Annotated in this window: 46 protein-coding genes and 1 pseudogene (1 of these 47 running past the window's edge); 17 read left to right on the plus strand and 30 right to left on the minus strand. The window is 69.1% G+C overall.

Annotated features, from left to right (window positions below; translation table 11 throughout):
- Positions 1-318 precede the first annotated feature (318 nt).
- The 4 genes from X946_RS24715 to X946_RS24730 are packed head-to-tail and all read right to left on the minus strand — an operon-like array spanning position 319 to position 4,100.
- The gene (locus X946_RS24715; protein ID WP_038753265.1) at positions 319-1,113 is read right to left on the minus strand and encodes a PqiC family protein; all 795 of its coding nucleotides are present in this window, start codon (positions 1,111-1,113) and stop codon (positions 319-321) included.
- Positions 1,110-2,765, minus strand: a complete 1,656-nt coding sequence (locus X946_RS24720) for a PqiB family protein (RefSeq protein ID WP_038753267.1) — start codon at positions 2,763-2,765, stop codon at positions 1,110-1,112. The genes X946_RS24715 and X946_RS24720 overlap by 4 nt, the downstream gene beginning before the upstream one ends.
- A complete protein-coding gene (locus tag X946_RS24725) occupies positions 2,758-3,420 on the minus strand; it encodes a paraquat-inducible protein A (RefSeq protein WP_038753269.1) in 663 nt (220 codons plus the stop codon). Before X946_RS24725 ends, X946_RS24720 begins: the two co-directional genes overlap by 8 nt.
- On the minus strand, positions 3,417-4,100 hold the full coding sequence (locus X946_RS24730; protein ID WP_038753272.1) for a paraquat-inducible protein A: 684 nt from the start codon (positions 4,098-4,100) through the stop codon (positions 3,417-3,419). The genes X946_RS24725 and X946_RS24730 overlap by 4 nt, the downstream gene beginning before the upstream one ends.
- Before the next feature lie 262 nt (positions 4,101-4,362).
- On the opposite strand from X946_RS24730, the gene X946_RS24740 reads away from it, so the two are divergent.
- The 3 genes from X946_RS24740 (at position 4,363) to X946_RS24750 (ending at position 6,140) form a co-directional block, all read left to right on the plus strand.
- Entirely contained in the window at positions 4,363-4,923 is a 561-nt protein-coding gene (locus X946_RS24740) for a cytochrome b (protein ID WP_038753276.1), read from the plus strand.
- 11 nt (positions 4,924-4,934) lie between these two features.
- A complete protein-coding gene (locus X946_RS24745; protein WP_038753278.1) occupies positions 4,935-5,495 on the plus strand; it encodes a YceI family protein in 561 nt (186 codons plus the stop codon).
- Positions 5,496-5,561: 66 nt separating this feature from the next.
- Positions 5,562-6,140 (plus strand): YceI family protein, encoded by a 579-nt coding sequence (locus X946_RS24750; protein ID WP_038753426.1) that lies wholly within the window; start codon positions 5,562-5,564, stop codon positions 6,138-6,140.
- Positions 6,141-6,498: 358 nt separating this feature from the next.
- On the opposite strand, the gene secF is transcribed toward X946_RS24750, so the two are convergent.
- The 5 genes from secF to queA all read right to left on the minus strand — a co-directional run bounded on the left by secF (position 6,499) and on the right by queA (position 12,857).
- A complete protein-coding gene (gene secF, locus X946_RS24755; protein WP_038753280.1) occupies positions 6,499-7,449 on the minus strand; it encodes a protein translocase subunit SecF in 951 nt (316 codons plus the stop codon).
- 15 nt (positions 7,450-7,464) lie between these two features.
- Positions 7,465-9,495: a protein translocase subunit SecD gene (secD, locus tag X946_RS24760; RefSeq protein ID WP_038753282.1), complete on the minus strand. Its 2,031-nt coding sequence runs from the start codon at positions 9,493-9,495 to the stop codon at positions 7,465-7,467.
- Positions 9,496-9,601: 106 nt separating this feature from the next.
- Positions 9,602-9,928, minus strand: coding sequence for a preprotein translocase subunit YajC (gene yajC / locus X946_RS24765; RefSeq protein ID WP_009913541.1), 327 nt, complete (start codon positions 9,926-9,928; stop codon positions 9,602-9,604).
- Positions 9,929-10,304: 376 nt separating this feature from the next.
- Positions 10,305-11,492 (minus strand): tRNA guanosine(34) transglycosylase Tgt, encoded by a 1,188-nt coding sequence (tgt, locus tag X946_RS24770; RefSeq protein ID WP_038753284.1) that lies wholly within the window; start codon positions 11,490-11,492, stop codon positions 10,305-10,307.
- A gap of 279 nt (positions 11,493-11,771) precedes the next feature.
- Positions 11,772-12,857, minus strand: coding sequence for a tRNA preQ1(34) S-adenosylmethionine ribosyltransferase-isomerase QueA (gene queA, locus X946_RS24775; RefSeq protein ID WP_038753286.1), 1,086 nt, complete (start codon positions 12,855-12,857; stop codon positions 11,772-11,774).
- Positions 12,858-13,005: 148 nt separating this feature from the next.
- Here queA and recG point away from each other — a divergent pair, with 148 nt between their 5' ends.
- From recG to X946_RS24815, 6 genes are all read left to right on the plus strand, one after another.
- Entirely contained in the window at positions 13,006-15,741 is a 2,736-nt protein-coding gene (gene recG / locus X946_RS24780; RefSeq protein WP_161788695.1) for an ATP-dependent DNA helicase RecG, read from the plus strand.
- A 124-nt stretch (positions 15,742-15,865) separates the two neighbouring features.
- Positions 15,866-16,825: a hydrogen peroxide-inducible genes activator gene (locus tag X946_RS24785; protein ID WP_038753288.1), complete on the plus strand. Its 960-nt coding sequence runs from the start codon at positions 15,866-15,868 to the stop codon at positions 16,823-16,825.
- Between the two features lie 502 nt (positions 16,826-17,327).
- A complete protein-coding gene (gene katG, locus X946_RS24795; RefSeq protein WP_038753292.1) occupies positions 17,328-19,514 on the plus strand; it encodes a catalase/peroxidase HPI in 2,187 nt (728 codons plus the stop codon).
- 104 nt (positions 19,515-19,618) lie between these two features.
- Complete coding sequence (locus X946_RS35775) at positions 19,619-19,774, plus strand: hypothetical protein (protein WP_038753294.1); 156 nt, start codon at positions 19,619-19,621, stop codon at positions 19,772-19,774.
- Between the two features lie 232 nt (positions 19,775-20,006).
- Complete coding sequence (gene dpsA / locus X946_RS24810; RefSeq protein WP_038753298.1) at positions 20,007-20,495, plus strand: non-specific DNA-binding protein DpsA; 489 nt, start codon at positions 20,007-20,009, stop codon at positions 20,493-20,495.
- Between the two features lie 293 nt (positions 20,496-20,788).
- Positions 20,789-21,250, plus strand: coding sequence for a winged helix-turn-helix transcriptional regulator (locus X946_RS24815; protein WP_038753299.1), 462 nt, complete (start codon positions 20,789-20,791; stop codon positions 21,248-21,250).
- On the opposite strand, the gene X946_RS24820 is transcribed toward X946_RS24815, so the two are convergent.
- The gene (locus X946_RS24820; RefSeq protein ID WP_161788696.1) at positions 21,247-21,468 is read right to left on the minus strand and encodes a hypothetical protein; all 222 of its coding nucleotides are present in this window, start codon (positions 21,466-21,468) and stop codon (positions 21,247-21,249) included. The genes X946_RS24815 and X946_RS24820 overlap by 4 nt on opposite strands.
- A 122-nt stretch (positions 21,469-21,590) precedes the next feature.
- Between X946_RS24820 and ubiA the strand changes: the two genes are divergently transcribed.
- A complete protein-coding gene (gene ubiA / locus X946_RS24825) occupies positions 21,591-22,454 on the plus strand; it encodes a 4-hydroxybenzoate octaprenyltransferase (RefSeq protein WP_038753301.1) in 864 nt (287 codons plus the stop codon).
- A 70-nt stretch (positions 22,455-22,524) separates the two neighbouring features.
- Here ubiA and X946_RS24830 read toward each other — a convergent pair whose 3' ends face one another.
- From X946_RS24830 to aepX, 8 genes and pseudogenes are all read right to left on the minus strand, one after another.
- Positions 22,525-22,797, minus strand: coding sequence for a hypothetical protein (locus X946_RS24830; protein WP_161788697.1), 273 nt, complete (start codon positions 22,795-22,797; stop codon positions 22,525-22,527).
- Positions 22,798-22,944: 147 nt separating this feature from the next.
- Positions 22,945-23,925 (minus strand): NAD(P)-dependent oxidoreductase, encoded by a 981-nt coding sequence (locus tag X946_RS24835; protein ID WP_231752097.1) that lies wholly within the window; start codon positions 23,923-23,925, stop codon positions 22,945-22,947.
- A gap of 11 nt (positions 23,926-23,936) precedes the next feature.
- Positions 23,937-24,764 (minus strand): DMT family transporter, encoded by an 828-nt coding sequence (locus X946_RS24840; protein WP_038753432.1) that lies wholly within the window; start codon positions 24,762-24,764, stop codon positions 23,937-23,939.
- Positions 24,765-24,887: 123 nt separating this feature from the next.
- Positions 24,888-25,619, minus strand: a complete 732-nt coding sequence (locus X946_RS24845) for a helix-turn-helix transcriptional regulator (RefSeq protein ID WP_226377195.1) — start codon at positions 25,617-25,619, stop codon at positions 24,888-24,890.
- Between the two features lie 85 nt (positions 25,620-25,704).
- Positions 25,705-26,889, minus strand: a complete 1,185-nt coding sequence (locus X946_RS24850; RefSeq protein WP_038753305.1) for a 2-aminoethylphosphonate aminotransferase — start codon at positions 26,887-26,889, stop codon at positions 25,705-25,707.
- Entirely contained in the window at positions 26,886-27,722 is an 837-nt protein-coding gene (locus tag X946_RS24855) for a phytanoyl-CoA dioxygenase family protein (protein ID WP_038753306.1), read from the minus strand. Before X946_RS24855 ends, X946_RS24850 begins: the two co-directional genes overlap by 4 nt.
- Before the next feature lie 65 nt (positions 27,723-27,787).
- A complete protein-coding gene (locus tag X946_RS24860) occupies positions 27,788-29,029 on the minus strand; it encodes a pyridoxal phosphate-dependent aminotransferase (RefSeq protein WP_038753307.1) in 1,242 nt (413 codons plus the stop codon).
- Positions 29,030-29,398: 369 nt separating this feature from the next.
- Positions 29,399-30,271, minus strand: a pseudogene (gene aepX / locus X946_RS24865) (phosphoenolpyruvate mutase); the annotation flags it as partial.
- Between the two features lie 370 nt (positions 30,272-30,641).
- On the opposite strand from aepX, the gene X946_RS34545 reads away from it, so the two are divergent.
- Entirely contained in the window at positions 30,642-31,013 is a 372-nt protein-coding gene (locus X946_RS34545) for a hypothetical protein (protein WP_152611809.1), read from the plus strand.
- Between the two features lie 236 nt (positions 31,014-31,249).
- Here X946_RS34545 and proC read toward each other — a convergent pair whose 3' ends face one another.
- From proC to X946_RS24900, 6 genes are all read right to left on the minus strand, one after another.
- Positions 31,250-32,062, minus strand: coding sequence for a pyrroline-5-carboxylate reductase (gene proC, locus X946_RS24875; RefSeq protein ID WP_038753310.1), 813 nt, complete (start codon positions 32,060-32,062; stop codon positions 31,250-31,252).
- A gap of 34 nt (positions 32,063-32,096) precedes the next feature.
- A complete protein-coding gene (locus X946_RS24880; protein ID WP_038753311.1) occupies positions 32,097-32,795 on the minus strand; it encodes a YggS family pyridoxal phosphate-dependent enzyme in 699 nt (232 codons plus the stop codon).
- A 149-nt stretch (positions 32,796-32,944) separates the two neighbouring features.
- Positions 32,945-34,171 (minus strand): glycolate oxidase subunit GlcF, encoded by a 1,227-nt coding sequence (gene glcF, locus X946_RS24885; RefSeq protein ID WP_038753312.1) that lies wholly within the window; start codon positions 34,169-34,171, stop codon positions 32,945-32,947.
- Between the two features lie 6 nt (positions 34,172-34,177).
- The gene (gene glcE, locus X946_RS24890; protein ID WP_038753313.1) at positions 34,178-35,266 is read right to left on the minus strand and encodes a glycolate oxidase subunit GlcE; all 1,089 of its coding nucleotides are present in this window, start codon (positions 35,264-35,266) and stop codon (positions 34,178-34,180) included.
- A gap of 89 nt (positions 35,267-35,355) precedes the next feature.
- The gene (locus X946_RS24895; protein WP_038753314.1) at positions 35,356-36,849 is read right to left on the minus strand and encodes an FAD-linked oxidase C-terminal domain-containing protein; all 1,494 of its coding nucleotides are present in this window, start codon (positions 36,847-36,849) and stop codon (positions 35,356-35,358) included.
- A gap of 67 nt (positions 36,850-36,916) precedes the next feature.
- Complete coding sequence (locus X946_RS24900; protein ID WP_038753315.1) at positions 36,917-38,323, minus strand: FAD-binding oxidoreductase; 1,407 nt, start codon at positions 38,321-38,323, stop codon at positions 36,917-36,919.
- 156 nt (positions 38,324-38,479) lie between these two features.
- Between X946_RS24900 and X946_RS24905 the strand changes: the two genes are divergently transcribed.
- Positions 38,480-39,025 carry a cob(I)yrinic acid a,c-diamide adenosyltransferase gene (locus tag X946_RS24905; RefSeq protein WP_038753316.1) on the plus strand — a complete coding sequence of 182 codons (546 nt, stop codon included), beginning with the start codon at positions 38,480-38,482 and terminating at the stop codon, positions 39,023-39,025.
- 120 nt (positions 39,026-39,145) lie between these two features.
- Positions 39,146-40,354 (plus strand): NO-inducible flavohemoprotein, encoded by a 1,209-nt coding sequence (hmpA, locus tag X946_RS24910; protein WP_038753317.1) that lies wholly within the window; start codon positions 39,146-39,148, stop codon positions 40,352-40,354.
- Between the two features lie 531 nt (positions 40,355-40,885).
- Here hmpA and aroG read toward each other — a convergent pair.
- The 4 genes from aroG to X946_RS24930 form a co-directional block, all read right to left on the minus strand.
- Entirely contained in the window at positions 40,886-41,959 is a 1,074-nt protein-coding gene (gene aroG, locus X946_RS24915) for a 3-deoxy-7-phosphoheptulonate synthase AroG (RefSeq protein ID WP_038753318.1), read from the minus strand.
- Between the two features lie 411 nt (positions 41,960-42,370).
- Entirely contained in the window at positions 42,371-43,840 is a 1,470-nt protein-coding gene (gene tldD / locus X946_RS24920) for a metalloprotease TldD (protein WP_038753319.1), read from the minus strand.
- 109 nt (positions 43,841-43,949) lie between these two features.
- Entirely contained in the window at positions 43,950-44,777 is an 828-nt protein-coding gene (locus X946_RS24925; protein WP_038753320.1) for a carbon-nitrogen hydrolase family protein, read from the minus strand.
- A gap of 45 nt (positions 44,778-44,822) precedes the next feature.
- Complete coding sequence (locus tag X946_RS24930; RefSeq protein WP_038753321.1) at positions 44,823-49,016, minus strand: YhdP family phospholipid transporter; 4,194 nt, start codon at positions 49,014-49,016, stop codon at positions 44,823-44,825.
- 183 nt (positions 49,017-49,199) lie between these two features.
- Here X946_RS24930 and glnE point away from each other — a divergent pair, with 183 nt between their 5' ends.
- On the plus strand, positions 49,200-51,980 hold the full coding sequence (gene glnE / locus X946_RS24935) for a bifunctional [glutamate--ammonia ligase]-adenylyl-L-tyrosine phosphorylase/[glutamate--ammonia-ligase] adenylyltransferase (RefSeq protein WP_038753322.1): 2,781 nt from the start codon (positions 49,200-49,202) through the stop codon (positions 51,978-51,980).
- 582 nt (positions 51,981-52,562) lie between these two features.
- Here glnE and recN read toward each other — a convergent pair.
- The gene (gene recN, locus X946_RS24940; RefSeq protein ID WP_038753323.1) at positions 52,563-54,212 is read right to left on the minus strand and encodes a DNA repair protein RecN; all 1,650 of its coding nucleotides are present in this window, start codon (positions 54,210-54,212) and stop codon (positions 52,563-52,565) included.
- Positions 54,213-54,240: 28 nt separating this feature from the next.
- Complete coding sequence (locus X946_RS24945) at positions 54,241-55,146, minus strand: NAD kinase (RefSeq protein WP_038753324.1); 906 nt, start codon at positions 55,144-55,146, stop codon at positions 54,241-54,243.
- Between the two features lie 191 nt (positions 55,147-55,337).
- On the opposite strand from X946_RS24945, the gene hrcA reads away from it, so the two are divergent.
- From hrcA to X946_RS24960, 3 genes are all read left to right on the plus strand, one after another.
- Positions 55,338-56,360, plus strand: a complete 1,023-nt coding sequence (gene hrcA, locus X946_RS24950) for a heat-inducible transcriptional repressor HrcA (RefSeq protein ID WP_038753325.1) — start codon at positions 55,338-55,340, stop codon at positions 56,358-56,360.
- Between the two features lie 198 nt (positions 56,361-56,558).
- Positions 56,559-57,626 (plus strand): ferrochelatase, encoded by a 1,068-nt coding sequence (gene hemH, locus X946_RS24955; protein WP_038753326.1) that lies wholly within the window; start codon positions 56,559-56,561, stop codon positions 57,624-57,626.
- Between the two features lie 5 nt (positions 57,627-57,631).
- On the plus strand, positions 57,632-57,671 hold the beginning of the coding sequence (locus tag X946_RS24960; RefSeq protein WP_038753327.1) for an RNA-binding S4 domain-containing protein. The gene runs 368 nt beyond the window's last position; the window shows 40 of its 408 coding nt (coding positions 1-40); its start codon is at positions 57,632-57,634; the stop codon falls past the right edge of the window.

The following is a 57,671-nucleotide window of genomic DNA, read 5'->3' on the forward strand; positions in this document are numbered from 1 at the left end:
GCCGCTTCCGCCGCTTCCGCCGCTTCCGCCGCTTCCGCCGCTTCCGCCGCTTCCGCCGCTTCCGCCGCTTCCGCCGCTTCCGCCGCTTCCGCCGCTTCCATCACTTCCGCCAGCTTCACCGCTGCCGCGATCCATTCCGGAGCGATCAAGTTGCGCGACGCCGCTGCCTCGACTACCTAACCGCGAACCGCGAACCGCGAACCGCGAACCGCGAACCGCGAACCGCCTCAACCGTCGGCTGCTCACCACTCACCACTCACCACTCACCGCCAAATTCCCCCCCGCCGCGCCGATCCCTCCCGCCGCGCCGCGCGCGCATCACGGCGCGTCGCCGACGCGCTGCGTGTCCGCCGCAGCCGGATTTGCCGGACAGCGCGCGACCGGCGTCGCGAGCGCGGACGCATCGCCCGCCGCCGTTTCCTTCGCCGCCGTCGAGGCTTTCTTCGCCGCTGCCCCGCTCGTCGCGCCGCTCGCCGCTGCCTTCGCCGCGCCGCTCGCGCGCGCCGCCGCCATTGCGCGCACGCCGGCCGCGATCTGCTCGGCGAGCGCGCCGACCGCGTCCCGGTGGCCCGCGACGAGCGCGTCGTAGCCCGGCTGCACCGGCTCGACGACGTCGGTGCGACAGGTCATCACCGCCAGGCTCGGCAGCGCGCGCACGCTCCAGACGGCCGCGAGCGCCGCATGCCGGCCCGGCCACGACTCGAAGCGCTGGACGTTCACGCTCACCCGATAGACGGGCACGCCCGCCGGATATGCGGCGTCGGCGACGTCGATCGTGTCGAGCCGCCGCGTGAGCGCCGACGACAGCGCGCGGCGGATCTCGTCGGCGGGCGGCGATGCCCAGCGCTCCTGCTCGAGCACGTCGACTTGCGCGGCGTTCCGCTGCACGACGAACTGATTTTTCGCGACCTGTTCCGGCACGCCGACGGACGGCACCTGGATCAGGAACGCGGGATTCGCGCTGACGGTTTGTGCGGCGCCGGCCGCCGCCGCGGCGTCGAGCGTGTAGAAGCGCGCGGGCGGCGACGACGAGCAGGCCGCGAGCGTGGCCGCCGCCGCGGCCGCCGCCGCGGCGCGCGCGAAACGCGCCGGTCGGAGCGAGCGTGCGGTCATTTCTGATCTCCTGGTTTGCCTTTCAGCAGCGATTCGGGGTGCCGTTCGAGGTAGTCGGCGAGCGCGTTGAGCGACTGCAGCGTGCGCGTGAGCTCCTTCAGCGCGCCGCGCACGTCCGATTGCAGCGGCGAATCCTGCTGCAGCGTCGCTTCCGCGGTCGCGAAGGTCTGCTTCGCGGCCGACAGCGTGTCGCGCGCCTCGGGCGCGACTTCGGTGTCGAGCCGCTTGAACAGCTTGTCCGCGTTCGCGAGCGCGCTGTTCAGGTTCGCGCCGATCTGGTCGAACGGCACCTTGTCGAGCTTCTTCGCGATGTCGGCGACTTGCAGCTGCAGCTCGTCGAGCGTGTTCGGCACGGTCGGCAGCTCCACGGGCAGGCGGTCGAGATCGATCTTCACGGGCTGCGCCTTCGGGAAGAAATCGAGCGCGACGTAGAGCTGGCTCGTCAGCAGGTTGCCCGTGCGCAGCTGGCCGCGCAGCCCGTGCTGGACGAGCCGCGACAGCACCTCGCGCCGCGCCGCGTCGCCCTTGTCCTGCGCCGCCTCGCGGAACTTCCGGCCGAGCCGGTCGGGGAACACGTTCATCGTCACCGGCATCGTGAAGTTCTTCGTCTTCGGGTCGTAGTCGATGCCGATGTTCGTCACCTGGCCGAGCACGATGCCGCGGAAGTCGACGGGCGCGCCGACGGACAGCCCGCGCAGCGACTGGTTGAAGTTCATCACGACCTGCACCGGCTCGCCGTCCGGCTCGCGCATCGCGTCGGTCTCGTCGGCGCCCAAGCGGAACGTCATGTTGTTCGGCGCGGGCGAGCCGGCCGACTGGTTCGGCGGCGACTGGAACGCGATGCCGCCGAGGATCACCGTCGCGAGCGACTGCGTGTTCAGCTTGAAGCCGCTCGAGTCGAGCCGCAGGTCGACGCCGCTCGCCTGCCACCAGCGCGAATTCAGGCCGACGTACTGATCGTAAGGCGCGGTGACGAACACGCGGAACGTGACGCCCGTGCCGTCCTTGTCGAGCGAGAAGCCGACCACCTGGCCGACCTGCACGCGCCGGTAGTAGATCGGCGAGCCGATGTCGATCGAGCCGAGCGAATCGCCGCGCAGCACGTACTGCGTGCCTTTCTGGTCGCCGGTGACGGCGGGCGGCGTCTCGAGCCCGGTGAACGACTCCTCGGTCTCGTCCGAGCGGCCCGCGTCGACGCCGATGTACGCTCCCGACAGCAGCGTGCCGAGGCCCGACACGCCGGTCGCGCCGACCCGCGGCCGCACGACCCAGAAGCGCGAGCCCTTCACCGCGAAGTTCTCGGCCTCCTTCTTCAGCTGCACTTCGACGAGCACGTGCGACAGATCCTTCGACAGCTTGATCGTCTTGACCATGCCGATCTCGACGTCCTTGTATTTGACCTGCGTCTTGCCGGGCTCGAGGCCCTCGGCGCTCTTGAAGCTGAGCGTGATCTCCGGCCCGCGCTCGAGCACCGATTTGACGACGAGCCCGATGCCGATCAGCGCGGCGACGAGCGGCACGAGCCACACGAGCGACGGCAGCCAGCCGGAGCGCCGCGTGATCACGGGCTCGGGGAGGACGGGCGGCTCGCCGCCGGGCGGGGTGGGAGGGGCCGCGTTCGGGTCGTGCTGCGGGCCTTGCGGTCTATTCATGAGGATTTCCTGAGTTTTCTACGTTGTCCCAGATGAGGCGCGGGTCGAATTGCATCGACGCGAGCATCGTCAGGATCACGACGGAGCCGAACGCGAGCGCGCCGGGGCCCGCCGTGATCACCGCGAGCGAGCGGAAATGGACGAGCGCGACGGTGAGCGTGACGACGAAGATGTCGAGCATCGACCAGCGGCCGATCCGCTCGACGATCCGGTAGAGCTTGGTGCGCTGCATCGGCCGCCACGCGGAGCGGCGCTGCGCGGTGACGACGAGGATCGTGAGCACGCCGAGCTTCAACATCGGCACGAGAATGCTCGCGACGAACACGACGACGGCGAGCGGCCATTCGCCGGACACCCAGAAATACACGACGCCGCTCATGATCGTGTCCTCCTGCGAGCCGACGATCGACGCCGTGCGCATGATCGGCAGCAGGTTCGCCGGAATGTAGAGGATCGCGGCGGCGAGGAGGAGCGCCCAGGTGCGCGCGATGCTGTCCGGTATGCGCAGGTGCAGCGCGGCGCCGCAGCGCGCGCAGTGCTCGGGCGTTTCGTGCGAGCTGAGCGAATCCGGCGACGGGCGGGTGAGCTTCTGCACGTGGCCGCATGCGTGGCAGCTCGCCATGCCGGCCCGCGCGGCGGTGACGATCTCGCTCATCGCGCGCGCGCCTTGCCGGCTTGGCTGGCCGCGCCGGACGCAGCGGCGGTGTCGGCCGCGTCACGCGGCGCGCGCTCGCACAGCGAATCGGCGATGTCCCACAGCGTGCGCGGATCGAACATCACGACGACGGCGAGCATCAGCGTGAGCGCCGCGAACGCGAAGAGCGCGGCCTCGGGAATCACGCGCGCGAGGCTCACCATCTTGACGATCGTGACGAGGATGCCGAGCATGAACACTTCGATCATCCCCCACGGCCGCACGAGCTGGATCGCGCGCAGCACGCGGTTGAAGCCGGGCGGGATCGCGCCCGCGCGCAGCGGGATCAGCACGTAAAGGAGCGCCGACAGCTCGACGAGCGGGAACAGCAGCGTCGAGCAGAACACCATCACCGCGACGAGCGGCATCCCCTGATTCCACATCGCCTCGAGCGCGCCGAAGAGCGTCGTCTGCACGCGCATGCCGTTCACGTCCATTTCGAGGATCGGGAAGCCCTGCGCGATCAGGAAGGTGATGAGCGCGCCCGCCGTGAGCGCGCAGATGCGGTCGATCTGCGCCGAGCCGCTCCGGTAGAGCAGCGCGTCGCAGCGCGGACAGCGGGCGATGTCTTTGCCGCTAAGCGGCGGTTTGTGCAACAGTGCGTCGCATTCGTGACAGGCAATCAGGGCGTTTCTATCCATATGGAAGGGCGGTTGCGCGGCGTCGCGGCGCCGCGTTCACAGGGCCGGAACCCGCGCCAATCTTATCAAAAGGCGGTTTTTGCGGTGTCAAGTACCGGCGCCCGGCCGCCGGCGCCGTCGGGCCGGCCGACCGGCGCGCCCGGCCGGGGCGGCGATTTCGGGATTCTGCCATTCGCGGGCGGTTGCGGTAGCATGGCGGCCGTGACATGCGTCGGACGAATGCGGCAGCGCCGGCGCGGCTTTTCGCTGAACTGAGGATTTCATGGCATCGTTTCCGTCTTCGACGTCCCCCGCAGCTTACACGCGCACCGCGATCGCCCTCCACTGGCTGATCGCGCTGCTCATCGTGTGCGGCTTCGCGCTCGGCTGGGTGATGACGAGCATTCACGGCTTCACGCCGACGAAGCTCAAATACTATTCGTGGCACAAGTGGATCGGCTGCACGGTGTTCGCTTTCGCGATCGTGCGCGTGCTCTGGCGCGCGACCCACGTGCCGCCGCCGATGCCGGCCGGCATGCCCGTATGGCAGCGCGCGGGCGCGCACGCGGTGCATGCGCTCCTTTACGTGCTGATGTTCGCGATTCCGGTGACGGGCTACCTGTACAGCTCGGCCGCGAACATTCCGGTCGTCTATCTCGGGCTCGTGCCGCTGCCGCGCCTGATCGACCCCGATCCCGCGCTGAAGGCGGTGCTGAAGACAGCGCACGTCGCGCTCAACTACGGCCTGCTCGCGCTCGTCGCCGCGCACGTCGCGGCGGCCGTCAAGCACCAGTGGCTCGACCGCGACGGCGTGCTGTCGCGGATGCTTCCGTTCCTCAAATAACAAGGATCGCTATGAAAGTCTCGTTCTACCGCTACATGCTCGCGGCGTTCGCCGCCGCCTCGGTCGCCGTGTCGGGCACCGCGTTCGCGCAGGTCGATCTCGCGAAGAGCAAGGTGTCGGCCGTCTCGAAGCAGATGAACGTGCCGACGGAAGGCGTGTTCAAGAAGTTCTCCGCGCAGATCAAGTTCGACCCGTCGAAGGCCGCGCAGGGCAGCGCGCAGATGACGATCGACGTCGCGAGCTACGATCTCGGCGACCAGATGTACAACGATCAGGTCGCGGGCAAGGACTGGTTCGACGCGAAGGCGTTCCCGCAGGCGAGCTTCGTGTCGAGCGCGATCGCGCCCGCGGGCGGCAACAAGTACAACGTGTCGGGCAAGCTGACGATCAAGGGCAAGACGGTGCCCGTGACGGTGCCCGTGACCATCACGCAGAACGGCGCGTCGCAGGTCTTCGACGGCGTGCTGCCGATCAAGCGCTCGACGTTCAACGTCGGCACGGGCGAATGGAAGGACACGTCCGTCGTCGCCGACGACGTGCAGATCAAGTTTCACATCGTCGCCGCGAAGTAACGCGGGCGGCAGTTCGCACCACCCCTGCGCCGCTTCGGAATGCGGCGCCGTCACAAGGAGATTGATTTGAACAAGCAACTGATGATCGCCGCGGGCGCGCTCGCCGCCGCCCTGTCGTTCTCGGCGCATGCGGCGCCCGCAACGTACCAGTTCGATCCGAGCCACACGTATCCGAGCTTCGAGGCGGACCACTTCGGCGGCCTGTCGGTGTGGCGCGGCAAGTTCGACCAGTCGAGCGGCACCGTGACGCTCGACCGCGCGGCGAAGACGGGCACCGTCGACGTGACGACGAAGGTCGCGTCGATCGCGACCGGCAACCAGAAGCTCGACGAGCACCTGCAGACGCCCGATTTCTTCGACGCGTCGAAATACCCGGAAGCGACCTACAAGGGCACGATCAAGTTTGAAGGCGACAAGCCGGCCGAAGTCGTCGGCAACCTGACGCTGCACGGCGTCACGAAGCCGCTCACGCTGAAGATCGATTCGTTCAAGTGCATGCCGCACCCGATGCTGAAGAAGGAAGTGTGCGGCGTCGACGCGGTCGGCGAATTCAACCGCGACGACTTCGGCCTCGACTACGGCAAGCAGTACGGCTTCAAGATGAAGACGAAGCTCCTCATCACGGCCGAAGCGGTCAAGCAGTAACGCGAAGCGGCGCGCCGCCCGCTATGCGCGGCGGCTCCATCGCTCCGACGAACCGCCGCGTCCCGCATCGGGCGCGGCGGTTCTTTTTTGGCGCGCGCGGCGTGTGCCTAGAATCGTCCGCATTCGTGCCGCGGCCCGTTCTTCGCCGCGCTCGTGAGCCTCGCGGCGCTCGTCGCGCTGCGGCGGCGCTTCGGGTTCCGGTAGCGGGGCGTTCGCGTCCGGCGTCGCGCGCGCCGGCGCGTGCGACCGCGTGCGTGCGCGGCGGCGAGCCAAGGAGGCGAGGGGCGCGCGTGCGAGCGATTCGCAGGCGAAAAAAAACCGGTTCGCGAGGAACCGGCTTTTTCGTGCGACAGGGCGCTTACACCTGCGCGCCCGCGTTCGGATCGTTCGGATCGTGCGCGGTCTTCTTCTCCTTGATGAGATCCTCGCGCTTGATGCCGAGCCACATCGCGAGCGAGCCCGCGACGAACACCGACGAATAGATGCCGAACATGATGCCGACCGTCAGCGCGAGCGCGAAGTAGTGCAGCGTCGGGCCGCCGAAGAAGAACATCGACAGCACCATCATTTCGGTCGACGTGTGCGTGATGATCGTGCGCGACATCGTGCTCGTGATCGCGTGGTTGATCACTTCCTGCACCGTCATCTTGCGTTCGCGGCGGAACGTCTCGCGGATTCGGTCGAAGATGACGACCGACTCGTTGACCGAGTAGCCGAGCACCGCGAGCACCGCGGCCAGCACCGACAGCGAGAACTCCCACTGGAAGAACGCGAAGAAGCCGAGAATGATCACGACGTCGTGCAGGTTCGCGATGATGCCGGCGACCGCGTACTTCCATTCGAAGCGGAACGACAGATAAATCACGATGCCGATCACGACGCACGCGAGCGCGAGCAGGCCGTCGGTCGCGAGCTCGCGGCCGACCTGCGGGCCGACGAACTCGACGCGCTGCAGCGTCACGTCGGCGTCCTGCGCCTTCAGCGCGGCCATCACCTGGTCGCTCTGCTGCGCGGACGTGAGGCCCTGCTTGAGCGGCAGGCGGATCAGCACGTTGCGCGACGTGCCGAAGTTCTGCACCTGCGCGTCGGCGTAGCCGAGCGTGCCGAGCGTCGAGCGCACCGGCTCGAGCTGCGCGGTCTGCTGATACTGGACCTCGATCACCGTGCCGCCCGTGAACTCGATGGACAGATGCAGCCCGCGATGGAGCAGGAAGAACACGGCGGCGAGGAACGTCACGAGCGAGATCACGTTGAAGATCAACGCGTGCCGCATGAACGGAATGTCTTTACGGATGCGGAAAAATTCCATGTTCGTCTCCGGCGCTTAGTTGGACGAGCCTTGCTTGGGCGGCACGCCCGGTCCCGAGCGGCGGCGCGCGACCGGCTTGCCGGTGCGCGGCGCGCCGGCCGGCTGCTTCGGCGCGGCGACGCGCGCGCCCTGCGGCGCGTTCGCGCGCGCGTCCTGGCCGAGCTGCGGCGCGGCCGCGGCCGCGGCTTCGGCGGCGGCGGGGCGCCACACCTGGCCGATCGCGAGCGACTGCAGCTTCTTGCGGCCGCCGTACCAGAGGTTCACGAGGCCGCGCGAGAAGAACACCGCGGAGAACATCGACGTCAGGATGCCGAGGCAGTGCACGATCGCGAACGCGCGCACGGGGCCCGAGCCGAACGCGAGGAGGGCGAGGCCGGCGATCAGCGTCGTCACGTTCGAGTCGAGAATCGTCGCCCATGCGTGCGAGTAACCCTGCTGGATCGCGATCTGCGGCGACGCGCCGGCGCGCAGCTCCTCGCGGATGCGCTCGTTGATCAGCACGTTCGAGTCGATCGCCATGCCGAGCGCGAGCGCGATGGCCGCGATGCCGGGCAGCGTGAGCGTCGCCTGCATCAGCGACAGCACCGCGACGAGCAGCAGCAGGTTCACCGACAGGCCGAGCACCGACACGACGCCGAACAGCATGTAGTACGCGATCATGAACACGGCGATCGCGACGAAGCCCCAGACGACCGAGTGGAAGCCCATCTTGATGTTGTCCGCGCCGAGGCTCGGGCCGATCGTGCGTTCCTCGATGATGTCCATCGGCGCGGCGAGCGAGCCCGCGCGCAGCAGGAGCGCGAGATCGGCGGCGGCCTGCGGGGTCGGCTGGCCGGTGATCTGGAAGCGGTCGCCGAGCTCCGATTGGATCGTCGCGACGGTCAGCACTTCGCCCTTGCCCTTCTCGAACAGCACCATCGCCATCGGCTTGCCGATGTTCTCGCGCGACACCGCGCGCACCGCGCGGCCGCCCGCCGAGTCGAGGCGGATGTTCACGGACGGACGCTGATGCTCGTCGAAGCCCGCCGACGCGTCGATGATGCGGTCGCCCGTGAAGATCACCTGCTTCTTCAGAAGCACCGGCGCCTGGTTACCCTGCGTGAACAGCTCTTCGCCAGGCGGCACCGGATCGTTCGGGTTCGGGTGCAGGTTGAGCGGGTCGGCGAGGCGCGCCTCGAGCGTCGCCGTGCGGCCGATGATGTCCTTCGCCTTCGCGGTGTCCTGCACGCCCGGCAGCTCGACGACGATGCGGTCGTTGCCCTGTTGCTGCAGGATCGGCTCGGACACGCCGAGTTCGTTGACGCGGTTGTGCAGCGTCGTCAGGTTCTGCTTGAGCGCCGCTTCCTCGACGGCCTTCTGGACGGCCGGCGTGAACGTGCCGACGACCTGGTAGCCGCCGCCGCCCGGCTGCGTCGCCCACTGGAGTTCGGAGACGGACGAGGCGAGCAGCTTGCGCGCCTGCTCGGCGGTGTCCTGGTCGGCGAAGTTCGCGACGACCGTCTGATCGACGCGGTTCACGCCGCCGTCGCGGATGCCCTTGTCGCGCAGTTGCGTGCGGGCGTCGGACGCGTCGGAATCGAGCTTCTTCGTCAGCGCGCCCGTCATGTCGACTTGCAGCAGGAAGTGCACGCCGCCGCGCAGGTCGAGGCCGAGATACATCGGCAGCGCGTGCAGAGCGGTCAGCCAGCGCGGCGACGCGCTCTGCAGATTCAGCGCGACGACGTACTGCGGATCGTTCGGATCGGCGTTCAGCGCCTTTTGCAGCATGTCCTTCACGCGCAGCTGCGTGTCGGTGTCCTTCAGGCGCACGCGGATGGTCGCGTTGGCGCTCGCGTTGTCGAAGGTGACGTCGTCGGCCGTGACCTGGCTGGCCTTGAGCGCTGCCTCGACTTGCGCGAGCGTGTCGGCGCCGAGCTTGACCGTGGCCTTGCCGCTCGATACCTGCACCGCCGGCGCTTCGCCGAAGAAGTTGGGCAATGTGTACAGAAAGCCGATGGCGAGCGCCACGACCATCACCACATATTTCCAGATTGGATAACGATTCATGAGGGGGCCGAACGGGATGGTTGGCTGGAATGGCGTCGCGTCCGGCGCCGCTCGCGCCCGCGCGCTTCGCGGCGCGGGCCGTGGGCGGCCGGACGCGGGGCGGGGCTTACAGCGATTTGATCGTGCCCTTCGGCAGGATGGTCGTGACGGCGGCCTTCTGCACGGTGATCTCGGTGCCCTCGGCGATCTCGACGCCGATGTAGGCTTCCGACACCTTCGTCACCTTGCCGACGAGCCCGCCGCTCGTCACCACTTCGTCGCCCTTCGCCATCGCGGCGAGCATGTTGCGATGCTCCTTCTGCCGCTTCATCTGCGGACGGATCATGATGAAGTAGAGCACCGCGAACATCAGGATGAGCGGCAGGAAGCTCATCAGGCTCGATTCGGCACCGCCCGCTGCGCCTTGCGCATAGGCATTGGAAATGAACGACACGTTGGTCTCTCCGTTAGGGAAGATCGAAAAATAAGCCGGTTATTCTACCACCGGCCCTAACCGCGACAGCGGCGCAAATGCGCTTTGGTTTCAAGCTGTTAACCTCGATCCGGCGGCGTTCGCGCGCGTAGCGAAAGATAATTGTAAGGTTTTGCGGGTCCGGCGCGTCGGCGGCGGTCGTCCGATATGCGCGCCGAAGCGCGGGCGCGGCCGGCGCAAACGGGCGAGGGCATTGGGCGGGCGGCATGGCCGCGATGCGCGGCGGCGATTCGCCGCGAAACGTGCGCGCGCACGTGCGCACGTTTCGCGAAGCCGGAGGCGTCGCGCCGGCCGACGTGCGCGACGCCTCTGCGCGCGACGCGCCGCCGCGCCCCCGTCAGTCGACGCCGCGCGCGCGATCCTCCGCGAAGCGCTTCTGGAACGCGTCGAACGTGTGCGTCTCGATCGCCTCGCGGATCTCGCGCATCAGCTCGAGGTAGTAGTGCAGGTTGTGAATCGTGTTGAGCTGCGCGCCGAGAATCTCGCCGACGCGGTGCAAGTGGTGCAGGTAGCCGCGTGAGAAGTTCCGGCAGGTGTAGCAGCCGCAGGTTTCGTCGAGCGGCTTGAGCGAATTCTTGTGCGTGGCGTTGCGGATCTTCACGTCGCCGAAGCGCGTGAAGAGCCAACCGTTGCGCGCGTTGCGGGTCGGCATCACGCAGTCGAACATGTCGACGCCCGCGGCGACGCCCGCGACGAGATCCTCCGGCGTGCCGACGCCCATCAGGTAGTGCGGCTTGTCGGCGGGCAGGCGCGGCGCGACGTGCTCGAGCACGCGCATCATGTCCTCCTTCGGCTCGCCTACCGACAGCCCGCCGATCGCGAGCCCGTGGAAGCCGAGCTCGGCGAGGCCGGCGAGCGATTCGTCGCGCAGATCCTCGTGCATCCCGCCCTGCACGATGCCGAAGAGCGCGTTCGGATTGCCGAGGCGGTCGAACTCGTCGAGCGAGCGTTTCGCCCAGCGCAGCGACATGCGCATCGAATCGGCCGCTTCACGGTGCGTCGTCGGCACGCCGTTGGTCGCGTACGGCGTGCATTCGTCGAACTGCATCACGATGTCCGAGTTCAGCGTCTTCTGGATCTGCATCGACACTTCCGGCGACAGGAACAACCGGTCGCCGTTGATCGGCGACGCGAACGTGACGCCTTCCTCGGTGATCTTGCGCAGATCGCCGAGCGAGAACACCTGGAAGCCGCCCGAATCGGTGAGGATCGGCTTGTGCCAGCCCATGAAGCGGTGCAGCCCGCCGTGCGCCGCGATCGTCTCGAGGCCGGGGCGCAGCCACAGGTGAAACGTATTGCCGAGGATGATCTGCGCGCGCATCTCGTCGAGCTCGCGCGGCTGCACCGCCTTCACGGTGCCATACGTGCCGACCGGCATGAAGATCGGCGTCTCGACCACGCCGTGATTGAGCGTCACGCGGCCGCGGCGCGCACGGCCGTCGGTCGTCAGCAGTTCGAACTTGAGGCCGTTGTGCGGGCGAACGTGATCGTGCGTATCGTGATCGTGGGATGAACCTTCGGTCATCGCTTGATTCTCCTTGCCACCGGAAGCGCTTTGCATGGGACCGGAGTATGCGCTAAAGCGCTGACTCCGGATCGACAAGTCCGGCGCATGTTGAAAGTGCCGCTGGGATTCCGGCGGCGGTGAAAAAGCGGGTGCGCCCGGCAGGCGAAGGCGGCGGACGCTTGCAGCGGGCGCGCGGCGGGCGAAGGCGGCGAGTGCTGCGCGGGCGGCCGGCGCTTGCGACGCGCCGCGGGCGCGTTCGGCACGTGCGCTCGCCGCCGTTGCGCGCGGGCCGCCCGCCTACGCGCCCGGCGTTTGCGGCGTCTCGGGCGTCTCCGGCGTCTCGCGCCGCGTGAGCAGCATCGCGTCGCCGTAGCTGAAGAAACGGTAGCGCGCGTCGATCGCGTGCCGGTACGCGGCGCGGATCGTCTCGACGCCGGCGAACGCCGACACGAGCATCAGCAGCGTCGATTTCGGCAGATGGAAATTCGTCACGAGCCGGTCGACGACGCGAAAGCGATAGCCCGGCGTGATGAAGATGTCGGTTTCCGCGTGCGTCGCGGCGAGCGGCCGGCCGGCATTCTCCGCGTCACGCGCGGCCGCCTCGAGCGCGCGCATCGACGTCGTGCCGACCGCGATCACGCGGCCGCCGCGCGCGCGGGTCGCCGCGATCCGCTCGACGAGCGCGGCGGTCAGCTCGTACGACTCGCTGTGCATCCGGTGCTCGGCGATGTTCTCGACGCGCACCGGCTGGAACGTGCCCGCGCCGACGTGCAGCGTGAGCGTCGCGCGCTCGACGCCGCGCGCGTCGAGCGCGGCGAGCACCGCGTCGTCGAAGTGCAGGCCGGCCGTCGGCGCGGCGACGGCGCCCGGATTCGCCGCGAACACCGTCTGATAGCGGGCCTCGTCGTTCGCATCCGGCACGTGCTCGATGTACGGCGGCAGCGGTAGCCGGCCGTGGCGCTCGATCAGCGCGAGGCAGTCGTCGGGAAAGTGCAGCGTGAAGAACGGCTCGACGCGCTCGCCCACCGTCACGTCGAACGCGTCGGCCAGCGTGAGCGTCGTGCCGGGCGCGGGGCTCTTGCTCGCGCGGATCTGCGCGAGCGCGGTGCGCGCGCCCGTGACGCGCTCGATCAGCACCTCGATCTTGCCGCCGCTCGCCTTGTGGCCGAAGAAGCGCGCCTTCAGCACCTTCGTGTCGTTGAACACGAGCAGGTCGCCCGGCGCGACGCACGCGGGCAGCTCGGCGAAGCGCCGGTCGACGAGGCGCGGGGGCTCGGTCGTGTTGTCCACCTCGAGCAGGCGGCTCGCGCTGCGTTCGGGCAGCGCGGTTTGTGCGATCAGCTCGGGCGGCAGATCGAAATCGAAATCGGAAAGCGTGAGCATGCGAAACGGGGTCGGGGTGGCCGGCCTGACGGGCGAAGCGCGTCGCGGCGCGCACGAGCCGCTATGATGGCGGGGTTGCGCGGCTTGGCCGGCGTCGCTCGTTCGTGCGACGTGAAAGCCGCTATTGTACTTGCTAGCCTTCTGCCCGATGCCAGTGCCCGTTCGCCGTTCCGTAACCGATCCTGCCGAAGCCGATGCATTCGCCGACGACGCCGCGTCGCGCGCCGCCGCGCGCGCGCCCGGCGTGACGGGTGCGACGGGGGCGACGGATGCGACGGATGCGACGGATGCGACGGATGCGGCCCACGCGAAAGACGTGAAAGACGCGCCGAACGCGCCGAACGCCGGCGTGCCGCGTGCGGCGCAGCGCGCGGGGAAGGCGCGCGGGGGCCGCGACGAGCGGCGCCCGGGCGATCGTGGCGCGCCGAGTGCGCCGAGTGTGCCGAGCGCATCGGGCGCATCGGGCGCCGCACGAAACGCCGACGCGCCAAATCGGCCCGACGCCGCCGCGCCGGTGCAGGCGCCGCATGCGGCGGCTTGGGCCGAGTTCGGCGCCGACGCCGGCGCGCGATCGCGGCCGCGCGCGGGCGCGCCGCGAGGCCGCACGGCCGACGGCCGCATCGTGCCGGCCGCCTCCCCGGCATTCCAGGCCGCCCAAGCCTTGCCGGCCGACCGCGACGACCGCGACGACGCGTCGGCCGAAACGACGAAACCCGCGAAGCGCGCCGCAAAATCCGCCTCGAAATCCGCTCCCAAGCCCGCTTCCAAGCCCGCCTCGAAGCCGGCCGCCGACGCATCCGCCGCGAAGGCCGCGCCGAAGCTCGTCAAAACCGCCGACAAGCTCGCGAAGCTCGGCTTGAAGCGCGACATCGATCTCGTCCTGCATCTGCCGATGCGCTACGAGGACGAGACGACGCTCACGCCGATCGGCGAGCTGCTGCCGGGCGAAATCGCGCAGGCGGAAGGCGTGGTGTTCGACAACGAGATCGCGTACCGGCCGCGCCGCCAATTGCTCGTGAAGCTGCGCGACGACGCGGGCGTCGAGCTCGTGCTGCGTTTTTTGAATTTCTACGGCTCGCAGGTCAAGCAGATGGCGGTCGGCCAGCGGCTGCGCGTGCGCGGCGACGTCCGCGGCGGCTTCTTCGGCCTGGAGATGGTGCATCCGACGGTGAAGCCCGTCGACGAGCACGCGCCGCTGCCGCAGGCGCTCACGCCCGTCTATCCGAGCACGGCGGGCGTGTCGCAGGCGTATCTGCGCAAGGCGATCGACAACGCGCTGACGCGCACGCCGCTGCCCGAGCTGCTGCCGGGCGAGATCGCGCGCGCGTACCTGAAGCCGCTCGACGTTCCGCCGCTCGCCGACGCGGTGCGCATCCTTCATCATCCGGGCGTCGGCGCGGACGAGACGGCGCTCATCGACGGCACGCACCCGGCGTGGACCCGCATCAAGTTCGACGAGCTGCTCGCGCAGCAGCTATCGCTCAAGCGCGCGCACGAGGCGCGCCGCACGCGCGCCGCACCCGCGATGCCGCGCCGCGCGCGCGGCGACGGCGCGTCGCTGTCCGCGCGCCTGTACGCGGCGCTGCCGTTCACGCTGACGGGCGCGCAGGAGCGCGTCGTCGCCGAGATCGCGCACGACCTCACGCAGCCGCACCCGATGCAGCGGCTGCTGCAGGGCGACGTCGGCAGCGGCAAGACCGTCGTCGCGGCGCTCGCCGCCGCGCAGGCGATCGACGCCGGCTACCAGGCCGCGCTGATGGCGCCGACCGAAATCCTCGCCGAGCAGCACGCGCGCAAGCTGCGCGGCTGGCTCGAGCCGCTCGGCGTGTCGGTCGCATGGCTCGCCGGCAGCCTGAAGGCGAAGGACAAGCGCGCGGCGCTCGAGGCGGCCGCGCTCGGCACCGCGCAGCTCGTGATCGGCACGCACGCGATGATTCAGGACACGGTCGAATTCGCGCGGCTCGGGCTCGTGATCGTCGACGAGCAGCACCGCTTCGGCGTCGAGCAGCGGCTCGCGCTGCGCGCGAAGGCGGCGAACGCGGCCGACGGCGCGGCGGGCTTCCAGCCGCATCAGCTGATGATGTCGGCGACGCCGATTCCGCGCACGCTCGCGATGACGTACTACGCGGATCTCGACGTGTCGACGATCGACGAGCTGCCGCCCGGCCGCACGCCGATCCTGACCCGGCTCGTGGCGGACGCGCGCCGCGACGAGGTGATCGGCCGCGTGCGCGAGGCGGCGCTCGCGGGCCGCCAGGTGTACTGGGTGTGCCCGCTCATCGAGGAGAGCGAGACGCTGCAGCTGCAGACGGCCGTCGAGACGTTCGAGACGCTCGCCGCCGCGCTGCCGGAGCTGAAGGTGGGGCTCGTGCACGGCCGGCTCGCGCCGGCGGAGAAGGCCGCGGTGATGGACGCGTTCTCGCGCAACGACGTGCAGCTGCTCGTCGCGACGACGGTGATCGAAGTCGGCGTCGACGTGCCGAATGCGTCGCTGATGGTGATCGAGCACGCCGAGCGCTTCGGGCTCGCGCAACTGCACCAGCTGCGCGGGCGGGTGGGGCGCGGCACCGCCGCGTCGGTGTGCGTGCTGATGTACAGCGGGCCGCTGTCGATCGCGGGCCGCGCGCGCCTGAAGACGATGCGCGAGACGACCGACGGCTTCGAGATCGCGCGCCGCGATCTGGAGATTCGCGGCCCCGGCGAGTTCCTCGGCGCGCGCCAGTCGGGCGCGGCGATGCTGCGCTTCGCGGATCTGGAAAACGACGGCTGGCTGATCGAGCCGGCGCGCGACGCGGCCGCGCGCCTCATCGCCGGCCATCCGGACGTCGTCGAGCAGCATCTGGCGCGTTGGCTCGGCGCGCGCGAGCAATACCTGAAGGCGTGAGCGCGCGGCTCGGGCGGCTGCCGCCACGCGGCGCGGCATGGCATGTTTTCGACGAAGGTTGGCGAATCGGCTCAACCGGTGTATAAATTTAATCTATCGTCATGAAATGATTGATTAACCCGCAATGACGCTTACCGAACTGAAGTACATCGTCGCGGTCGCGCGCGAACGCCATTTCGGCCGGGCCGCCGAAGCCTGTTTCGTCAGCCAGCCGACGCTCTCGGTGGCGATCAAGAAGCTGGAAGACGAGCTGAACGTGCAGATCTTCGAGCGCGGCGCGAGCGAAGTGAGCGTGACGCCGATCGGCGACCAGATCGTCACGCAGGCGCAGCGCGTGCTCGAGCAAACGTTCGCGATCAAGGAGATCGCGAAGCAGGGCAAAGATCCGCTCATCGGGCCGTTCCGGCTCGGCGTGATCTATACGATCGGGCCCTATCTGCTGCCCACGCTCGTCAAGCAGATGATCCGCCGCGTGCCGCAGATGCCGCTGATGCTGCAGGAGAACTACACGCTGAAGCTGCTCGAGCTGCTGAAGCAGGGCGAGATCGACGCGGCGATCATGGCGCTGCCGTTTCCCGAAACCGGCCTGATGGTGCGGCCGCTGTACGACGAGCCGTTCGTCGTCGCGCTGCCCGCCGGGCATCCGTGGGAGAAGCGCCGCAAGATCGACGCGGCCGATCTGAAGCAGGAGACGATGCTGCTGCTCGGCAACGGCCATTGCTTCCGCGACCACGTGCTCGGCGTGTGCCCGGAGCTGATGCATTTCTCGCAGACCGCGGACGGCATCCAGAAGACGTTCGAGGGCTCGTCGCTCGAGACAATCCGCCACATGGTCGCGAGCGGCGTCGGGATCACGGTGCTGCCGCGGATGTCGGTCTCCGAAGTGGGGCCGCATGCGAACGGCCCGGACGCGGATCTGCTGTCGTACGTGCCGTTCGAGGAGCCGGTGCCGGACCGGCGCGTCGTGCTCGTCTGGCGCAAGAGCTTCACGCGGATGCCGGCGATCGACGCGATCAGCGAGGCGATCACCGCGTGCGAGCTGCCCGGCGTGTCGAAGCTCGACATTCCGGCGACGGTGAACTGAGCCTTGAGCCGAATCGAGCGGAGCGCGGCGTGTGCGACACGCGCCGTGTCGCCGCGCCTGAACGGAGCCTCGCGGCTCCGTTTATTTTTGCCTATCACATAAATAAAATTTATTAACTTCAAAATTGCGATAGCTATATGTAAAATTTTTTGCATGGATCGGCGCGGCGTCGCCGGACGGTCAGCGCAAGCGTCAAAGGAGGATGTCATGATGCACTCGGCGAAGCAGCACCCGCGGCGGAACATTGCGCCGCGCATGACGGTCGTCAATCGTGCCAGGGCTGCCATCCGGAGCCTGCGTCCGATTGCGTTCGCCTACCTCGCGGACCGCGCGTACGGCAGCTGACCGCCGCCGCGCGCCGGCCCGCATGTCCGAACCATTCGCCGCGCCGTACGCAGGATGGATCAACCTGTTTCTTGCCCCGCAATGACGCTCCACGAACGGCGTCCGGCTTCGATGCCGGGCCGCACGGGTGGGCGTAGACGAACCAAGGAGAAATCGCATGTCGAATGAAGCGAAGTGCCCGTTCCATCACGCCGCAGGCGGCGGGACGTCGAACCGGGACTGGTGGCCCAATCAGCTCGACCTGAGCATCCTGCATCAGCACTCGTCGCTGTCCGATCCGATGGACAAGGATTTCGACTACGCGCAAGCGTTCGAGAAGCTGGACCTCGCTGCGGTGAAGCGCGATCTCCACGCGTTGATGACCACGTCGCAGGACTGGTGGCCGGCCGATTTCGGCCACTACGGCGGCCTGTTCATCCGCATGGCGTGGCACAGCGCGGGCACCTACCGCACGGCCGACGGCCGCGGCGGCGCGGGCGAAGGCCAGCAGCGCTTCGCGCCGCTCAACAGCTGGCCCGACAACGCGAATCTCGACAAGGCGCGCCGGCTGCTGTGGCCGATCAAGCAGAAGTACGGGCGCAGCATCTCGTGGGCCGACCTGCTGATTCTGACCGGCAACGTCGCGCTCGAATCGATGGGCTTCAAGACCTTCGGCTTCGCGGGCGGCCGCGCGGACACGTGGGAGCCCGAGGACGTCTACTGGGGCTCGGAGAAGATCTGGCTGGAACTGAGCGGCGGCCCGAACAGCCGCTACTCGGGCGACCGCAACCTCGAAAACCCGCTCGCCGCCGTGCAGATGGGCCTCATCTACGTGAACCCGGAAGGCCCGGACGGCAACCCCGACCCGCTCGCCGCCGCGCGCGACATTCGCGAGACGTTCGCGCGGATGGCGATGAACGACGAAGAGACGGTCGCGCTGATCGCGGGCGGCCACACGTTCGGCAAGACGCACGGCGCGGGCCCCGCGTCGAACGTCGGCGCCGAGCCGGAAGCCGCGGGCATCGAGGAGCAGGGCCTCGGCTGGAAGAGCGCGTACGGCACGGGTAAGGGCCGCGACGCGATCACGAGCGGCCTGGAAGTCACGTGGACGACCACGCCGACGCAGTGGAGCAACAACTTCTTCGAGAACCTGTTCGGCTATGAATGGGAACTGACGAAGAGCCCGGCGGGCGCGCACCAGTGGGTCGCGAAAGACGCCGACGCGGTGATTCCCGATGCGTACGATCCGTCGAAGAAGCACCGGCCGACGATGCTGACGACCGACCTGTCGCTGCGCTTCGATCCCGCGTACGAAAAGATCTCGCGCCGCTTCCACGAGAACCCGGACCAGTTCGCCGACGCGTTCGCGCGCGCGTGGTTCAAGCTCACGCACCGCGACATGGGCCCGCGCGCGCGCTATCTCGGCCCGGAAGTGCCGGCCGAGGAACTGCTGTGGCAGGACCCGATTCCGGCCGTCGACCACCCGCTGATCGACGATGCCGACATCGCCGCGCTGAAGGCCAAGGTGCTCGCGTCGGGGCTGTCCGTGTCGCAGCTCGTGTCGACCGCGTGGGCGTCGGCGTCGACGTTCCGCGGCTCGGACAAGCGCGGCGGCGCGAACGGCGCGCGCATCCGCCTCGCGCCGCAGAAGGGCTGGGAAGCGAACCAGCCCGAGCAGCTCGCGAAGGTGCTCGCGACGCTCGAGGGCATCCAGCAGGCGTTCAACGCCGCGCAGCCGGGCGGCAAGAAGGTGTCGCTCGCCGATCTGATCGTGCTCGCCGGCTGCGCGGGCGTCGAGCAGGCCGCGAAGAACGCGGGCCACGCGGTGACGGTGCCGTTCGCGCAGGGCCGCATGGACGCGTCGCAGGAGCAGACCGACGTCGAAGCGATGGCCGTGCTCGAGCCGGTCGCGGACGGTTTCCGCAACTACCTGAAGGGCAAGTACACGGTGCCGGCGGAGGTGTTGCTCGTCGACAAGGCGCAACTGCTCACGCTGAGCGCGCCGCAGATGGCGGTGCTGCTGGGCGGGCTGCGCGTGCTCGGCGCGAACGTCGGGGGGAGCAAGCACGGCGTGTTCACCGCGCGTACCGAGGCGCTCACCAACGACTTCTTCGTGAACCTGCTCGACATGGGCACCGAGTGGAAGCCCGCGTCGGCCGCGAACGACGTGTTCGAAGGGCGCGACCGCGCGACGGGCGAAGTCAGGTGGACGGGCACGCGCGTCGACCTCGTGTTCGGCTCGAACTCGCAGCTGCGCGCGCTGGCCGAGGTCTACGGCAGCGCGGACGCCGAGGAGAAGTTCGTGCGCGATTTCGTGGCGGTCTGGAACAAGGTGATGAATCTCGACCGCTTCGACCTCGCGTGATCGCGGCGATGTGCCGCTGACGCGGCGACGCAACGGGAGACGGCCGGGCGCATGACCGGCCGTTTCTCCGCGGGCCGCCGATTTCGTTTCAGGGAGGGACGATCATGACGCAAATGATTCTCGACAGGCACGTGGCGCCGGCGAGGCGCGCGAGCGCCGTCGCGCTGCGGCGGCTCGTCGGCTTCGCGATCGCGGGCAGCGGCGCGGCCGTGCTGATCGCTCAGGCCGCGCGTCATCTCGCGGCGGCCGCGGGCGGTTGAGCGCGCATCCGTTTCGCGCAAATTGCGCGATCGCGAACTAGGCTAAACTGGCGCGGCCCGAACGCGCGCGGCGCGCACACGTGCAGCATGCCGCCGGCACGCTCGTCGCACATGCACGTCGCGCACATGCACGTCGCATACGCGCATGTCGCATACGCGCACGTCGCGTTCGGCATGCGGATCTTTCGATGCATTTTCGCCGGTTCGAACCATCGGACAAGGAGTCTCGAGGATGGCCAAGAAAAGCAACGCAACCCAGATCAACATCGGCATCAGCGACAAGGATCGCAAGAAAATCGCGGAAGGGCTGTCCCGCCTGCTCGCCGATACGTACACGCTCTACCTGAAGACGCACAACTTCCACTGGAACGTGACGGGCCCGATGTTCAACACGCTGCACCTGATGTTCGAGGAGCAGTACAACGAGCTGTGGCTCGCCGTCGATCTCGTCGCGGAGCGCATCCGCACGCTCGGCGTCGTCGCGCCGGGCACGTATCGCGAATTCGCGAAACTGACGTCGATTCCGGAAGCGGACGGCGTGCCGGCCGCCGAGGACATGATCCGCCAGCTCGTCGAAGGGCACGAGGCCGTCGTGCGCACCGCGCGCGCGATCTTCCCGGACGCCGACGCGGCCAGCGACGAGCCGACCGCCGATCTGCTGACGCAGCGCCTGCAGACGCACGAGAAGACCGCGTGGATGTTGCGCTCGCTGCTTGCGTGAGCGAGCGGCGCGCGGCGGCGCCGCCGCCGCTTCGAGCGCCGTGGCGCGGGTCTTTTTCCTGAGTCGGTCGATTTGACGCAAGCCTCCCGCGGCCTGGCCGCGAGAGGCTTTTTCACATGTGGCGCGCCGGGCGATTCCGCGACGCCCGCGCGCGTACGCGGCCCGGTCTGGGCCGGCGCTCGCGCGGCGATTGGCGAGCCGCGCGGACGGTTTTAGAATGCAACTTATTGTCCGCGGCACGCACGGTTTGCCGCCGCGCGTCGCGACGCATTTTTTTTCGATTCCCGCAAGCCATGGCCCGACGTAGAGACATGAGCGCCGATGCCTGCCCCGTCGCGCGCGCGGTGGACGCGGTCGGCGATCGCTGGTCGCTCCTCATCGTGCGCGACGCGTTCGACGGCGTGCGCCGCTTCACCGAGTTCCAGCGCAGCCTCGGCATCGCGCGCAACATGCTCGCCGACCGGCTGAAGACGCTCGTCGATACGGGCGTGCTCGCGGCGGCGCCCGCGTCCGACGGCTCCGCGCACCACGAGTACGTGCTGACCGACAAGGGGCGCGCGCTCTTTCCGGTCGTCGTCGCGCTGCGGCAGTGGGGCGAGGCGCGGCTGTTCGCGGCGGACGAGCCGCGTTCGCGTCTCGTCGAGCGGCGCAGCGGCCGGCCCGTCGCCGCGATGGCGCCGCGCACGCACGGCGGGCGCGTGCTGCGGCCGGAAGACGCGTTCGTCGACAAGCTCGGCACGGACGACGAGCGTTAGTCGACGAACGCCAGCGGTCGCGCGGCGCGGCGCGGCGCAGCGCCGTGCGGCGTGCGAGCGAGTTCGGCGCGTGCGCGCTCGCTCGGCGCGCGGTCGTCGCGCCGATCACCACGCAGCTTGCCGCGCCGACGAAGCACGACATCGATGCGCACGCGCGTTTGCCGCCTTTCCGTCTCGAGCGAAGCCGCCGAGCCGCGCGCAGGTGCGAGCGCGAGCACGAGCACGAGCGGAAGGAACGATAAAAAAGGGTAATAGCGCAGCTCCCGCGTTTTTGCCGCAAATCCCGCACGGTTCTACAATGCCGGGGTTACGTTCCCGGGCTCGCCGCCCGTTTGCCCCGATGCTCGCCCGTTTTCCTCTCTATTTGCGGCTGATCCGGATGGACAAGCCGATCGGCAGCCTGCTGCTGCTCTGGCCGACGCTCAACGCGCTGTGGATCGCGTCCGACGGCCGCCCGGCGCCGTCGCTCGTCTTCATCTTCGTGCTCGGCACGCTGCTGATGCGCTCGGCCGGCTGCGCGATCAACGATTACGCGGACCGCGATTTCGATCGCCACGTGAAGCGCACCGCCGACCGGCCGCTCACGTCGGGCAAGATCCGCGCATGGGAGGCGGTCGCGATCGCGGTTGGCCTCGCGCTCGTGTCGTTCCTGCTGATCCTGCCGCTCAATGCGCTGACGAAGGAGTTGTCGGTCGTCGCGGTGGTCGTCGCGGCGACCTATCCGTTCATGAAGCGTTTTTTCGCGATTCCGCAGGCGTACCTCGGCATCGCGTTCGGCTTCGGGATTCCGATGGCGTTCGCGGCCGTACAGGACACGGTGCCGGCGATCGCATGGGCGATGCTGGCGGCCAACGTGCTCTGGTCGGTCGCGTATGACACCGCGTACGCGATGGTCGATCGCGACGACGACTTGAAGATCGGCATGCGTACGTCGGCGATCACGTTCGGCCGCCATGACGTGCTCGCGATCATGCTCTGCTACGCGGGGATGCTCGGCATCTACGCGTGGCTCGGCGCGACGCTGCGCTTCGGCTGGCCGTACTGGGCGGGCTGGGCCGCGGCGGCCGGCTGCTCGATCTATCACTACACGCTGATCAAGGACCGCGAGCGGATGGCGTGCTTCGCGGCGTTCCGGCACAACAACTGGCTGGGCGGCGTGCTGTTCGCGGGGATCGCCGCGCATTACGCGCTCGCTGCGCTGTAGGCGTCGCGATGGCGGCGGCTTGGCCGTCGTCCGGCGGAGAAGGGAGAGCGGCCGTCGGGCCGCTTTCTTTTTATGTGCCGAAACCGTGCGCGAAGGCCGCCCTTGCGCGCGAGCTGCGTGAGCGCTTGCGCGCAAGGGCGCACGCGTTGCGTTCGCGAGCGCGATCACGCGGCCATGCCGCCGCGTGCGGGTACAGGCTGGAGCCGAAGCCGAAGCCGAAGCCGGAGCCGGAGTCGAAGTCGATGTCGAAGTCGATGTCGATGTCGATGTCGAAACCGGAGCTGAAGTCGAAGCCCTTTGCGACGCCCGAATCCCACTTCGTGTCTATGTCTTCGTGCTTCATGAGACGCGCTTGCCGACGTTCGCGCGGCATTGACGATCGGTGATCGCATCGCATCGCATCGCATCGCATCGCATCGCGCCGCGTCGCGTCCTCCGCATCCTCCGCATCCTCCGCGCGGATTCGTCGGCGTGCGGCACGACACCCGTTTCAATTCGGCGAACGTTCCGCGCCCGGCCGGACCGGATAGGGCACCGGCATTCCGGCCACATGCGATCGAACGTTCTCGAGCGCCATTCTGGCTACCGCCTGCTGCGCTTCCAGCGTTTCCGCGGCGACGTGCGGCGTCAGGATGACGTTCGGCAGGCGGCGCAACGCTTCGCCGACGTTCGGTTCGTCGGCGAACACGTCGAGTCCGGCCCAGCCGAGTCGCCGTTCGGCCAGCGCGCCGGCCAGCGCGGCTTCGTCGACGAGCGAGCCGCGCGCGATGTTGACGAGGGCGCCGGCCGGCCCGATCGCGCCGATGACGTCGCGGCCGACGAGGCCGCGGTTATGCTCGTCGGCGCGGCACGCGACGACGAGATGATCGGCCCAATGCGCGAGGTCGAGCGCGGTGGAAAAGAACGTGAGGCCCGATTCGGGCTTCGCCCGCAGTGCGGTGTACCCGACTTGCGCCTCCATCGCGACGAGCCGCGCCGCGATCCGCCGCCCGATCGCGCCGAGCCCGACGATTCCCACGCGCGCGCCGGCAATGCCGCGTCCGCGCGGGAAGGGAATCGGGCGCGCGACGCGCCAGTTTCCGTCGGCGACGAAGCGATGCAGCGCCGGAAGCTGCCGCACGCACGCCGACAGCAGGCAGATCGCGAATTCCGCGACGGCCGACGCGTTCGCGTCGGGGCAGTGCGCGACGACGATCCCGCGATCGCGCGCGGCGGGGAGATCGACGCCTTCGAACCCCGAGCCGCAGCAGCAGATCATCGACAGGTTCGGCAGCCGCGCCATCGCGTCCCGGCTCGCGCCGATCCGGCCGACCGTCAGCAGCACGTTTGCCTGCTCGGCGCCGCGCAGGTCCGCGCGCGGCGCCGACAGATCGACCGGGCCCGCGACCGGAAACTCGCGTCGAACGGCGTCGAGGGTGACGTCTGGCGTGCAGACGGTGGCGAGGATGCCGGGGGGCGGAGCGGCTTTCATCGTTCGGGGCCTCATGCGCCGATGCAGACCGCACCGGCCGCGATCACGACGCATGAAACGAAGCGCTTCGCCGTGACCTGCTCGTTCAGGAAGATCCGGCCGATCAGCACGGCGAACACGACGCTCGTTTCCCGGATCGCGGATACGGCGCCCATCGCGCCGAATTGCATCGCCCAGACGACGATGCCGTACGCGACGATCGACACGATGCCGCCGACGACCGACGAGCCGATGTCGATTCGCGGCGCGCTCAGCGCGCGCGGGCCGCGGGCCGCCACGAACACGGCGGGCATCAGTGCGTAGAACACGAAGGTCCACGCGACGTACGAGACCGAATTGCCGGACAGGCGCACGCCGATGCCGTCGATGACGGTGTACAGCGCGATCGTGACGCCCGTCATGAGCGCTGCCGCCGCGTTCGCATACGACACCTTGCTGCGCTGCCACGCGAGACTGACGATGCCGGCCGAAACGAGCGCGATGCCGATCAGGTGGAGCGCGCCGAGGCGCTCGCCCGCGAAGAGCGCCGCGCCGAGCGTGACGAGAAGCGGAGACGAGCCGCGGGCGATCGGATAAGCCTCGCCGAGATCGCCGCGCCGGTACGCATAGACGAGGCTCAGGTTGTAGCCGATGTGCACGATGCCCGAAGCGACGACGTACGGCCAGGACGGCGCGGCGGGAGCGGGCAGGAACGCGACGAAGGCGATCGCGACGGCGGCGATGCCGATGCTCATCCACGTCATCGACAGGAAGCGGTCTCGATTGCCGTGCAGAATCGCATTCCATGACGCGTGCAGCAATGCTGCGAGCAACACCAGGCCACCGACATAACTGATCATTTCGCCGATCCGAAATTGGGACAACGACAGGGATCGCTTCACTCTAATTGATGATTGTCCGGCCAGTCAAACGGCCCGTCGATATAGCGCTTTCGGCCAATTTCGCGGACCGGCGGACCGCATTTACACCATGCCGGAAGCCATCGCTTTCAGCACGGCGAGATGCCTCGATTGAACGTCGAATTTCGCCATCAATTTTTTCACGTGATAAAGCACGCCGTTTTCCGATATGCCGAGGATCATCGCGATTTCCCAGCTCGATTTTCCGGCGGCGATCCATTTCAGGCATTCGAGCTCGCGATGCGTCAGCGGCGCGCTCGGCTCGTGGTCCGGCCGGTTCGAGACGCGCTCGATGCCTTCGCGCACGAATGCGGCGGCGAGCGCGCCTTGAGCGAGAACCGTCGGCGCGTATTTCGCGGACAGGCTCTTCGATCGGGCGGCCGCGCGCGACGCGAGACTCAATACGCTCACGTCGCCGTGCGCCGAATGAACCGGAAAGCTCACGCCCGCGACGAGCCCGTGTTGGCGCGCATCGACCATGAATTCCCGCTGCTCGCGCGAATCGCAGATGCCGTCGTGCCACTGCAGCGGAATCACGCGGCGTACGCAATGCAGCACGATCGGGTCGATCCGGATATAGCCGGCGGATTTGTATTTTTCTCGCCACGCGGCGGGAAAATCCGAAATCGTCCTGACCGGGTTTTCCTCTTTTCCGATGTCGGTAAGCGCGCCGTAAAAGAAATAGTCGAATCCGAGTTTCACCGTGATTCTGGAGAGGATGTCGTGGATATCGCGCTCCGTTCGCGCGGACGACGTTTGTTCGAGAATATCCAGCGTCAATATCGCGTGTCTCATGATGGTTCACCGGAAACGGATGGCCGATAACGGATGGCCGATAGCGAATGACCGATAACGAACGGCCGACGGCCGACGGCCGATTTCAGGCGGGGGGCGGCGTTCGCGCGCCCGCGCGCCGCGCGCGGCGTGGCTGTGCCGCGCTCGGCGCGAACGGCGCGATGAACTCGGACATGCGCAGAACGAGTTCGTCGATGTCGGCATCGTCGAGTTCTCCGATCACGCCGACCCGGAACGAATCCGGATTCGAGTGCTTGGTCGGATAGATTTCGAGCCCGCGCTCGAACAGGTATTGCTCGAGCGCGGCGATGCGGCCGCGAACGTGCGGCGGCGTCGCGAACGTGGTGATGATCGGCGCGCGGTGCGCGGCGTCGATGACGGGCACGACGCCGACGCGCGCGAGCCCGTCGACGAGCCGCTGCGCGCGCCGCCGATACGACGCGAGGCGCGCGGGCTGCCCGCCTGCCGCATCGTATTCGTCGATCGCCCGATCGAGCGCGAGCATGATCTGGACGGGCGGCGTGAAGCGCCACTGAGCGTTCGATTCGAGCGCGCGATGTTGCGCGAGCAGATCGAGACTCAGCGTGCGCGGGCGGGGGCGGCGCGCGAGCGCGGGCTCGTCGGCGATCACGAAGCCGAGGCCGGGCAGCCCGTGAAGACACTTGTTCGACGACAGCGCGAGCGCCGCGAGCGTGCGTCCGGCGAAATCGAGCGGATAGGCGCCGAACGTGCTGATCGCATCGAGCAGCACGCGGCGGCCATGCCGCGCGGCGAGCGCGACGAGGCCCGCGACGTCGTTGAGCACGCCGAGCGCCGTCTCGAAGTGAACGGCCGCGACATGCGTGACGTGCGGACTCGCGTCGAGCGCGCGCTCGACGCGCGACAGATCGAAGCGCGCGGCGTGGTCGCACGCGAGCACGTCGTGCCGGATGCCGTGTATCCGGCATATCTGCGTCATCCGCTCACTGTAGGCGCCGTTCTCGACGATCAGCACGTGATCGTCGTCGGCGAGCAGGCTGCACAGCATCGCTTCGACGGCGAACGTTCCGCTGCCCTGGAGCGGCACCGCGCTGTAGCCGCCGCCGCACCCGGCGATGCGCGCGATCTTCGCGCGCAGGCGTGCCGTGAGCGCCGCCGCGGGCGGGCTGCGCGAGCCGAGATCGATCGCGGCCGCGGCGCGCACCGCATCCGACGTCGTGAGCGGGCCCGGCGTGAAGAGGCGGTGCCGGGCCGCGTGCGCGCGCGGCGGCCCGCCGGCGGCATCGTTCATTTCGGCGCCTCCCGGATCGCGCTGTGTTGCGTCGGCGTGGCCACGTGGAAGATCGGGTTGTCCGGGCTGCTGCGTTTCTCGCGGTAGTACAGCTCGTACAGATCGCCTTCGCTCGCGGGATTGAACGTGAAGAACAGCATGCGGCGCATCGAATCCGACCGGTTCGCGTCGGAGCGGTGCGGCACGTAAGAATCGAACAGGATCACGTCGCCCGGCTGCGCTTCGACGAGCGTCCACGTCATCCGGGCGGCGAGCTCGTCGACGATGTCGCCGTTGCGCGCTCCGCCGTCGTAGCTCGGCAGCTCGGCGAGCATGCCGCGCGGCGTGTGCGCCGACGGCGCGCCGGCCAGTGCGCCGCCACGCGCGTCGGCCATCTCGAGGCCGCCGTTCGCCGCGACCGCGGGATCGAGCGCGAGCGCGGCCGTGACCTGATAGCGGGTCGGGAAATGGCGATAGGCGGTGATGTCCTGATGCGCGGTGAACGCGCCGCCGCCCGGCAGTTTCAGGTTGCACTTGTCCTTGAACAGCGACACGGGCTCGCCGAGCACGCGTTCGATCAGTTGCGCGAGGCGCGGAACGAGCGACTGCCTCACGTAGGCGGATGCCCCGGCCAGGTATTCGAAGCGGCACAGCGTGTGCGGATCGGCGCGTTCGGCGACCGCGATGACGGCGCCGGCTTCGGCGGGCGCGCCTGGATTCTCGATGAGGCGGCGCGCGGCCTGCGACGCCAGTCGATCGTATTCCGCTTCGACGCGCGACAGATCGATCCGCGTGGCGCGATGCGGCAGGCGGACGTAGCCGCGCTCGTGAAAGGAATCGCGCAGTGTAGTCATCGAAGTGGCCTTTGGAGTCGAGATCTCGATCGAAAAGCGGCGGCCGGCTCAGCCGCGCGTCGTATTCAAGCCGTGTGCCGCATCCGTTCGAGCGCCTGCTCGAATGCCTGTTGCTGGGTGCATAGAACGAGGCGCACGTGGTTGTCGCCGAGCTTTCCGTAGGCCGAGCCGGGCACGACCGCCACCTTGCGCGCCTCGAGGAGGAAGCGCGCGACTTCGTCGCCGATCGGCACGCCGCTGCGGCGGAAGGCGGCCGGGAGTCGCTCGTAGTAGCCGCTCACGTCCGGGAACAAGAACATCGCGCCGAGCGGGCGGCGCGTCCATCGATAGCCGGCGTCGGACGACAGGCGCTCGAGCGCCGCGACGTTGCGCGCGCGCAGATCGGCGACAGTTTGCGCGAGCCAGCCGTCGCGCTTCGGGTCGCCGATGACGCGCGTCGCGATGCGCTCGTACTGGATGTTGACGCCGAGGTACAGGTAGTCGTGCGCTTTCGCCGCCTGATCGATGACGTGAGCCGGCGCGACCATCCAGCCGATCCGCAGCCCGGGCAGGCCGAATTTCTTCGAGAAGCTGTTGATGAGGATCGCGTTGCGCGCGAGCGGCTCGAACGTGTTCGCCGGCGCGTGCGGCCGCTCGAAATGCATCACGTCGTAGACCTCGTCGTGAATGACCCAGGTGCCGTGCTTGTCGGCCACTTCGGCGATGCGTCGCCAGTCCTCGCCGCTCGCCACGTAGCCCGTCGGGTTCTCGGGCGAGTTCACGATGAACGCCTTCGCGCCGGCGAACAGCGCATCGTCCGCGAGGCTGTTCGCGTATTCGTGCTGCGCAGGCTCCCGGCGCAGGCGGCGCGGCACGCGATCGAGCGTCGCGACGGCGCGCGCGTACAGCTGATACGAGGGATCGCTGACGATCACCGGATCGCCGGGCGCCGACGTCACGAGCAGCGCGAGCGCAATCGCCTCGACGCCGCCGTGCGTCGCCATGATCTCGCGCTCCGGATCGAGCAGCAGTCCGTAGCGGTCGCGATACCAGCCAGCGATCGCCTCGCGCAGCGCGAGGCTGCCGCGCGGATTCTCGTAGCGCTTCGACGCGTCGAGGAACGCGCTGAGCGACAGGTCCTCGCGGGCGATGTCGTCGAGCAGATGCGCGGGCGGACCGAACACGGGCTCGCCGAAGCTCAGGTTCGCGATCTGCGGATCGGCCTTCGCGCGCAGCGAAATGGCCTTCGACGCATAGACGTCCATGTCGACGAGGACGGGATTCAGCGCCGTCGGAAAGACATCGGAAGAAATTCGCTTGGTTTGCATGGTGCGCTCACGTTCGTGGTGATGGGACGAGGGCCGGTGCCGCCGGGAGGCGCGGCGCCGGCCGATGGTTCGCAACGCGGGACGGCGGCGCGGCTGCCTGGCGCTGGCCGTATGCCCCGCCAACGCCGGATGGATGCCCGCCAGGCAGACCGGCGCGCCCGCCCGGCGCAACGGGTGCCCGGGCGCCCGGGCCGATTCGGCGGCGAGCGGGCCGCCAGGCCGCATCGCTTCGCGCGTCGCCGATGCGCTCGACGCCGCGGCGAACGCGTCGCATTGCCCGCCATGTCGCATCGCGCGCGGGCTTGGGCTACGCCGCATCGGGCTCCGTTGCTTGCCGCTTCGGCGAAATCGCACGAATCACGCGAATCACGCGGCGAGATACTTGTGCTCGGCGGCCTGCACTTCGAATTCGCCGGTGAGCTCGAAGATGTCGTTCAGCGTCGCGATTTCGTGCTCGATCCCGGCCACGGTCTGGCTCTCGTAGATCGCGCGCGTCACCCGTCGCATGTTGGTCACGGACGCGCGCAGGCTGTGATTGGCCCAGATCACGGCCGATACGCGCGCGTCGCGGAACGCGGACGTCGGCGTCTTGTAGTACTTCGTCGGCACGATGACGATCGGGGCGCGCTGCGACCATTGGGTGCAGAAGTCGAGAATCTCTTGCCCGTCGGCCTTCTTCGAATGGATCAGCACCGCGTCGGCGCCCGCGTCGCAATATGCGTCGGCGCGCCGCAGCGCCTCTTCCATCGGGCAGCCGCTGACGAGCGCCTCGATTCGCGCCACGACGCAGAAATCCGAATCGGTCTGACTGTCCTTCGCCGCGCGCAGCTTGCCGCAGAATTCCGCGATGTCCGCGAGGTCCTGGCCCGAGCCGAGGAACGAATTCATCTTGGGGAAGAGCTTGTCTTCGAGGCAAACGCCGGCGATGCCGAGCTGCGAGAGCTTCTTGACGAGCCGTCGCACGTTGTTGAAGTTGCCGAAGCCGGTGTCGCCGTCGAGCAGGATCGGCACGGACGTGTGGTCGGCCATGAATTCGACGACGTCGACGACCTGGGTCCACGACGCTTCGTTGCGGTCGGTCAGCCCGAGCGATGCGGAGATCGACAGGCCCGAGCCCCAGATCGCCTTGAAGCCGACTTCCTCGGCGATTTTCGCGCTCAGCGCGTTGTGCGCCTCCATGAAGAACTCCAGCTCTTTTCCGAAAATCAGTTCCTTCAGGACGCGTGCTTTTGTCTTTGTCATGGATTCACCTTTCCTAGCGTTTGCCGAGCAACGGATGCCGATCAACAGCAATAGGTCGACACGCCGTGGGGAGGGCCGGATGCAATGAGCCGATTCGAAATTATCGAATGCCATTGTCCATTTTGGATTTCATTAGACATCGTTTTGTCACAATTAAAAACTACAAGAAGATGTAGGTGGAAGGCGCGGAAATGTAATGTGTACAGGCGCGATGGGCGGTGCGAAGTAGAAATTTCCGGTTTTGAACGAAATCGACGAATGTCTCGATCGGTGAAATATCGGGGTTTTGGCGTTTGACCCCGATCTTGGCGATTTTTATTTTTCGGCCGGAAATCTAATCGATTGTCATTCGATCGGGAGTCGACGATTCATGTGGCGGAATATGTCGATAAAGCAAAAAAATTTATTAAAAATCGACGGCGTGATGCATTTTAATTGGGCCGAAAATATCAATTGCCTCGGTGGCGGCGCTTTGAAGCGTGAACCGAAAGCGTGCGCGGGGCGTCGGAATCGGATGCCCGCGATGGCATCGCGGACATCGCCGGAACGTGCGCGCGGCGAGGGCGAGCTCGGTGCGGTCGCGTCGCGATCGTTCGGCATTCCGGGTGCGTTGCTGCGATGCGTCGCGAGCGGCCGCTGCCGCGGGCGGTGCGGCTGCGCGGGCCGCCCGCGTCACGTGGCGCGCGGCCCGCGCCGTGAGATCGATCGCGGGCCGATGCCGAGCGCCCGATCGATGCGGTGACCGATGTGCGGCGGCGCAACGAACAAGTTGCTGCCGGCACGAGGGCGAAAGGCGGAAGGTTGCGGCATACGAGGAACCGCGCGTCGGCTGCTCGTCGCGCGCGAGTATGCCGGCGGGCACACGTTCGAACAGTGAGACCGACCCTTCAAGCGTCGACCTTTCGAAATGGGGCGCAGGCGCCGCCCGACGGCCGAACCGGGGCGCGGCGAATCGCGCCCGGGTTCGGCGAGCACGGGTTACGCCGCGCCGAGCTCGTCGCCCATTTCCTTCGCGCGCGCCTGCGCGGCGAGCACGCCGCGCACGATCGCATCCTTCACGCCCTGCGCGTCGAACGACGCGAGCGCGGCCGCCGTCGTGCCGCCCTTCGACGTCACGCGCTCGCGCAGCACGCTCGCGGGCTCGCCCGACTGCGCCGCGAGTTGCGCGGCGCCCGCGAACGTCGCGACCGCGAGCGCGCGGCCCTGTGCGTCGTTCATGCCGAGCTGGCGCGCCGCTTCCTGCAGCGCCTCGATGAAATAGAACACGTACGCGGGGCCGCTGCCGGAGATCGCGGTCACGGCGTCGAGCTGCGATTCTTCGTCGAACCAGACGGTCTCGCCGACCGCGCCGAGCACCTTCGACGCGAGGTCGCGGCCCGCCGCGTCGACGTCCGGCAGTGCGGACAACCCGGTCACGCCGAGACCGACGAGCGCCGGCGTGTTCGGCATCGTGCGCACGACGCGCGGATAGCCGCCGAGCCAGCGCGACAAGTCCGCGCCGCGAATGCCGGCCGCGATGCTGACGACGAGCTGCGTCGACAGATGCGGCGCGAGCGCGGCCGCGACGTCCTTCAGCACTTGCGGTTTCACCGCGAGCACGATCGCGTCGTAGCCGGCGAGCGCGGCGTCGATCGCGGCCGCCGTGCGCACGCCGAATTGCGCTTGCGCGCGCTGGCGCGCGTCTTCGTTGACGTCGACGGCGAGCAGGCCGCTTGCCGCGACACCGCGCTTGACGAGTCCGCCGATCAACGCGGCGGCCATGTTGCCGCCGCCGATGAATGCGATTTTCATGATGAATGAGGCCGTTGAGAAAGAAGTGACGGGTTCAGTGAGCGTAATCGCGCGCGCCGAAGATCGCGGTGCCGATCCGCACGATCGTCGCGCCTTCGGCGACCGCGGCTTCGAGATCGTCCGACATGCCCATCGACAGCGTGTCGAGCGCGAGGCCCTCGGCGCGCAACTGGTCAAAGAGCGCGCGCAGCGCGCGGTGCGGCGCGCGCTTCGCTTCGTCGTCGTGCGCGGGCTCGGGGATCGCCATCAGCCCGCGCAGCCGCAACGCGGGCAGCGCGGCGATCGCGCGTGCGAGCCCGGCGGCGTCGGCGGGCGCGACGCCGCTCTTCGATGCCTCGCCGCTGATGTTCACCTGCACGCAGACGTTCAGGGGCGGCAGATGCGCGGGCCGCTGCTCGGACAGGCGCTGCGCGATCTTCAGCCGGTCGATCGCGTGCACCCAGTCGAAGCGCTCGGCGACGGGGCGCGTCTTGTTCGATTGCAGCGGGCCGATGAAATGCCATTCGAGCTCGGCGCGCAGATCGGCGAGCGAATCGATCTTGTCGATCGACTCCTGCACATAGTTTTCGCCGAACGCGCGCTGGCCGGCCGCGTGCGCGGCGCGCACCGCGTCGGCCGGAAACGTCTTCGACACCGCGAGCAGCGTGACTGCGCGCGGCTCGCGTCCGGCCGCGCGGGCGGCGTCTTCGATGCGGCGGTGAACGGAGGCGAGGCGGGCGGCGAGATCGGACATGGCAGGGCGAACGAAACTTGAGGCGCGCGTCGGGCGGCGTGCCGCTGCGCGCGGAGGATGCGGGAATTATACGGACAACCGGCGGACAACCGGCGGACAACCGGTGTGCAGCCGGCGCGCGCGAAGCGGCGTGCGCGCGCCGCGCGGCGTCAGCCGTAAAGCAGGTTCTCGACGAGCTGCACCCAGTGCACGACGGGCACCTGCGTGCCGCTTTGCAGATGCGCGATGCAGCCGATGTTCGCCGACACGATCATCTGCGGCTCGGTCGCCTGCAGCTTCGCGAGCTTCTGCTTGCGCAGCTTGTACGCGAGCGACGGCTGCGTGAGCGAGTAGGTGCCCGCCGAGCCGCAGCACAGATGGCTGTCGGCGGGCAGGCGCACCTCGATGCCGAGCGCCTCCAGCAGCCGCTCGACCTTGCCGCGCAACTGCTGGCCGTGCTGCAGCGTGCACGGCGGATGGTAGGCGACCGTGTGGATTCCGCGCCGGCGCGTGAGCGCGATCAGCTCGGCCTCGAAGCCGCCGAGCAGCTCGGACAGGTCCTTCGTCAGCCCGACGATGCGGCGCGCCTTGTCCGCGTACGCCGCATCGCCGCGCAGCAGGTGCGCGTATTCGAGCACCGTCGCGCCGCAGCCGGACGCGTTCATCACGATCGCCTCGACGCCGCGCTCGACGTGCGGCCACCACGCGTCGATGTTGCGGCGCGCGTCGTCGAGCGCCTCGTCGTGATAGCCGAGGTGCAGCCGGATCGCGCCGCAGCAGCCGGCCTCCGGCGCGACCACGGTTTCGATGCCGAGCGCGTCGAGCACGCGCGCGGTCGCGATGTTGATGTTGGGCATCATCGACGGCTGCACGCAGCCCGCGAGCATCAGCACGCGGCGCTCGCGCGGCGCGCTCGGCCACGCGAGCAGGCGCGCGCGCGGCGGCACCTTGTCGCGCAGCCGCTTCGGCAACAGCGGCCGCACGTGCTGGCCGAGCCGCATGACGGGCGCGAACACGGCGGCGTTCGGCACGAAGCTCGCGAGCAGCCGGCGCACGATGCGCTGCGACAGCGGCCGCGGCACCTTCGCCTCGACGACCTTGCGACCGATGTCGACGAGCCGGCCGTACTCGACGCCCGACGGGCAGGTCGTCTCGCAACTGCGGCAGGTGAGGCAGCGGTCCAGATGCTGCTGCGTGCTGCGGGTGACTTCCGCGCCTTCGAGCATCTGCTTGATCAGATAGATGCGCCCGCGCGGGCCGTCGAGCTCGTCGCCGAGCAGCTGATAGGTCGGGCAGGTCGCGGTGCAGAAGCCGCAGTGCACGCACTTGCGCAGGATCGCGTCGGCATCTTCGCCGTCGGGCGTATGGCGGATGAAATCGGCGAGGTTCGTCTGCATCGGGCTTTAGAGATCGGGGTAGAGCCGGCCGCGGTTGAAGATGCGCGCCGGATCGAACGCAGTCTTCAGCCCGCGGTGAATTTTCATCAGCGGCGCGGGCAGCGGCGTGAACACGCCCGCGCTTTTGTCGTAGCTTTCGCTCGCGCGAAAGAGCGTCGCGTGGCCGCCTGCCTGCTTCGCGCTCATCCGCACCGTCTGCGCGTCGGCATCGGTGATCCACCAGCGCTGCGCGCCGCCCCATTCCATCATCTGCGTGCCCGGCAGATGCATCGGCTCGGTGATCGACGGCAGCGACAGGCGCCACAGCGCGTGCCCCGGCGCGAGCGACGAGAAGAACGGATCGTTCTGCTCGCGCACGCCTTCCCAGAAGCGCTCGGCCTCGACAGCGTCGACGGCCTCGCCGCCGAGCGCGTTCTTCGCGCTCTTCACGGCCGCTTCCGCGCCGGACAGCCGCAGCACGAGCGTGCCGTAGCGCCACGCGCTCGCCGACAGCGGGAACGGGCGGCCCGCCCATTCGTTGAGCTTGCGCACCGCGTCGGTCGCGCTCATGTCGAACTTCAGCGTGACTTCGGCGGCGGGAATCGGCAGCACCTTGATCGACAGATCGAGCATCAGGCCGAGCGTGCCGAGCGAGCCCGCCATCAGCCGCGATACGTCGTAGCCCGCGACGTTCTTCACGACCTGCCCGCCGAAGCGCAGCATGTCGCCGCGCCCGTTCAGGATCGTCACGCCGAGCACGAAATCGCGCGGCGCGCCCGTCGTCGCGCGGCGCGGGCCGGCGAGGCCCGCCGCGACCGCGCCGCCGATCGTCGCGCCGCGCCCGAAGTGCGGCGGCTCGAACGGCAGCATCTGGCCGCGCTCGGCGAGCGTCGCCTCGAGCTCGGCGAGCGACGTGCCCGCGCGCGCGGTGACGACGAGCTCGGCCGGGTCGTACGACACGAGGCCGTGATGCGCGCGCGCGTCGAGGATTTCTCCGTCGAGCGCCTGGCCGTACCAGTCCTTCGTGCCGCCGCCGCGTATGCGCAGCGCGCGGCCGCTCGCCGCGGCTTCGCGGATGCGCGCGGCCCACCCCGCGACGATGTCGTCCTCTTCCATGGCGTTGTGTTTCGTTGTTCGTTTCGGTCGATTTTACCGGGGCTGCGCGATCGTACAGTCGGGCGAACCCCTTAGGCCGCGCGGCGGCCTCAGAAGCGCGGCAGGTCCGGATGCGGCAGCAGCCCGCCGCGCACGTGCATGCGCCCGTATTCGGCGCAGCGCGCGCGGGTCGGAATTCCCTTGTCCGGATTCAGCAGCTCGGGCGGATCGAACGCGCGCTTGACGGCGAAGAACGCGTCGCATTCCTCGCGCGAGAATTGCACGCACATCGAATTCAGCTTCTCGACGCCGACGCCGTGCTCGCCCGTCACCGTGCCGCCGAATTCGACGCACGTCTCGAGGATGTCCGCGCCGAATTCCTCCGCGCGGTGCAGCTCGTCGGGATCGTTCGCGTTGAACAGGATGAGCGGGTGCATGTTGCCGTCGCCCGCGTGAAACACGTTGATGCAGCGCAGCCCGTATTTCGTCTCCATCTGCTCGATGCGCGCGAGAAGCGGCCCGATCGCGCGGCGCGGCACCGTGCCGTCCATGCAGTAATAGTCGGGCGAAATGCGGCCCGCGGCCGGGAACGCGTTCTTGCGGCCCGACCAGAAGCGCAGCCGCTCGGCCTCGCTGCGCGACACCTGGATGCGCGTCGCGCCGTGCTCGCGCAGCACCGCGGTCATCCGCACGATTTCCTCGGCGACTTCCTCCGGCGTGCCGTCCGATTCGCACAGCAGGATCGCGGCCGCGTCGAGGTCGTAGCCCGCGTGCGTGAACGTCTCGACCGCCTGCGTCGCCGGCTTGTCCATCATCTCGAGGCCGGCCGGGATGATGCCCGACGCGATGATCGCGGCGACCGCCTCGCCGCCCTTGACGACGTCGTCGAAGCTCGCCATCACGAGCTGCGCGGCCTGCGGCTTCGGAATCAGCCGCACCGTCACTTCGGTGACGACGATGAACATGCCTTCGCTGCCGATCGTGACGGCGAGCAGGTCGAGGCCCGGCGTGTCGAGCGCGAGCGAGCCGAATTCGACGATCTCGCCGTCGCTCGTCACGCCGCGCACGCGCAGCACGTTGTGGCACGTGAGCCCGTACTTCAGGCAATGCACGCCGCCCGAGTTCTCGGCCACGTTGCCGCCGATCGTGCAGGCGATCTGCGACGACGGATCGGGCGCGTAGTAGAGCCCATACGGCGCGGCGGCTTCGGAAATCGCGAGATTGCGCACGCCCGGCTGGACCGTCGCCGTGCGCGCGTACGAATCGACTTCGACGATCCGCGTGAAGCGCGCGAGCGACAGCACGACGCCGTGCCCGATCGGCAGCGCGCCGCCCGACAGGCTCGTGCCCGCGCCGCGCGGCACGATCGGCACGTCCATCCGCCGGCAGATCTGCACGATCCGCTGCACCTGCGATTCGGTCTCCGGCAGCGCGACCGCGAGCGGCAGCCTGCGATACGCGGAGAGCGCGTCGCATTCGTACGCGGCCGTGTCCTCGTCGCGATACAGCAGGCAGTGGGTCGGCAGCACGGCCATCAGCGCCTGCACGATTTCGCGCTGGCGCTGCGCGCGCAGATCGGCCGACAGTTCGGCGGGGGCGTTCATGTCTCCTCCTGTTGCGCGACGCACGGCGCGACGTCGTTCGGTCGTCCCGGCGCCGGCGTCGTCGTTTTCATGCGTCGATCGTGAAGATCTTGCCGGGATTCATCAGATTGTCCGGATCGAGCGCGCGCTTGATCGCGCGCATCGCGTCGACCGCGTTCTCGCCGTGCTCGGCCGCGAGAAAGCGCATCTTGTGCAGCCCCACGCCGTGCTCGCCCGTGCAGGTGCCGCCCATGCGCAGCGCGCGCTCGACGATCCGGTCGTTGAGCGCCTCCGCTTCGGCGAGCTCTTCGGGCTTCGCCGGATCGACGAGGATCGCGACGTGGAAGTTGCCGTCGCCGACGTGGCCGACGATCGGGCACGGCAGCGACGACGCGTTCAGATCGACCTCGGTTTCCTCGACGCACGCGGCGAGCTGCGAGATCGGCACGCAGACGTCGGTCGTCACCGCGCGGCAGCCGGGCTTCAGCTGCAGCATCGAGAAATACGCGTGATGGCGCGCGGACCAGAGGCGCGTGCGATCCTCGGGGCGCGTCGCCCATTCGAAGCCCTGGCCGCCGTTTTGCGCGGCGAGTTCCTCGACCTGCCGCGCCTGCTCGCGCACGCCCGATTCGGTGCCGTGGAATTCGAAGAAGAGCGTCGGCGCCTCGACGAGCCCGAGATGCGCGTTGCGATTGATCGCGCGCACGGCGAGCGCGTCGACGAATTCGACGCGCGCGATCGGCACGCCGATCTGGATCGTCTCGATCACCGCGCGCGCGGCGGCGCTCATCGATCCGAACGCGCACACGGCGGCCGACACCGCCTCGGGCTGCGGATGCAATCGCAGCGTGATCTCGGTGATCACGCCGAGCGTGCCTTCCGAGCCGACGAAAAGCCGCGTGAGATCGTAGCCCGCCGACGACTTGCGCGCGCGCGTGCCCGTCTTCACGACGCGGCCGTCCGCGAGCACGGCCGTGAGGCCGAGCACGTTCTCGCGCATCGTGCCGTAGCGCACCGCATTCGTGCCCGACGCGCGCGTCGCGGTCATTCCGCCGATGCTCGCGTCCGCGCCCGGGTCGATCGGGAAGAAGAGGCCGGTGTCGCGCAGCGCGTCGTTGAGCGCGCGGCGCGTGACGCCGGGCTCGACCGTCGCGGTGAGGTCGTCGGCGTCGATCGACAGCACGCGGTTCATCTCCGACAGATCGAGCGACACGCCGCCCCGCACGGCGAGCAGATGGCCTTCGAGCGACGAGCCGACGCCGTACGGAATGAGCGGCACGGCGTGCCGCGCGCAGAGGCCGACGACGTCGCGCACGTCGTCGGCCGTTTGCGCGAACACGACGGCGTCCGGCAGTTGCGGATCGAACGGCGACTCGTCGCGGCCGTGATGGGCGCGCACGGCTTCCGCAGTCGACATGCGTGCGCCGAACCGGGCGGCGAGCGCGTCGACGAAGGCGGCAGGCAGCGGGCGATGCGGCGGGGCGGGGTGGTTCACGCGAGTCTCCTGGGGGCGGATCTTTATGGCGGGCGCCGCGGCGAGGCGGGCCGGATCATTCTACGCTCGAAAGCATGCGCGCCGCCGCGAGCGCGGCTGCGATAATAGGGATTTCACCGACGCGGCGCGCGCTGCCGCAGACGACGGGAGACACGAATGGGCAATCGCTTGAGCAAGATCGCGACCCGCACGGGCGACGACGGCACGACGGGCCTCGGCGACGGCAGCCGCGTGCGCAAGGACGATGCGCGGATCGCGGCGATCGGCGACGTCGACGAGCTGAACTCGCAGATCGGCGTGCTGCTCGCCGAGCCGCTGCCGGACGACATTCGCGCGGCGCTCTCGACGATCCAGCACGATCTGTTCGATCTGGGCGGCGAGCTTTGCATTCCGGGGCATGCGGCGATCACCGACGCGCATCTCGCGCACCTCGACGGCTGGCTCGCGCACTACAACGCGCAACTGCCGCCGCTCCGGGAATTCATCCTGCCGGGCGGCGCGCGCGCGGCGGCGCTCGCGCACGTGTGCCGGACCGTGTGCCGCCGCGCGGAGCGCTCGATCGTCGCGCTCGGCGCGCACGAGGCGCTCAACGCGGCGCCGCGCCGCTACGTGAACCGGCTGTCGGATCTGCTGTTCGTGCTCGCGCGCGTGCTGAACCGCGCGGCGGGCGGCGCCGACGTGTTGTGGGACCGCGCGCGCTGAACGCGTTGATGCGCATCATTGCAATTGCGGGCTCGTTGTGGCGAGGTGCGACAATTTGCCTGCCGGGCGTGCGCCTATAAAGATGTATCGTTTGAGAATGTTTAACAGAGGAATACTTTCATGACGCAGATGACCGCCGAGCAAATGGCCCGAGTGAAAGCGACCGCCCCGGTTCTCGCGGAGCACGGCGCGACGATCACGAAGCACTTCTATCAACGGATGTTCGGGCGTCATCCCGAGTTGAAGAACGTCTTCAACCAGACGCACCAGAAGACGGGCAGCCAGCCGGAGACGCTCGCGAAGGCGGTCTACGCGTACGCGGCGAACATCGACAATCTCGGCGCGCTCGGCGGCGCCGTGTCGCGGATCGCGCACAAGCACGCGAGCCTCAACATCCGGCCGGAGCACTATCCGATCGTCGGCGAGAACCTGCTTGCGTCGATCGTCGAGGTGCTCGGCGACGCGGTCGATCCGGACACGCTCGATGCATGGCGCGTCGCGTACGGCCAGCTCGCGGCGATTCTGATCGGCGCGGAGGCGAATCTGTACGAGAACGCCGCGTGGAGCGGCTTCCGCCCGTTCAAGGTCGCGAAGAAGGTGCGCGAGAGCGACGAGATCACGTCGTTCTACCTGACGCCCGCCGACGGCGGCGCGGCGCCAGGGTTCGAGCCGGGCCAGTACGTTTCGGTGAAGCGCTTCGTCGGCGACATGGGCGTCGACCAGCCGCGCCAGTACAGCCTGTCCGACGCGCCGCACGGCCAGTGGCTGCGCATCTCGGTCAAGCGCGAAGCGGGGCGCAGCGAGGAAGTGCCGGCGGGCAAGGTGTCGACGCTGATGCACGACGGCGTCGGCGTCGATTCGATCGTCGAGGTCACCGCGCCGATGGGCGACTTCACGCTGAACCGCAACGCGTCGACGCCCGTCGTGCTGATTTCGGGCGGGGTTGGGATCACGCCGATGATGTCGATGGCGTCGGCGCTCGTCGCGTCTGGCAGCGAGCGCGAAGTGCGCTTCCTGCACGCTTGCCGGTCGGCGCACGCGCACGCGTTCCGCGACTGGCTGAACGATGCGGCGGACGCGCATCCGAACGTGAAGCGTGCGGTGTTCTACGAGGAAGTCGGCCCGAACGACCGGCCGGGCGTCGATCACGACCACGAAGGGCGGATCACGCCGGCGGCGCTCGAGCGCCACGCGCTCGTGCCGGACGCCGACTACTACATCTGCGGTCCGATCGCATTCATGAAGCAGCAGCGCGATGCGCTCGTCGCGCTTGGCGTCGCGCCGGAGCGCGTGCAGACGGAGATCTTCGGCTCGGGCGCGCTCGAATGACGAAGCGCTCGCGAACGGCGAACGTTCGCTGAAGCGAAACGAAAAAGCCCGGCGTTTCGAGCCGGGCTTTTTCTTTGGGCACGGCCTGCTCGACGCGGACTGGAATCGTGTCGGTCAGGGGCGGGCATGCGCCTGATCGAGCCGTCCTTCCGATTTCCGTCGATATGGCTCACTGCGTCGTGGTCGGGCGATCATGGAGTCTTTCGCGCGTTCGCCGCGCTTCGTCGCGCATGCCCGACGCGCGCGGTGAAGTGCGGTGAAGTTCGGCGGAGCGCGGCGTCTGAAGCGGGCCGGGCGGCGAGTGCCGCGTGCGTTGACGCGGCGGCCGCCGAGCGATGCGCGCACTACGCGACCGGTCACGTCTCGCGTGCGACGGCGCACGCGGACGACGCACCGAGAATATGGCGCGAAGCGCGGGCCGCGAGCATCGGGCCGCGAACCGCGGCCCGAACGAACCGAACGAACCGAACGAACCGAACGAACCGAACGAACCGAACGAACCGAACCGTCGCGCGGCAACGCCCGCCGCGCTCAGTTCCCGCTGCCGCGCGAGACGCGCCGCGCCTTCACCGCTTCGGCGAGGCCTTCGAGCACCTTCACGCTGTCGTCCCAGTTGATGCACGCGTCGGTGATGCTCTGGCCGTACGTGAGCGGGGAGCCTTCCTTCAGCTCCTGGCGGCCTTCGACGAGATGCGACTCGACCATCACGCCGACGATCCGCTCGTCGCCCGCGCCGATCTGCCGGCCGATGTCCGCGCAGACCGGAATCTGGTTCTCGTGCTTCTTCGAGCTGTTCGCGTGGCTCGCGTCGATCATCAAGCGCGCGGCGAGGCCGGCCTTGCCGATGTCCGTGCAAGCGGCGTTCACGCTGTCCGCGTCGTAGTTCGGCGCCTTGCCGCCGCGCAGGATCACGTGGCAATCCTCGTTGCCGGCCGTCGACACGATCGCCGAGTGGCCGCCCTTCGTCACCGACAGGAAATGGTGCGGCTGCGATGCGGCCTTGATCGCGTCGACCGCGATCTTCACGTTGCCGTCGGTGCCGTTCTTGAAGCCGACCGGGCACGACAGCCCCGACGCGAGCTCGCGGTGCACCTGCGATTCGGTCGTGCGCGCGCCGATCGCGCCCCACGAGATCAGATCGGCGATGTACTGCGGGCTGATCATGTCGAGGTATTCGGTGCCGGCGGGCAGCCCCATCTCGTTGATCTGCAGCAGCAGCTCGCGCGCGGTGCGCAGGCCGTCGTTGATCTTGAAGCTGTTGTCGAGGTGCGGATCGTTGATGAGCCCCTTCCAGCCCACCGTCGTGCGCGGCTTTTCGAAGTACACGCGCATCACGATCTCGAGTTCGCTCTTGAAGCGCTCGCGCTCCTTGACGAGCCGGCCCGCGTATTCGAGCGCGGCCTTCGTGTCGTGGATCGAGCACGGCCCGATGATGACGATGAGGCGGTCGTCCATCCCGTGCAGGATTCGGTGCATCGCCTGGCGCGAGTTGTAGATGAGCTCCGACACCGCTTCGCTCAGCGCGAATTCGCGGATCAGGTGCGCGGGCGGAATCAGCTCCTTGAGTTCTCGGATGCGGACGTCGTCGGTATTGTGCGGGGGCATGCTTGGGTTCTCCGGTTCGGGGCGCCGCCCGGCGTACGCGGGTGCGGCTAGCTGTTCAATTCGACAATTCGGGTGATTCGGGAAAGCCGGTGGATCGATTCGTCTGCCGCTGTCGCGAACCGGCGGGGCGAAAAAAAACCGCCGGGTTCGCCGGCGGTTTTTCGGGAATTCGGTTGCGCTTCGCGCGCCATCACTCCTCTCGATCCGCCAGCGGCCTGAGATGCCAAAAAAAGTAAAAGTAAAACTTTGCGGACATGGCGGAAATGCGGCTCATCAATGAAGCGATACGAGAACGAGATTTATACCCGGTCGGGGCGCGGCTGGCAATCCTGTGACTCTAAAAATGCGGGCAATCCGCGCAATGTCGTCGATTTGCGCGAATTGTCTGCGCCGCGATGCGGCAATACCGCATTACGACGCGGTGCCGCCGACCGTCATGTTGTCGAGCCGCAGCGTCGGCTGGCCGACGCCGACGGGCACGCTCTGCCCCTCCTTGCCGCACACGCCGACGCCCGTGTCGAGCTTCATGTCGTTGCCGATCATGCTCACGTACTTGAGCGATTCCGGGCCGCTGCCGATCAGCGTCGCGCCCTTCACCGGATACGTGATCTTGCCGTCCTCGATCATGTACGCCTCGGACGCCGAGAACACGAACTTGCCGTTCGTGATGTCGACCTGGCCGCCGCCGAAGTTCACCGCGTAGAGGCCGTGCTTGACCGATTCGATGATCTCCTGCGGGTCCTTGTCGCCGTTCAGCATGTACGTGTTCGTCATGCGCGGCATCGGCAGCGCCGCGTACGATTCGCGCCGCGCGTTGCCGGTGACGGGCATCTTCATCAGGCGCGCGTTCAGCGTGTCCTGGATGTAGCCCTTCAGGATGCCGTCCTCGATGAGGGTCGTGCACTGCGTCGGGTTGCCTTCGTCGTCGATGTTGAGCGAGCCGCGGCGGTTCGGCAGCGTGCCGTCGTCGACGACGGTCACGCCCTTCGCGGCGACCTGCTCGCCGATGCGGCCCGCGAACGCCGACGAGCCCTTGCGGTTGAAGTCGCCCTCGAGGCCGTGGCCGATCGCCTCGTGCAGCAGCACGCCCGGCCAGCCCGGCCCGAGCACGACCGTCATCGCGCCGGCCGGCGCGGGGCGCGCATCGAGGTTCACGAGCGCCGCGTGCACCGCGTCGTCGACGTAGCGCGACAGGACTTCATCGGTGAAGTAGCCGTAGTCGAAGCGGCCGCCGCCGCCGCCGGAGCCGATCTCGCGACGGCCGTTCTGCTCGGCGATCACCGTCACCGACACGCGCACGAGCGGGCGGATGTCAGCCGCGAGCGCGCCGTCGCTGCGCGCGACGAGCACGACGTCGTATTCGCCCGCGAGGCCCGCCATCACCTGCTTGATCCGCGGGTCGCGGCCGCGCGCCATTTGCTCGACGCGCTCGAGGAGCTTCACCTTCGCGGTCGCGTCGAGCGACGCGAGCGGATCGGCGGGCAGGTACAGGTCGCGGCCCGACACGCCCTTCAGCGACGATGCGACGCGGATCTTCTGCTTGCCGCCGCCCGCGGCGGCGATCGCCTTCGTCGCGGCGGCCGCCTGGAGGATCGCGTCGGGCGACAGGTCGTCCGAATACGCGAACGCGGTGCGCTCGCCCGCGACCGCGCGCACGCCGACGCCCTGGTCGATGCTGAAGCTGCCCGATTTGACGATGCCTTCCTCGAGGCTCCACGCTTCGCTGCGGGTGGCCTGGAAGTATAGGTCCGCGTAGTCGACGCGATGCGTGAAGATGTCGGCGAGCGTGCGCGTGAGAAGGCTCTCGTCGAGGCCGTACGGCGTGAGCAGGATGTCCTTCGCGAGCGCGAGATTGCGGATGCCGGGTTCGATGATGTTCATGCGGATTCGGGGATTCTCAATTTCTGAAACGGTTGTCGGACGCGCTTTCTTTCCGGTAGATGGATCGCGGCGGCCGTCTTTCAATGGCGGCTGAGCGACGCCGCGGCGCTCATGCGAGCACGCGGTGCCGCCACGCGGGCAGGCTCTGCCGCACGTCGGCGATCCGCGCGGGATCGATTTCGCCCGCGACGACGCCCGCGCCTTCGTCGCGCACCGCGACGATTTCGCCCCACGGATCGACGAGCATGCTGTGGCCCCACGTACGGCGGCCGTTCTCGTGCTTGCCGCCTTGCGCGGCGGCGAGCACATAGCATTGATTCTCGACCGCGCGGGCCCGCAACAGCGTCTCCCAGTGCGCGCGGCCCGTCGTGTACGTGAACGCCGACGGCACGACGATCATCGCGCAGTCGCCCATCTGCCGGTACAGCTCCGGAAAGCGCAGATCGTAGCAGACCGACAGGCCGACCCGGCCGAGCGGCGCGTCGAACGTGCGCACCGCGTCGCCCGCGCGGATCGTGCGCGCCTCGTCGAACGATTCGTCGCCCTTCTCGAAGTTGAACAGGTGGATCTTGTCGTAGCGGGCGGCCTCGCGGCCGGACGGGTCGAACACGAGCGTCGTGTTCAGCACGCGCGACGGCTCGGGCGCGCAAAGCGGCAGCGTGCCGCCGATCACCCAGACCCCGTGCTCTTTCGCGTGATCGGCGAGAAAGCGCTGGATCGGGCCATCCCGATACGGTTCGGCGAGCGCGAGCTTGTCGGTGTCGCGGTGGCCCATGAAGCAGAAATACTCGGGCAGCAGCACGAGCCGCGCGCCCGAGCCCGCCGCGTCGGCGATCAGCCGGCCGGCGTCGGCGAGGTTGCGCTCGAGATCGGGCGTGCTGACCATTTGCAGCGCGGCGACCCGAAACGGCGAGGCTAAGGCGTGGCGATCGGTCATGACGGATTCGGTTGCCGAAAAAAGGGTGCGGGCCCGGCGGCCGCGTCAGTGGTCGGCGGCCGCGGGCGCGTAGCCCATCTTACCCCGATCGCCGCCGACACGCTCGATGTGCGGATGCGCCCACGAGCCCGTGATCGCGTAGTCCACCGCGAACGCGTGCGCGAGCGTCTCGGACAGCGCGAGATTCGCGGCGAGCACGCCGAGGCCGAGGAACGGATTGACGATCGCCGCGCCGATCGCGGCCGCGCTCGCGCTGACCTTCGGCGCGACGTGCGCGTTCAGGTCCTGCGTTTCGTGCGCGAGGTCGACGGAGCCCGTCACCGTCACCTTCGCGGGCGACGTCTTCATTTCGAAATCCTGCGTAAGCGCGATGCCGTTGTCGATCCGGCCGGTGCCGGTGATCGTCTCGAACGGCAGGCCCTTGCCGATCACGTCGCGGAAATCGAGCGTCAGGAAGCGCGCGAGGCCCTGCAGGCTCAGCACGCCGAGCAGCTTCGCCGCGCCCGGATCGACCTTCAGGATCTGGCCGTGCGCGAGGTCGAGCGACAGGCGGCCGTTCAGCGTCGGATAGTCGATCGCGGTCGGGCCGCCGCGCCACGCGACCTTGCCCGACAGCGTGCCGCGCCCGTTCGCGACCGTGCGCGGCAGGCCGACGCGGTCGAGCAGGGCGCCCGCGTCGTCGATCGCGAGCGTGAAGTCGAATACCGTGCGGCGCGGCGCGTCGTCCTCGCCGGCGCCGCGCGCGAGCGCGCGCCGCGACGTGCGCCAGTTCGCGGTCGCGGTGAGCTTGGCGGCCGGATTCGCGAGCTCGAGCTTGTCGAGCTGCCAGACGGGGATGCCGTTCTCGTCGATGTTGCGCGCGTCGACTTCGAGCCGGCCGATGTCGTGGCCGCGCGCGACGACCTGATCGACGACGAGATCGATCGCCGGCATCGCGTGATTGGTGGGCGTCGGCAGATCGATCGCGCGGCCGACGAGATCGTGCTCGGCGCTCTGCGGGATCACGAGCTTCGCGAGCCGCGCGCTCAGCACGCCCGCGCCCGTCGGGCCGCCGCCCGGCGCCCACGACAGGTAGCCCGACACCTGGTTCGACGCGATGTTCGCCTGCCACAGATCGTCGATGTGCGACGCGCCGACGATCACGTTCTCCCAGTTGCGCTTGAGCAGCTTCAGCGTGCCGAAGTGCAGCGCGAAGCGCTTCGGCGCGAAGCTCGCGAGATCGACGGGCGACGCGGCCGGCTTCTCGCGCGCGTGCGCGGACTTGCCGAAGCCCTGCGCGAACGTTTGCCACGCGTCGGCGTCGAGCTCGTGCACGTCGATCGCCGCGCTCACGCCTTCCTGCGGCATGTCGGGCATCCGGTTCATCCCGACCGCGCCGCGCACCGCGCGCACCGGCTGCCCGCGCTCGATGTCGAGCAGGTAGGTCGCCGCGAGCGGGCCGAGCTTCAGGTCCGCGCGCTCGAGCGGCTTGCCGCCCGCCTGCGGCTCGGGCGCGAGCGCGAAGCTGAACGGCATCGGCGTGCCGGCCGGCTTCGCGAACGGCGCGGGGAACTCGAGCGCGACGCCCGTCAGATCCGAGTTCGCGGTGATGTCGGGCAGGCCGCCCTTCGCGCCGCGCACGGCGATCTGGTACGGCGCGTCGCCGACGACGCGCTCGAGCGCGGCCGCCGCCGCACCGCGCAGGTTCAGCCCGCGCGCGGCGTCGAGCGACAGGCGGCCGTCGACGTCGAACGCATAGCGGCCGTTCGCCGACAGCGCGCCGCTCGCGCGCACGTCGCCGCCGAGAAAGCGTGCGGTCAACCGGTCGACGCTCGCCGTGTGATCGGTGAAGCGGAGATTGCCGCGCAGCCGCGTGACGGGCGGCACGCCGTCGGCCTCGAGCGTGTTGCCGGCGAAGCCGAGCGCGGCGTCGACGCCGACGTGCGGATGCGGAACATGCTGCGGGATCGTCAGCTTGAGCGCGAGCGTCGCGGGGCCCTGCGCGCGCACGAGGTTGCCGACGTGGCCCGTCATCCCGGCAACCGCGCTGTGGTTCGCGTAGTCGAGCAGATCGGCGAGCGGGCCGTGCGCGCGGCCCTCGATCACGAGCGGCGAATGCGTCGGATTGCCGAGGTCGTCGATGCGCCCCGTCACCTTCGTGAGCGCGACGCCCTTGTAGCGCGCGCGGCCGATGTCGAAGCGCAGCTTGTTCTGCGCGAGCTCGAACACGCCGTCGATGCCGTCGAGCGCGGGCCACACGTTCGGCGTGCCGTTCGCGAGCGTGCGCGGCGGCTGCGGCGTCGGCTCGAACCGGCCGCCCGAAAACGGCGCGACGATGTGGAACACGCCCGCCTTCGGATCGTGCTCGTACGGGAACGTCTCGAGCGGGCCCTTCGCGACGATCGTCGCGCCTTTCTTCACCTGGCCCGCCTGCAGCGCGTGGCCGAGGTAGAGGCGCAGGTGGTCGGACAGGCTCGTCGGCAGGTAGCGGGTGATGCGCGCGACGGCCGCGCGCTCGAAGTCGGCCTTCAGGTCGAGCGAGCCGCGGCCGTGGCCGGGGTTCGCGTAGCTGCCCGCGACTGCGATCGCCGCGTCGGCGTTCTCGACGTGGAACTCGGGCACCGCGACGTCGACCCGCGCGTGCCGCTCGCCCGGCGCCGGCGTGACCGTCCAGTTCGCGCGGCCGCGCAGACGGTCGAACGCGAGGCGCGGCTCGTCGAACACGCCGGGCACCGTGACGGCCGCGTCGACGGTGTCGAAGCTCGCCGCGCCGCCTTTCTCGTCCGCGTCGACGTGGCCCCACAGGTTCTCGACGCCCGGAATCCCCGCGCGCGGGTGGCCGTGCGGCGACAGCCCGGGCGGCGGCTCCTGCGCCTCGAAACTGATTCCCTGCAGATCGCCCTGGAACCGGTAGCGGATGATCGGGGTGGTGCCGCTCTGGCGCTCCTGGTCGACGAACGCGGGGCTCGCCGGCTTCGCGCGCTCGACCTCGATCGTGTAGTTTGCAACAAGCCCGCGCGGATCGAAGCGCACGAGCTCGTTGCGCAGCCGCGCCGGAAGCGGCAGCCCGCGGATGAATTCGGCGAGGATGCCGAGATCGACGCGGTCGCCGGACACGCTCAGCAACTGGCCCTCGTCGACGCTCGGCACGCGGTAGCGCGCGGTCAGCGTGTGCAGCGCGAGCGCGCGCGAGATCGGCGTGCCGTCGGGCAGCGGCGGCTGGCCGAGCTCCGCGTGCAGCCGCGACAGGTGCAGCGTGTAGTCGCGCTTCGGCTCGATCGCGAGATCCCAGCCGAAGCGCGCGACGGGGATGTCGAGCCGCGGCTGCGTCGGGCGCACGCGCAGCGCGACGTCGTAGCCGCGCAGCTCGCCGCCCGCGCGGTACAGATGGCCGTCGCCGAAATGCGCCCAGATCGCGTTGTCGATCCGGCCCGCGTAGGCGGTGAGGCGAATGTTCACGTAGCGCGCGAGCGTCGGCAGGTCGACGGGGCCCGTCGACAGGTACGCGTCGCCCGTCCAGTTCGACGGCTTGCCGACCGGCGCGAGCGCCTTGTGGACGAAACGCGCGCGAAAGTCGAGCGGGCCCTGGAACAGCGTGCCGTTCGCGGGCGCCTGCAGCGCGATCCGGTGGACGATTCCGTCGTTGAGCACCGCGATCCGGATGCCTTTCAGCGCGAGCTCGGGCGCGTCGTGCTGCGCGTCGCGCCAGCGCAGCGTGCCGCCGCGCAGCACGATCGCCTCCTGTTTCAGCAGCCACGCGCTGAACGTGTCGTCCGCGCCCGTCTTCGTCGTCGGCACCGCGACGCCCGCGACGAAGAGCGAGCCGTCCGCGCGGCGCTCGGTCAGAAGGTCGGGGTCGTCGACGATGAGGCTCGACAGCGTCGGCGCGAGGCGCGCGAGCGAGCGCCACGACAGCGCGGCCGTCGCGTGCGGCACCGACAGCGCGACGCGGCCGTCGCGGCCGCGGATCGTCAGCTCGCTGATGTCGACGCCCGGCTGCATTCCCGACCAGTGCGGCGCGAGCCGGCCGATCCGCAGCTCGGCGTGCAGCTTTTGCGACACGAAGGCTTCGATCCGCGGGCGGTACTCGTCGATGCGCGGCAGCAGCACGTAGCGCAGCCCGAGGAAGGCGGCGGCCGCGACGAAGTAGGCGGCAAGCGCGATCGCCAGCAAGCCCTTGAACACGCGACGCAGGACCGGGTGATGGTGCTGCGGAGGTCCGGCTTCGGTCGTTGCGGCGGAATCCTGACGGTCGGACATGCGGCGAAGGGGCGGCGGTATGGTAGTTTTGCGAACTGACGTTCAAATGTATCACACGGGTTCCCGCAGGCGGCTTTCGCGACGCCGCCGTTGCGGGCTGTCCGGCCGGCCGCGCGCGCCGGCTCCGTGCGCCGCCGGCGCGCGGCGGCCCGCGGCCTTTCACCGCGCCACGCGCGTTCGACGATGACCGACGCTTCCGACCTGCCGTCCCTTTCCTACTCGCACTATCTCGCCCGCGCGGTCGCGGCGCGGCCGGCGCTCGCCGCGCGCATCGCCGCGTGGGCGGCTGCGCCCGTCGCCCGCGCGGCGCTCGATTCGCGCCTCGACGCGCTGCTCGCCGAAGGCGGCCAGCCGCCGTCCGAGGACGCGTTGAAAAAGGCGCTGCGGCAGCTGCGCGCCGAGGCGTTCGGCGCGATCGCCGAGCGCGACCTGTCGGGGCGCGCCGATGTCGCCGAAGTCACGGGCGCGATGACGGACCTCGCGGAGGCCGCGATCCAGCGCTCGCTCGCGCTGCTGTCGGCCGAGCTCGAGGCGCTGTACGGGGAGCCCCGCGGCCCGTCGGGCGAGCGGCTCGCGCTCGGCGTCGTCGGGATGGGCAAGCTCGGCGGCCGCGAGCTGAACGTATCGTCGGACATCGACTTGATCTTCGTCTACGAGGACGACGGCGAGACGGCGGGCGGCGCCCGCGCGCCGATCTCCGCGCACGAGTTCTTCACGCGGCTCGGCCGGCGCCTGATCGGCGTGCTGTCCGAGGCGACCGCCGACGGCTACGTGTTTCGCGTCGACATGCGGCTGCGCCCGAACGGCGATTCCGGCCCGCTCGTTTGCAGCCTCGGCATGCTCGAGGAGTACTTCTACGTGCAGGGGCGCGAGTGGGAGCGCTATGCGTGGATCAAGGGCCGGCTCGTGACCGAGCGCGAAAGCGCCGCCGCGCGCCGCCTCGCGCAGCAGCTCGACGCGATCGTCAAGCCGTTCGTCTACCGGCGCTATCTCGATTTCGGCGTGATCGGCGCGATCCGGTCGCTGCACGAGCAGATCCGGCAGGAGGCGCGGCGGCGCGCGACGATGCGGCCCGACAAGGCCGACGACATCAAGCTCGGCCGCGGCGGGATTCGCGAGATCGAGTTCAGCGCGCAGGTGTTCCAGCTGATTCGCGGCGGGCAGGACGCGGGCTTCCGGGTGCGCCCGACGCTCGCCGTGCTGCGCCACGCGAGCGCGAGCGGCCTGATCGCGGAAGACGTGCGCGCGGGCCTCGCCGACGCCTATCTGTTCCTGCGCACGCTCGAGCACCGGCTGCAATACCGGAACGACGCGCAGACGCATGCGATGCCCGTCGATCCGGCCGAGCGCGCGGCGCTCGCGGCGTCGCTCGGGTTCGCCGATTACGCGGCGCTCGCGGCGGAGCTCGACCGGCACCGCGCGTTCGTCGAGGCGCAGTTCGACCAGGTGTTCGCCGACAAGGCGGGCGGCGGCAAGCGCGGCGCGGACGAAGGCGGCGCGGCGGGCTGCATCTGGAGCGGCGCGCTCGCCGACGACGGCGCCGACGACGCGCTCGCCGCGCGCCTGGCCGAGCTCGGCTTCGCCGATCCGGCGGCGGTGCTCGCGCGGCTGCAGGCGGTGTGGCGCTCGTCGCGCTACACGGGGCTGCCGGAATCGAGCCGTGTGCGCTTCGACCGCGTCGCGCAGCGCGCGCTCGAGGCGGCGCCGCGCATCGACGCCGCGCATCGCGACGAGACCGTGGTGCGCTGCTTCGACCTGCTCGAGACCGTCGGCCGGCGCGGCGCGTATCTCGCGCTCCTGACCGAATATCCGGCGGCGTTGCAGCGGGTGCTGTCGGTGCTCGGCGCGACGCGCTGGGGCGGCGGCTACCTGATCCGCCACCCGCAATTGCTCGACGAGCTGCTCGACGACGAAGCGATTGCGAGCCCGTTCGACTGGCCGGCGTTCAAGGACGCGCTGCGCAAGCGGCTCGCCGCCGCCGACGGCGCCGAGCACCAGATGGATCTGTTGCGCCACGCGCACCAGGCCGAAGTGTTCCGGATTCTGCTGCTCGATCTGGCGGGCAAGCTGTCGGTCGAGCACGTGAGCGACCGCCTGTCGGAACTCGCCGACGCGATGCTCGACGTGACGATCGGCGTCGTCTGGGCGCAGCTCGCGAAGCGGCACTGCGACACGCCGCGTTTCGCGGTGATCGCGTACGGCAAGCTCGGCGGCAAGGAGCTCGGCTACGCGTCCGATCTCGACCTGATTTTCCTGTACGACGATCCGGACGAGCGCGCGGCGGACGTCTACACGACGTTCACGCGGCGCCTGATCACGTGGCTCACCACCGCGACGGGCGCGGGCACGCTGTTCGACATCGACCTGCGGCTGCGGCCGAACGGCGAGGCGGGGCTGCTCGTCACCGATCTCGACGCGTTCCGCCGCTACCAGTTGCGCGAGGGCGACGCGGCGAACACCGCGTGGGTGTGGGAGCACCAGGCGCTCACGCGCGCGCGCTACAGCGCGGGCGACGCGCGGATCGGCGCGGCGTTCGAGGCGATCCGCGTGCAGGTGCTGACGACGCCGCGCGACGCGGCGGTGCTCGCGACCGAGATCGTCGGGATGCGCGACAAGGTGTTCGCCGGGCATCCGAACACGAGCGAGCTGTTCGATCTGAAGCACGACCGCGGCGGGATGGTCGACATCGAGTTCATCGTCCAGTACTGGGTGCTGCTGCACGCGGCGCGCCATCCGGAGATGATTCGCAACACCGGCAATATCGCGCTGCTGCGCGAGGTGTCGCGCTTCGGGCTGATGAGCGAGGAGGAAGCGGAGACGGTCGGCGCCGCCTACCGGATCTACCGGAGGCTGCAGCACCGGCTGCGGCTCGACGGGATGGAGAAGGCGCGCGTCGAGCCGGAGCGGGTCGCGGCCGAGCGGGACGCGGTGGCCGCGCTGTGGAATCGCGTGTTCGGGGCGTAGCGGGGAGCGGGTAGCAGGTGGTGGGAAGGGCGGAGGGACGAGAAAGACGAGAAAGACGAGAAAGACGAGAAAGACGAGAAGGCGCTTGCGCGCGGCCGCTGCCCGACGCTCGCGACGCCGGGCGAACTCGCCGGCGCCGCCGTGCGCCGATTGTCGCGCGATTTGTCCGGGTGCGCCGGAGGGGCGCAGCGATGCGCTGGGGCGCCGACGATGTCCGCGGCTGTAGCTGTGGCTGAGCTGCGGAAACGGAGATGGAGACAGCCGGACGTGTCAGGAATTTCGTGTGCTGAGGCCGGTTAAAGATCTCAACTGATGGCGGAGGTGAATCGCTCGCCGGACAGAATGGCGAACTGATTGACTGCTTGCCGCCAGCCGCCAGCCGCCAACCGCCAACCGCCAACCGCCAACCGCCAGCCGCCAGCCGCCAGCCGCCAGCCGCCAGCCGCCAGCCGCCAACCGCCAACCGCCAACCGCCAACCGCCAACCGCCAACCGCCAACCGCCAACCGCCAACCGCCAACCGCGACCGCGACCGCAGCCGCGCCGCGCGGGTTCCGTCGCGGCCGGCATGCACGCCGCCGCGTCACGCGGTCAGCATCTCCTTTGCGTGCTTGCGCGTCGTCGCGGTGATTTCGAGGCCGCCGAGCATCCGCGCGACTTCCTCGATCCGGTTCGCGCGGTCGAGCGGCACGACCGTCGACACGGTGCCGCCTGCGCCGTCGTGTCCCTTCGCGACCTGGAAATGCTGGTCGCCGCGCGCCGCGACCTGCGGCAGGTGCGTGACGCACAGCACCTGCCGCATCTGCCCGAGCTGATGCAGCAGCCGCCCGACCACCTCGGCGACGCCGCCGCCGATGCCCGTGTCGACTTCGTCGAAGATGAGCGTCGGCGTCGGGCTCGCCGCGCTCGCGATCACCGCGAGCGCCAAGCTGATCCGCGCGAGCTCGCCGCCCGACGCGACCTTCGCGAGCGGCCGCAGCGGCACGCCCGCGTGGCCCGCGACGCGGAACTCGACCTGCTCGAGCCCGTGCGCGCCGCCTTCGGCGAGCGGCACGAGCGCGACCTCGAAGCTCCCGCCCGCCATCGACAATTCCTGCATGCCCGTCGTCACCGCCGCGCCGAGCGCCTTCGCGGCCTGCGCGCGCGCCTTCGACAGCTTCCTCGCGTCAGCGAGATACGCTTCCTTCGCCTTGCCGGCGATCGCCTGCAGCGCGCTCAGATCGGCGGCGGCGTCGAGCTCGGCGAGCTGCGCGCGGCGCGCTTCGTGCTCGTCGTGCAGCGTCTCGGGCGGCAGCCGGAACTTGCGCGCGGTCGAGTGCAGCGCGTCGAGCCGCGTTTCGACCTGCGCGAGCCGATCCGGATCGAGGTCGAGCCGCTGCGCATAGTGCGACAGCGAGTACGACGCCTCCTGCAACTGGATCTCGGCCGGCTCGAGCGACGCGAGCGCGTCGTTGAGCGCGGGATCGTACTCGGCGAGGCTTCTGAGCTTCGATACGATCGCGCCCAGTTGCGTGAGCATCGCGTCGTCCGATTCGGAGATCGCGTCGAGCGCGCCCTGCACGCCGTCGATCAGGTTCGCCGAATGCGTGAGGCGCTTGTGTTCGGCGCTGATCTCGGCCCATTCGCCCGGCTGCGGCGCGAGCTTGTCGAGCTCGGCGAGCTGCCACGCGAGCTTTTCGCGCTCGAGCTGGCGCTCGCGCTCGTGCGCTTGCGCGGCGTCGATCGCCTGCGTCGCGTCGCGCCACGCGCGGTAGCCGCGCGCGACCGCGCCTGCGTCGGCGACGAGCCCCGAGTGCGTGTCGAACAGCTCGCGCTGCGCGTCGGCGCGCATCAGCAACTGATGCGCGTGCTGGCCGTGTATGTCGACGAGCATCTCGCCCACTTCGCGCAGCTGCGCGAGCGTCGCGCTCGTGCCGTTGATGAACGCGCGCGAGCGGCCGCCCGCGTCGACGACGCGCCGCAGCATTACCGTGTCGTCGGCGTCGAACGCGTGCTCGTCGAGCCAGCGCACGACGCGGTCGTGCGGCGTGAATTCGGCGCTGATGTCGGCGCGGCTGCTGCCGGTGCGCACGACGCTCGCGTCGGCGCGCTCGCCGAGCGCGAGCGCGAGCGCGTCGATCAGGATCGATTTGCCGGCGCCCGTTTCGCCTGAGAAAACTGTGAAGCCGCTGTCGAATTCGAGATCGAGCGCGGCGACGATGACGAAGTCGCGGATCGAGAGGTGGCGGAGCATGGGTGTCGTCGGAGGATGGCGTCAGGACTTATGCGTCGTCGTCTTCTTCTTCGCTCGACGGGTGTTCGTTCCAGTGCAGCTTCTTGCGCAGCGTCGCGTAGTAGCTGTAGCCGACGGGATGCAGGAACGGCACCGTGTGCTTCGAGCGGCGCACCTCGATCGTGTCGTTCAGCTCGAGTGCGGTGAACGATTGCATGTCGAAGTTCACGTTCACGTCGCGCCCGCCGATGATCTGGATCGCGATCTTCGAATCGTCCGGCAGCACGATCGGCCGGTTCGACAGCGCGTGCGGCGCGATCGGCACCAGTACGATCCCCTGCAGCTGCGGATGCAGGATCGGCCCCTGCGACGACAGCGCGTATGCGGTCGAGCCCGTCGGCGTCGCGACGATGAGGCCGTCCGAGCGCTGGTTGTACATGAACCGGCCGTCGACCGACACGCGCAGCTCGGCCATGCCGGAGAAGCCGCTGCGGTTGACGACGACGTCGTTGAACGCGAGCGCGTGGTAGATCGGCTCACCGCTGCGCACGATCCTCGACTCGAGCAGCGTGCGTTCCTCGCGCTCGTAGCTGCCCGCGAGCATCATCGGCACGACTTCCTGCATGTCGGACGCCGGGATGTCGGTGATGAAGCCGAGCCGGCCGTGGTTGATGCCGATGAGCGGCGTCTTGTACGGCGCGAGCTGGCGGCCGATGCCGAGCATCGTGCCGTCGCCGCCCAGCACGACCGCGACGTCGGCGCGCGCGCCGATCTCGGCGGGCGTGAGCGCCGGGTAGCCCGCGCTGCCGATCGCCTGCGCCGTGTCCGCCTCGAACACGACTTCGAAGCCGCGCTTCGCGATGCACGCGGCCAGCGACACGAGCGGCTCGGCGATGCCGGGCGTGTTGCTGCGTCCGACGAGCGCGACGGTATGGAATTGGTGGCCGATTTTCATGCCGGCATTACACCATAGCTCGATGACGAAAAGAACCGCTCGCCGGCCCGGGGGGCGGCAAAACGGGCCAAGGGCGGTCGCAAGCCGGTCGCAAGCGGGTGCAAGCGGGTGCAAGCGGGGCAAGCGGGGCAAGCGGGCGGCGCGCACGGGATGCTCGCGGGCGCCGCCCGGTTGCGCTAAAATTTTCCGTCATGCTAGATCCACGCGCACGAACCCTCCTCAAGACCCTGATCGAGCGGTATATCGCCGACGGTCAGCCGGTCGGATCGCGCACGTTGTCTCGTTATTCCGGGCTCGAGCTGAGCCCGGCGACGATCCGCAACGTGATGTCCGACCTGGAGGAGCTCGGCCTCGTGTCGAGCCCTCACACGTCGGCGGGGCGCGTGCCGACGCCGCGCGGCTATCGCCTGTTCGTCGACACGATGCTGACCGTCGAGTCGCCGATCGATGCCGACGCCGTCACGCGGCTCGTGCAGACCACGCTGCAGGCGGGCGAGCCGCAGCAGAAGGTCGTCGCGGCCGCGGCGAGCGTGTTGTCGAACCTGTCGCAGTTCGCGGGCGTCGTGCTGACGCCGCGCCGCAGCCACGTGTTCAAGCAGATCGAATTCCTGCGCCTGTCGGACAAGCGGATACTCCTCATCATCGTGACGCCCGAAGGCGACGTGCAGAACCGCATGATCGCGACGCAGCGCGACTACACGCCCGCGCAGCTCACCGAGGCGTCGAACTACATCAACGCGCACTTCGCCGGCCTGTCGTTCGACGAGGTGCGCCGCCGGCTGCGCGAGGAAATCGACGAGCTGCGCGGCGACATGACGGCGCTGATGCACGCGGCCGTCACGGCGAGCACCGAGGAGGCCGACGACGAGGAAACCGTGCTGATTTCCGGCGAGCGCAACCTGCTCGAAGTGGCGGATCTGTCGTCCGACATGGCGCGGCTGCGCAAGCTGTTCGACGTATTCGACCAGAAGACGAGCCTGCTGCAACTGCTCGACGTGTCGAGCCACGCGCAGGGCGTGCAGATCTTCATCGGCGGCGAATCGACGCTCGTGCCGATCGACGAGATGAGCGTCGTGACGGCGCCGTACGAGGTCAACGGCAAGATCGTCGGCACGCTCGGCGTGATCGGCCCGACGCGGATGGCCTACAACCGCGTGATTCCGATCGTCGACATCACCGCGCGCCTCCTGTCGATGACGCTCAGCCAGCAGTAACCGGTTCCGTCCGCGTTTCATTGCCGTTTCGTCATACTTTTGCGGCATCCGACGCCGTTTTCCCCTCGCTCGAATCCGTCACCGCCATCGTGCCGGCGCGCCGCTCGCCGTGCAATCGGCCGGACGGCCGACTGGTGGCCCCGGGCCGCCCCGCTATAATGAGTGTCGTTCGATTCGGTGCCCAGGCACGCTCTTTCCATGCGTTTTGACCTCGAACCGCCGTCGCACGCGTCGGCCGCCCACCGCGTCGCCGTGCTGCTCGTCAATCTCGGCACGCCCGACGAGCCGACGCCGCGCGCGGTGCGCCGCTATCTCGCGCAATTCCTGTCCGATCCGCGGGTCGTCGAGATCCCGCAGCTCGTCTGGCAGGCTCTCCTGCGCACGCTGATCCTGCCGCTGCGCAGCCGCGCGTCCGCGAAGAAGTACGCGGCCGTCTGGCTGTCCGAAGGCTCGCCGCTGCGCGTGCATACGGAGCGCCAGGTCGAAAGCGTGCGGCCGCTCTTCGCGGCGAACGGCTACCGGGTGATCGTCGAGTACGCGATGCGCTACGGCACGCCGAGCATCGCCGACGTGCTCGCGCAGCTCAAGCGCGCGGGCGCTGAGCGCGTGCTGCTGCTGCCGATGTACCCGCAATATTCGGCGTCGACGACGGCCACCGCGTTTGACGCGGCGTTCGCCGCGCTCGGCCGGATGCGCAACCAGCCCGAGATTCGCACCGTGCGCCACTACGCGGACCATCCGGCCTACATTCACGCGCTTGCCGAGCAGGTTCGCCACTATTGGGCGGTGCACGGCCGGCCCGCGTTCGATTCGGGCGACAAGCTCGTGCTGAGCTTTCACGGCGTGCCGAAGCGCACGCTCGATCTCGGCGATCCGTACCACGACCAATGCCAGCAGACGGCCGCGCTGCTGATGTCCGCGCTCGGCCTGACGACGTTCGAGTGCCGGGTCACGTTCCAGTCGCGCTTCGGCAAGGCCGAGTGGCTGCAGCCCTATACCGCGCCGACGCTCAGGGAGCTGGGCGCGGCGGGCGTGCGCCGCACGGACGTGTTCTGCCCGGGCTTCACCGCCGACTGCCTCGAGACGATCGAGGAAATCGGGATCGAGGGGCGCGGCGAGTTCCTGTACGGCGGCGGCAAGGAGTTTCACCGGATTCCGTGCCTGAATGCGTCGCGCGCATGGATCTCGGCGCTCGGCGAGATCGCCGCCGAAAACCTGCAAGGCTGGCCGGTGCGCGCGGCGCCGGCACCGGAGGCCGTGAGCTGACCGCCATGAATTTCAAGATATCGACCGAACCCGGCGCGCGGCTGC

The organism is Burkholderia sp. ABCPW 111, assembly GCF_000773065.1.
Classification (GTDB): domain Bacteria; phylum Pseudomonadota; class Gammaproteobacteria; order Burkholderiales; family Burkholderiaceae; genus Burkholderia; species Burkholderia savannae.

Coding starts and splice junctions, on each gene's coding strand:
- X946_RS24715 (WP_038753265.1), bottom strand. CDS start 1,113: ATGACCGCACGCTCGCTCCGACCGGCGCGTTTCGCGCGCGCCGCGGCG.
- X946_RS24720 (WP_038753267.1), bottom strand. CDS start 2,765: ATGAATAGACCGCAAGGCCCGCAGCACGACCCGAACGCGGCCCCTCCC.
- X946_RS24725 (WP_038753269.1), bottom strand. CDS start 3,420: ATGAGCGAGATCGTCACCGCCGCGCGGGCCGGCATGGCGAGCTGCCAC.
- X946_RS24730 (WP_038753272.1), bottom strand. CDS start 4,100: ATGGATAGAAACGCCCTGATTGCCTGTCACGAATGCGACGCACTGTTG.
- X946_RS24740 (WP_038753276.1), top strand. CDS start 4,363: ATGGCATCGTTTCCGTCTTCGACGTCCCCCGCAGCTTACACGCGCACC.
- X946_RS24745 (WP_038753278.1), top strand. CDS start 4,935: ATGAAAGTCTCGTTCTACCGCTACATGCTCGCGGCGTTCGCCGCCGCC.
- secF (WP_038753280.1), bottom strand. CDS start 7,449: ATGGAATTTTTCCGCATCCGTAAAGACATTCCGTTCATGCGGCACGCG.
- secD (WP_038753282.1), bottom strand. CDS start 9,495: ATGAATCGTTATCCAATCTGGAAATATGTGGTGATGGTCGTGGCGCTC.
- tgt (WP_038753284.1), bottom strand. CDS start 11,492: ATGACCGAAGGTTCATCCCACGATCACGATACGCACGATCACGTTCGC.
- queA (WP_038753286.1), bottom strand. CDS start 12,857: ATGCTCACGCTTTCCGATTTCGATTTCGATCTGCCGCCCGAGCTGATC.
- recG (WP_161788695.1), top strand. CDS start 13,006: ATGCCAGTGCCCGTTCGCCGTTCCGTAACCGATCCTGCCGAAGCCGAT.
- X946_RS24785 (WP_038753288.1), top strand. CDS start 15,866: ATGACGCTTACCGAACTGAAGTACATCGTCGCGGTCGCGCGCGAACGC.
- katG (WP_038753292.1), top strand. CDS start 17,328: ATGTCGAATGAAGCGAAGTGCCCGTTCCATCACGCCGCAGGCGGCGGG.
- X946_RS35775 (WP_038753294.1), top strand. CDS start 19,619: ATGACGCAAATGATTCTCGACAGGCACGTGGCGCCGGCGAGGCGCGCG.
- dpsA (WP_038753298.1), top strand. CDS start 20,007: ATGGCCAAGAAAAGCAACGCAACCCAGATCAACATCGGCATCAGCGAC.
- X946_RS24815 (WP_038753299.1), top strand. CDS start 20,789: ATGGCCCGACGTAGAGACATGAGCGCCGATGCCTGCCCCGTCGCGCGC.
- ubiA (WP_038753301.1), top strand. CDS start 21,591: ATGCTCGCCCGTTTTCCTCTCTATTTGCGGCTGATCCGGATGGACAAG.
- X946_RS24830 (WP_161788697.1), bottom strand. CDS start 22,797: ATGAAGCACGAAGACATAGACACGAAGTGGGATTCGGGCGTCGCAAAG.
- X946_RS24835 (WP_231752097.1), bottom strand. CDS start 23,925: ATGAAAGCCGCTCCGCCCCCCGGCATCCTCGCCACCGTCTGCACGCCA.
- X946_RS24840 (WP_038753432.1), bottom strand. CDS start 24,764: ATGATCAGTTATGTCGGTGGCCTGGTGTTGCTCGCAGCATTGCTGCAC.
- X946_RS24845 (WP_226377195.1), bottom strand. CDS start 25,619: ATGAGACACGCGATATTGACGCTGGATATTCTCGAACAAACGTCGTCC.
- X946_RS24850 (WP_038753305.1), bottom strand. CDS start 26,889: ATGAACGATGCCGCCGGCGGGCCGCCGCGCGCGCACGCGGCCCGGCAC.
- X946_RS24855 (WP_038753306.1), bottom strand. CDS start 27,722: ATGACTACACTGCGCGATTCCTTTCACGAGCGCGGCTACGTCCGCCTG.
- X946_RS24860 (WP_038753307.1), bottom strand. CDS start 29,029: ATGCAAACCAAGCGAATTTCTTCCGATGTCTTTCCGACGGCGCTGAAT.
- X946_RS34545 (WP_152611809.1), top strand. CDS start 30,642: ATGTGGCGGAATATGTCGATAAAGCAAAAAAATTTATTAAAAATCGAC.
- proC (WP_038753310.1), bottom strand. CDS start 32,062: ATGAAAATCGCATTCATCGGCGGCGGCAACATGGCCGCCGCGTTGATC.
- X946_RS24880 (WP_038753311.1), bottom strand. CDS start 32,795: ATGTCCGATCTCGCCGCCCGCCTCGCCTCCGTTCACCGCCGCATCGAA.
- glcF (WP_038753312.1), bottom strand. CDS start 34,171: ATGCAGACGAACCTCGCCGATTTCATCCGCCATACGCCCGACGGCGAA.
- glcE (WP_038753313.1), bottom strand. CDS start 35,266: ATGGAAGAGGACGACATCGTCGCGGGGTGGGCCGCGCGCATCCGCGAA.
- X946_RS24895 (WP_038753314.1), bottom strand. CDS start 36,849: ATGAACGCCCCCGCCGAACTGTCGGCCGATCTGCGCGCGCAGCGCCAG.
- X946_RS24905 (WP_038753316.1), top strand. CDS start 38,480: ATGGGCAATCGCTTGAGCAAGATCGCGACCCGCACGGGCGACGACGGC.
- hmpA (WP_038753317.1), top strand. CDS start 39,146: ATGACGCAGATGACCGCCGAGCAAATGGCCCGAGTGAAAGCGACCGCC.
- aroG (WP_038753318.1), bottom strand. CDS start 41,959: ATGCCCCCGCACAATACCGACGACGTCCGCATCCGAGAACTCAAGGAG.
- tldD (WP_038753319.1), bottom strand. CDS start 43,840: ATGAACATCATCGAACCCGGCATCCGCAATCTCGCGCTCGCGAAGGAC.
- X946_RS24925 (WP_038753320.1), bottom strand. CDS start 44,777: ATGACCGATCGCCACGCCTTAGCCTCGCCGTTTCGGGTCGCCGCGCTG.
- X946_RS24930 (WP_038753321.1), bottom strand. CDS start 49,016: ATGTCCGACCGTCAGGATTCCGCCGCAACGACCGAAGCCGGACCTCCG.
- glnE (WP_038753322.1), top strand. CDS start 49,200: ATGACCGACGCTTCCGACCTGCCGTCCCTTTCCTACTCGCACTATCTC.
- recN (WP_038753323.1), bottom strand. CDS start 54,212: ATGCTCCGCCACCTCTCGATCCGCGACTTCGTCATCGTCGCCGCGCTC.
- X946_RS24945 (WP_038753324.1), bottom strand. CDS start 55,146: ATGAAAATCGGCCACCAATTCCATACCGTCGCGCTCGTCGGACGCAGC.
- hrcA (WP_038753325.1), top strand. CDS start 55,338: ATGCTAGATCCACGCGCACGAACCCTCCTCAAGACCCTGATCGAGCGG.
- hemH (WP_038753326.1), top strand. CDS start 56,559: ATGCGTTTTGACCTCGAACCGCCGTCGCACGCGTCGGCCGCCCACCGC.